Origin of the sequence: Luteibacter sp. 329MFSha (assembly GCF_900111665.1) — a bacterium.
Lineage (GTDB): Bacteria > Pseudomonadota > Gammaproteobacteria > Xanthomonadales > Rhodanobacteraceae > Luteibacter.
This window is the reverse complement of record NZ_FOJE01000001.1, coordinates 1,133,711-1,191,381: the sequence shown is the minus strand read 5'-3', so window position 1 is coordinate 1,191,381 and position 57,671 is coordinate 1,133,711. Positions and strand designations below refer to the sequence as shown.

Annotated in this window: 38 protein-coding genes (2 of these 38 running past the window's edge); 16 read left to right on the top strand and 22 right to left on the bottom strand. The window is 68.2% G+C overall.

Annotation, left to right across the window (positions count from 1 at the left end):
* The 4 genes from wcaK to BMW54_RS05245 all read right to left on the bottom strand — a co-directional run.
* Positions 1-416 carry the 5' end (the start) of a colanic acid biosynthesis pyruvyl transferase WcaK gene (gene wcaK, locus BMW54_RS05260; RefSeq protein ID WP_090053544.1) on the bottom strand. Its footprint begins 817 nt before the window's first position, so only the first 416 of its 1,233 coding nucleotides appear in the window; the start codon lies at positions 414-416; its stop codon lies off the left edge, out of view.
* Between the two features lie 38 nt (positions 417-454).
* Positions 455-2,644, bottom strand: a complete 2,190-nt coding sequence (locus BMW54_RS05255; protein WP_090053543.1) for a polysaccharide biosynthesis tyrosine autokinase — start codon at positions 2,642-2,644, stop codon at positions 455-457.
* Between the two features lie 576 nt (positions 2,645-3,220).
* Complete coding sequence (locus BMW54_RS05250; protein ID WP_090053541.1) at positions 3,221-5,803, bottom strand: bifunctional diguanylate cyclase/phosphodiesterase; 2,583 nt, start codon at positions 5,801-5,803, stop codon at positions 3,221-3,223.
* Between the two features lie 167 nt (positions 5,804-5,970).
* Complete coding sequence (locus tag BMW54_RS05245) at positions 5,971-7,800, bottom strand: monovalent cation:proton antiporter-2 (CPA2) family protein (RefSeq protein ID WP_090053540.1); 1,830 nt, start codon at positions 7,798-7,800, stop codon at positions 5,971-5,973.
* A gap of 154 nt (positions 7,801-7,954) precedes the next feature.
* Between BMW54_RS05245 and BMW54_RS05240 the strand changes: the two genes are divergently transcribed.
* From BMW54_RS05240 to BMW54_RS05230, 3 genes are read left to right on the top strand one after another with little or no spacing between them, the layout of a single operon-like run.
* Complete coding sequence (locus BMW54_RS05240) at positions 7,955-9,007, top strand: sugar phosphate isomerase/epimerase family protein (protein WP_090053538.1); 1,053 nt, start codon at positions 7,955-7,957, stop codon at positions 9,005-9,007.
* 22 nt (positions 9,008-9,029) lie between these two features.
* The gene (locus BMW54_RS05235) at positions 9,030-10,247 is read left to right on the top strand and encodes a nucleoside permease (RefSeq protein ID WP_090053537.1); all 1,218 of its coding nucleotides are present in this window, start codon (positions 9,030-9,032) and stop codon (positions 10,245-10,247) included.
* Positions 10,248-10,257: 10 nt separating this feature from the next.
* Positions 10,258-11,379 (top strand): Gfo/Idh/MocA family protein, encoded by a 1,122-nt coding sequence (locus BMW54_RS05230; protein WP_090053535.1) that lies wholly within the window; start codon positions 10,258-10,260, stop codon positions 11,377-11,379.
* Between the two features lie 7 nt (positions 11,380-11,386).
* On the opposite strand, the gene BMW54_RS05225 is transcribed toward BMW54_RS05230, so the two are convergent.
* A complete protein-coding gene (locus BMW54_RS05225; RefSeq protein WP_090053534.1) occupies positions 11,387-13,141 on the bottom strand; it encodes an MOSC and FAD-binding oxidoreductase domain-containing protein in 1,755 nt (584 codons plus the stop codon).
* Between the two features lie 97 nt (positions 13,142-13,238).
* Positions 13,239-14,255, bottom strand: coding sequence for an LLM class flavin-dependent oxidoreductase (locus tag BMW54_RS05220; protein WP_090053533.1), 1,017 nt, complete (start codon positions 14,253-14,255; stop codon positions 13,239-13,241).
* A 169-nt stretch (positions 14,256-14,424) separates the two neighbouring features.
* Between BMW54_RS05220 and BMW54_RS05215 the strand changes: the two genes are divergently transcribed.
* From BMW54_RS05215 to BMW54_RS05205, 3 genes are all read left to right on the top strand, one after another.
* A complete protein-coding gene (locus BMW54_RS05215; RefSeq protein WP_090053531.1) occupies positions 14,425-16,533 on the top strand; it encodes a phosphocholine-specific phospholipase C in 2,109 nt (702 codons plus the stop codon).
* Between the two features lie 231 nt (positions 16,534-16,764).
* Entirely contained in the window at positions 16,765-17,175 is a 411-nt protein-coding gene (locus tag BMW54_RS05210) for a DUF2231 domain-containing protein (protein ID WP_254779075.1), read from the top strand.
* Positions 17,168-18,472 (top strand): PQQ-dependent sugar dehydrogenase, encoded by a 1,305-nt coding sequence (locus BMW54_RS05205; protein ID WP_175472769.1) that lies wholly within the window; start codon positions 17,168-17,170, stop codon positions 18,470-18,472. Before BMW54_RS05210 ends, BMW54_RS05205 begins: the two co-directional genes overlap by 8 nt.
* 17 nt (positions 18,473-18,489) lie before the next feature.
* On the opposite strand, the gene BMW54_RS05200 is transcribed toward BMW54_RS05205, so the two are convergent.
* Entirely contained in the window at positions 18,490-19,194 is a 705-nt protein-coding gene (locus BMW54_RS05200; protein ID WP_090053528.1) for a pirin family protein, read from the bottom strand.
* Positions 19,195-20,006: 812 nt separating this feature from the next.
* On the opposite strand from BMW54_RS05200, the gene BMW54_RS05190 reads away from it, so the two are divergent.
* On the top strand, positions 20,007-21,233 hold the full coding sequence (locus BMW54_RS05190) for a carboxylate--amine ligase (protein WP_139206038.1): 1,227 nt from the start codon (positions 20,007-20,009) through the stop codon (positions 21,231-21,233).
* On the opposite strand, the gene BMW54_RS05185 is transcribed toward BMW54_RS05190, so the two are convergent.
* From BMW54_RS05185 to BMW54_RS05155, 7 genes are all read right to left on the bottom strand, one after another.
* Positions 21,223-23,106 (bottom strand): DUF1302 domain-containing protein, encoded by a 1,884-nt coding sequence (locus BMW54_RS05185; protein WP_090053524.1) that lies wholly within the window; start codon positions 23,104-23,106, stop codon positions 21,223-21,225. The genes BMW54_RS05190 and BMW54_RS05185 overlap by 11 nt on opposite strands.
* A 190-nt stretch (positions 23,107-23,296) precedes the next feature.
* Positions 23,297-24,934 carry a 3-(methylthio)propionyl-CoA ligase gene (locus BMW54_RS05180; RefSeq protein ID WP_090053522.1) on the bottom strand — a complete coding sequence of 546 codons (1,638 nt, stop codon included), beginning with the start codon at positions 24,932-24,934 and terminating at the stop codon, positions 23,297-23,299.
* Between the two features lie 20 nt (positions 24,935-24,954).
* On the bottom strand, positions 24,955-25,692 hold the full coding sequence (locus BMW54_RS05175) for a Sua5/YciO/YrdC/YwlC family protein (RefSeq protein ID WP_090053521.1): 738 nt from the start codon (positions 25,690-25,692) through the stop codon (positions 24,955-24,957).
* 26 nt (positions 25,693-25,718) lie between these two features.
* Entirely contained in the window at positions 25,719-27,116 is a 1,398-nt protein-coding gene (locus BMW54_RS05170) for an MFS transporter (RefSeq protein ID WP_090053519.1), read from the bottom strand.
* Positions 27,117-27,182: 66 nt separating this feature from the next.
* Positions 27,183-27,803: a 3-isopropylmalate dehydratase small subunit gene (gene leuD / locus BMW54_RS05165; protein WP_090053517.1), complete on the bottom strand. Its 621-nt coding sequence runs from the start codon at positions 27,801-27,803 to the stop codon at positions 27,183-27,185.
* Positions 27,794-29,209 carry a 3-isopropylmalate dehydratase large subunit gene (gene leuC, locus BMW54_RS05160; protein WP_090053516.1) on the bottom strand — a complete coding sequence of 472 codons (1,416 nt, stop codon included), beginning with the start codon at positions 29,207-29,209 and terminating at the stop codon, positions 27,794-27,796. The genes leuD and leuC overlap by 10 nt, the downstream gene beginning before the upstream one ends.
* A complete protein-coding gene (locus BMW54_RS05155; protein ID WP_090053514.1) occupies positions 29,206-30,075 on the bottom strand; it encodes an isocitrate lyase/PEP mutase family protein in 870 nt (289 codons plus the stop codon). The genes leuC and BMW54_RS05155 overlap by 4 nt, the downstream gene beginning before the upstream one ends.
* 128 nt (positions 30,076-30,203) lie before the next feature.
* Between BMW54_RS05155 and BMW54_RS05150 the strand changes: the two genes are divergently transcribed.
* Positions 30,204-30,989, top strand: a complete 786-nt coding sequence (locus BMW54_RS05150) for a GntR family transcriptional regulator (RefSeq protein WP_217642612.1) — start codon at positions 30,204-30,206, stop codon at positions 30,987-30,989.
* A gap of 34 nt (positions 30,990-31,023) precedes the next feature.
* Here the strand turns inward: BMW54_RS05150 and BMW54_RS05145 are convergent, their stop codons facing one another.
* From BMW54_RS05145 to BMW54_RS05130, 4 genes are all read right to left on the bottom strand, one after another.
* On the bottom strand, positions 31,024-32,709 hold the full coding sequence (locus BMW54_RS05145) for an electron transfer flavoprotein-ubiquinone oxidoreductase (protein ID WP_090053511.1): 1,686 nt from the start codon (positions 32,707-32,709) through the stop codon (positions 31,024-31,026).
* 12 nt (positions 32,710-32,721) lie between these two features.
* The gene (locus BMW54_RS05140) at positions 32,722-34,512 is read right to left on the bottom strand and encodes an acyl-CoA dehydrogenase (protein ID WP_090053509.1); all 1,791 of its coding nucleotides are present in this window, start codon (positions 34,510-34,512) and stop codon (positions 32,722-32,724) included.
* 115 nt (positions 34,513-34,627) lie between these two features.
* On the bottom strand, positions 34,628-35,650 hold the full coding sequence (locus BMW54_RS05135; RefSeq protein WP_090053508.1) for an AraC family transcriptional regulator: 1,023 nt from the start codon (positions 35,648-35,650) through the stop codon (positions 34,628-34,630).
* A gap of 130 nt (positions 35,651-35,780) precedes the next feature.
* Positions 35,781-36,998 carry a glycoside hydrolase family 27 protein gene (locus tag BMW54_RS05130; protein WP_090053506.1) on the bottom strand — a complete coding sequence of 406 codons (1,218 nt, stop codon included), beginning with the start codon at positions 36,996-36,998 and terminating at the stop codon, positions 35,781-35,783.
* 144 nt (positions 36,999-37,142) lie between these two features.
* Between BMW54_RS05130 and BMW54_RS05125 the strand changes: the two genes are divergently transcribed.
* The 5 genes from BMW54_RS05125 (at position 37,143) to BMW54_RS05105 (ending at position 50,876) form a co-directional block, all read left to right on the top strand.
* Complete coding sequence (locus tag BMW54_RS05125; RefSeq protein WP_090053504.1) at positions 37,143-37,415, top strand: hypothetical protein; 273 nt, start codon at positions 37,143-37,145, stop codon at positions 37,413-37,415.
* A gap of 37 nt (positions 37,416-37,452) precedes the next feature.
* Positions 37,453-38,214, top strand: coding sequence for an EAL domain-containing protein (locus tag BMW54_RS05120; RefSeq protein ID WP_090053502.1), 762 nt, complete (start codon positions 37,453-37,455; stop codon positions 38,212-38,214).
* A gap of 50 nt (positions 38,215-38,264) precedes the next feature.
* On the top strand, positions 38,265-39,890 hold the full coding sequence (locus tag BMW54_RS05115; protein ID WP_090053501.1) for a histidine kinase famiy protein: 1,626 nt from the start codon (positions 38,265-38,267) through the stop codon (positions 39,888-39,890).
* Between the two features lie 274 nt (positions 39,891-40,164).
* On the top strand, positions 40,165-49,149 hold the full coding sequence (locus BMW54_RS05110; protein WP_090053499.1) for a YDG domain-containing protein: 8,985 nt from the start codon (positions 40,165-40,167) through the stop codon (positions 49,147-49,149).
* Positions 49,150-49,196: 47 nt separating this feature from the next.
* On the top strand, positions 49,197-50,876 hold the full coding sequence (locus BMW54_RS05105; protein WP_175472768.1) for a ShlB/FhaC/HecB family hemolysin secretion/activation protein: 1,680 nt from the start codon (positions 49,197-49,199) through the stop codon (positions 50,874-50,876).
* Between the two features lie 17 nt (positions 50,877-50,893).
* Here BMW54_RS05105 and BMW54_RS05100 read toward each other — a convergent pair whose 3' ends face one another.
* Positions 50,894-51,463, bottom strand: a complete 570-nt coding sequence (locus tag BMW54_RS05100) for a DUF2878 domain-containing protein (protein WP_217642611.1) — start codon at positions 51,461-51,463, stop codon at positions 50,894-50,896.
* Positions 51,464-51,679: 216 nt separating this feature from the next.
* Between BMW54_RS05100 and BMW54_RS05095 the strand changes: the two genes are divergently transcribed.
* Positions 51,680-52,327 carry a DsbA family oxidoreductase gene (locus BMW54_RS05095; RefSeq protein ID WP_090053496.1) on the top strand — a complete coding sequence of 216 codons (648 nt, stop codon included), beginning with the start codon at positions 51,680-51,682 and terminating at the stop codon, positions 52,325-52,327.
* 28 nt (positions 52,328-52,355) lie between these two features.
* Here the strand turns inward: BMW54_RS05095 and BMW54_RS05090 are convergent, their stop codons facing one another.
* A complete protein-coding gene (locus tag BMW54_RS05090; protein WP_090053495.1) occupies positions 52,356-52,946 on the bottom strand; it encodes a TetR/AcrR family transcriptional regulator in 591 nt (196 codons plus the stop codon).
* Between the two features lie 88 nt (positions 52,947-53,034).
* Here BMW54_RS05090 and BMW54_RS05085 point away from each other — a divergent pair, with 88 nt between their 5' ends.
* Positions 53,035-54,222: an MFS transporter gene (locus tag BMW54_RS05085; protein ID WP_090053493.1), complete on the top strand. Its 1,188-nt coding sequence runs from the start codon at positions 53,035-53,037 to the stop codon at positions 54,220-54,222.
* A gap of 53 nt (positions 54,223-54,275) precedes the next feature.
* On the opposite strand, the gene BMW54_RS05080 is transcribed toward BMW54_RS05085, so the two are convergent.
* On the bottom strand, positions 54,276-55,505 hold the full coding sequence (locus BMW54_RS05080) for an MFS transporter (protein ID WP_217642610.1): 1,230 nt from the start codon (positions 55,503-55,505) through the stop codon (positions 54,276-54,278).
* Between the two features lie 296 nt (positions 55,506-55,801).
* Positions 55,802-56,572, bottom strand: coding sequence for a hypothetical protein (locus BMW54_RS05075; RefSeq protein WP_090053492.1), 771 nt, complete (start codon positions 56,570-56,572; stop codon positions 55,802-55,804).
* 213 nt (positions 56,573-56,785) lie between these two features.
* Between BMW54_RS05075 and BMW54_RS05070 the strand changes: the two genes are divergently transcribed.
* Positions 56,786-57,671 carry the 5' portion of an efflux RND transporter permease subunit gene (locus BMW54_RS05070; protein WP_090053490.1) on the top strand. It continues 2,264 nt past the right edge of the window, so only the first 886 of its 3,150 coding nucleotides appear in the window; its start codon is at positions 56,786-56,788; the stop codon falls past the right edge of the window.

Sequence of the window (57,671 nt, the reverse complement as noted above, 5' to 3'; positions counted from 1 at the left end):
TGGTCGTACTGCGTTGGCCCGTAGAGGTCCACGAAGAACGAGCCTCCGACCTGGATCACCAGGTCGTACGCGGCGAGCGAGGCGATGTAGTTGCGGTGGCGCGCGGGCAGGGGGATCAGGCGCGACCACCAGGCGCGGCGCAGGTGCCCGAACAGGAGGCGCGGCACGATGCGGCGCAGGAGCCTCGCGCGCAGCGATCCGAAGCGCTTGCGGCCCTGCTCGTGGTAATAGGCGTTGAGCGGATCGGGCTGGAGCTCGCGGCCGAGCAGCCACGCGGAGCTGACGGGAAAACGGCTCGTCACGTCGATGGCGCTTTGCGGCAGCGCGTCTTCCAGGCATTGCAGGAGACCGCGCAGGATCGCGCAGTCGCCGCGGTTGCCGCAGGTGTGGTTACCGATGATGAGGATGCGCGCCATAGTGCTCGATTCGTGCGTTGCCCCTGGACGGGGACGGATCAGGCCGGGTCGGCCTTGTACTTGTAGTACGCGTAGGTCGAATAGCCGGAGGTGCGCCGTTCCACGGCGTTGAAGATGGCGCCCTTGAGCATCACGCCGTTCTGCTCGAACCGCTGTTTCGCCAGCGCCAGCTCGCGCGCCTTGTTCAGTCCGAAGCGTGCGACCAGCAGGCTGGTACCGGCGTGGTGTCCGATCACGGCCGCGTCGGTCACCGCGAGGATCGGCGGCGTGTCGATGATGACGAGGTCGTACGCGGGCACCACGGTCTCGATGAAGCGGGTGAAGTTCTCGTGCATCAGCAGCTCGGACGGATTCGGCGGCACGCGCCCCCGGCTGATGAAGTCGATGTTCGGGAGGGGACCCTGGCGGCGCACGTCCTCGATCGTCGCGGCGCCGACGAGGATGTCCGACATGCCATGCGCCGCGTCGGTGCCGAGCAGCTGATGCAGCGTGCCCCGGCGCATGTCGCCGTCGACGAGCAGCACCCGCTGCCCGGCCTGGGCGATCACGGCCGCGAGGTTTGCCGAGACGAAGGTCTTGCCGGCGAACGGGCTCGAGCCCGTGATCATGAGGATGTTGTTCTTCGCCTCGAGACGGGCGAAGTGCAGGCTGGTGCGCAGGCTGCGGATCGCTTCGACGGCGAGGTCGGCGGGGTCGCCGACGGCGAGCAGCTGACCGCGTGCGCCGTGGCCGCGCTTCGAACGGATGGACCGGGCGCTCTGACCGGCACTGAGGGGCACGGACGCGTACACCGGCAGGCCGAGGTCCTCGATCACCGCCGGGTCTTCCACGCCACGGTTGAGGATCTGCTTCAGGAACACGAAGGCCAGCGCGAGGAATCCGCCGAGGAAGGTCGCGACCAGCACGACCAGTGCCTTGCGCGGCTGCACGGGCTGGTTGCGGTCCACCGCGGCCGAATCCACGATGCGGACGTTGCCGACGGTTCCCGCCCGCGCGATGTCCAGCTGCTGGGCCTGGTTGAGCAGGCTGGTGTAGGTCGTGGAGCTGACCTGGACGTCGCGGTTGAGCTTGAGCAACTGCTGCTGCGTGTCGGGCAGGTCGCCGATCTGCTTCTGCATCTGCTCCTTCTGCGACTGCAGCTGGCCCATCTGCTGCTGCAGCGCCTTGTACGCCGGGTGATCGTGCGTGAAGCGCCGATCGATGTCGGCCTCCTGCAGGTGCAGCTGCTGGATGTTGTTCTCCACCGCCACGATCTGGTCGAGCAGGCCCTTGGTCTGCATGCTCAGGTCGACCGCGTGCGAGCGCGTCTGGAACGCGTTCATCGCCGCCTGCGCACGATCGAGCTCCTGACGCACCTTCGGCAGCTGCTCCTTGACGAACTGCAGCTGGCTGGCGGCCTCCGCCGAGTTGCGCTCCACGTTCTGGCGCACGTACGCGGTGGAAATCTGCGTCAGCACCTGCTGGGCTAGATCGGGATCGGCGTTGTTGTACGTGAGCCCGATGATGCCGGAATCGTTGCCTTGCTCCTGCGCGATGACATCGCCCTGCAGGCGGCCGATCGTCGAAAGCGTCGGCTGCTCGACGATGTCGAAGCGCGTGCCCGGGTTGGCCACCAGCTGCCTCACCTGCATGGTGACGCCGCCCGTGCGCACCAATTCGCCGACCGCGCCCTCGAGGATGCGCTTGCCGTCGTCGTCGTAGAGCGCGTAGCGCTTGCCCTCCTCGGCGCGCAGCTCCAGCTTGCGACCGGTCAGGGAGTCGGGAAGATCGAGCTTGTAGATGTCGAGGATTTCGCCACCCCAGCCATAGCGGTTCAGTCCGAAGCGCGGCGGCGCCAGCTGGCCCGGCTTACGGCCACGCGAGAGGTAGTCGCCGATCAGGGGGAAGCGATGGGGCTGCGCCGTGATGTCGAGATGCAGCTTCTCGACGGCCTGGCCGATCACCAGGCGCGAGGTCAGCAGGGCGATTTCCGTCGTCGCCTGCGAGCCCGTGGTGCCGAGCGACTGCGTGAGGTCGCTCAGGCCCGGAAGGCTCGGCGTCTTCTGCTCGACCTGCACCACCGCGGTGGCCTGATAGATCGGCGTGGCGAATACCGTGTACAGCACGCCGGCCACGAAGAAGGCGGCGGTGATGGCGACGATCAGCCACTTGTGATCCAGCAACGTGCCGAACAACGCATTGAGGTCGATGGTGTCGTCGTCATGAGCGGGATCGATCTTCGTCGTCATGCGGCAGCGTGTTTCCAATGAATGAATGGACGTCTAGACGTTTATATCGGGGCGAGCCTGAATGGGTGGGGAAGCCTTCTTCATGCTCGAAATCCCTTGTTTCATGAGGTCCGCGCAGCCGTATCCGTGCGTCGCGCAACGAGGCGCACGCTTGACGCACCACCGGTGCGTCGATGCATGTCATGGGGCGGACGCCGTTCCGGCACAGGCTGATGACTCGTGCCCGTGCCGACGCCTTCGTGGAAACCACGATGTCCTTCGCCGTCACCGCGCCTTCCGTTCCGTGGGGATGTGGAGGTGCGATGAAGGTCTGAGCATAGAGGTGCGACGCGGACCCTCCTAGCGAGGAATGTCGGTTTTGCGACTCGCGTCAACTAACCAGCATGTCGATGGCGCTATTAACGCCGCGCCGTTAAGAATGCGTTAGATTTCAGCCGTCATTTGGGCACGAAGTGCTAATGGCTCGTTCATTCTTTGTGCAGTGCGACTTGTGGTGCGTGGCGTCCTGCCTCGGCTGGGCCGTGAAAATGCGGCGACGCAAGGTGCCGCGGCGCTCCATCGCGGCCAGGGCCGCTCCTACAGCGCCTTCGCGGGGACAAGGGTCTTCAACAGGACATCCAGCGGCACCGGTTGTCCGGTGTGGAAGCCCTGGACCTGGTCGCAGCCGTTGTCCTTCAGCCACGCCTGCTGCGACGCACGCTCCACGCCCTCGGCGACGACCGTCATGCCGAGCGTATGCGCGAGGGCGATGATCGAACGGCATATCGACGCGGCGCGGGCGCTGGAATCGACGTCGGCGACGAACGACCGGTCGATCTTCAGCGCGTCGATGGGCAGATCGCGCAGGTATGACAGGCTCGAGAATCCCGTGCCGAAATCGTCGAGCGACACGCGGGTTCCCTGATCGCGCAGTGCCCGCAGCGCCGTCAGCGCATGCATGGGCTCCATCAGGCTGCTTTCGGTCAGTTCGACTTCCAGGGCGCCCGAGGGCAACGCATGGTGGAGGGACACGGCGCGGATATCGGCCGCGATGTCGGTGCGCTGGAACTGGATCGCGGAAACGTTCACCGCGATGGCGAGGCCGCCTGCGCCGGCGTCGGCCAGCGCCGCATGAGCCCGGGCCGCGGCGTCGAACGCCCACTTGCCCAGGGGCACGATGAGGCCGGTTTCCTCGCACAGCGGAATGAATACGTCGGGTGGGAGGTACGAGCCGTCGGCCTGGGGCCAGCGAACCAATGCCTCGAGCTTGCGGATGGCGCCGCTCGTCGTGTCGACGACGGGCTGGAAATGCATGCGCAGCTCGCCGCCGTCGATCGCCTGGCGCATGCGCGACGCCAGCGTGAGGCGTGCCACCGATCGCTCGGCCATCGCCGGGACGAAGCGTCGCATCTCGTGGTCGTCGTCGGTGCGCGCATGCGCGGCGAGCGCCGCGTTCGCGATCACCTGCCGGGCATCGTGGCCATCGGCAGGGTGGTTCGCCACGCCTATCTGGGGCTCGAGAGTGTGCAGCGCATCGTTCAGGGCGACGGGCTCGGCGACGGCGGCGAGGATGTCCGCGATCGCCGCGTCGCGTCGCGTCGGGTCGGTGATGGCGAAGAGGAAACGCTCGCCGGGACGGTGCGCGACCATGCCGTGGACCGGGGCGACGGCGCTCAGGCGGGACGCGACCGCGCGCAGGACGCTGCGGCCGGTGTCGAGACCGAACGTGTCGCTGACGCGGTCCATGCCACGCAGGTGCACGTAGACCACCTCGTACCAGGCTTCCTTGCCGAGACCGCGGTCGAGGTAATCGACGAAGGCCTCGGTGTTGGGCAGCCCGGTGACGACGTCGTGGGTCGCGCGGTAGGTGAGGGCGCGTTCGCCTCGGATGCGCTCGGTGACGTCCTGCGCGAGCACCAGGCGGGCGTTGTAGCCGGGCATGTCGATGTCCGCGGCGTGCACCACCACGTCGAGCGTGCTGCCGTCCTTGCGCCGATGGATCCAGACGCGATCCGGATCGCCGTCCTTCCCCAGGCGCAGCGAGGCGACCACTTCCTTGAGGCTCGCGGCGTCGTGCGCCGAGCGGATGTCGGTGATGCGCATCGACCTGAACTCGTCCCGCGAGTATCCGTAGTGGCGTATCGCGGCCTCGTTCACCTCAAGGAAGGCCAGGGTGTCCGTGTCGTAAACCCAGAAGGGGAACGGGTTCTTGTCGAAGGTGAGGCGGAATCGCCGCTCGGCGTCGGCAAGGCGGACGGTGGCCTCCGTCAGTTCGGCGACGTGGGCCCGTTGCTCGCGCGCGGCGACTGCGAGGTGGCGGTAAAGGTACGCGAAGCCCGCCCAGTAGACGATGTAGATGAGCAGGCAGAACGCCGCGAAGCGGTACCACGGGCCGAGCACTTCCGACACGGGCAGGCCGACACCCACCCACAGCGCGAAGGTATCGGGCTGGCTCACCGCGATCAGGCGGTCCGTTCCATCGATCCGGCTGGTGTGGGGTTCGGCGTCCTTCGCGCCCGGTTCGAATAGGTGGTCGACGGATTGGCCGATGACGGCACGGTCGTCGCCGGTCCGCGCGAGGATCTTGCCGAAGCGGTCGGTGATCGCGGCCACGCCGCCATGCCCGAAGCGCAGGTGGTCGACGACTTCCTGCAGCTGCCGCTGCCGCAGGTGCGCGAGCACCCAGCGGTCGTCGCCGGCGGGCACCGCGATCGGGAGGACCCATTCGCCATGGAGCGTCCTGATGGGCCCGAGGCGGAGCAGCGCGGTCGCGGAATCGTCCTCCCGGGTCCATTCGGGGAACGTCGCGTCGCCCGAGCCCGACGTGATGGCCACGCCCCGTCCGTCCACGAGCATCAGGTCGACCAGTTCGCCGTGCCGTTGCGAGACACCCTCCATGTTCTGCGCGATCAGGGCCGGCGCCCTGTCCGGGACCGACGCGAGCAGCTGATTGCTGTCCGACGCGATGCCTTGCATCGCCCGCTGGAGGTTGAGGAACTGCGCCGTGAGCAGGCGCTGCCCACCGTTCGCCATCGACTGGCTCTGGGCGTGCGCGGCCTCGAGGCGACGCGCCCGGTCGCTGGCGACGACATAGACCAGGCCCGCGCCGAAGATCAATGCCAGCAGGCCACCCACGATCCGGATCAGTCGCGCCGAAGGGTGGGATGTCGCTCTTGCCATGATCCTCGCCGGAGGCGCCGCACGGTGGCACCTCCTTGCAAGCTAACAACGTCGCCCGGGGACGGCAACCATCGAAATGTGTAGACGGTGGACGTGGCCGTTTTTGCTTGCAGGCGTTACGCCGGGTGCGCCGCACAGGCCGCCGGGGCAGGGGACGCGCCAACCCGTCACGGCTTCGCCCGCGTCGCCACCTCGGCCTGCTGGTTGAGGGCCTGGCTGGGGTGCCTGGGCGGCGTCAGCGGTACGGGCTCCGAGCGGCGGGTGAAGCTGCTGGTGCCCGCGGTGGCCCAGTCCACGCCGGCGATCTCCTGCTCGAAGCGGGTCGCGTCGCGGGCCCGCACCACGTCGGTGATGCGGCGCGCCTCGCGCGACGAGACACCGATGCGGCGCAGCGCGAGCGTGCCGAAGTGCAGCGCCGATTCGAAGGTCTCGCGCACATGGTTCTCGACACCCCTGGACACGACCTCGCGCGAGTGTTCGCGGTCGTAGGTCCGCACGAGCCAGGTCGCGTCGGGGTATTCGCGCATCGCCACGTCGAGGATGCGGTTGACCGTCTCGCGACGATCGACGCATACCGCGATGACCTGCGCCCGTCCGGCGCCGGCCGCTTCGAGCACGTCGAGCCGGGTACCGTCGCCGTAATAGATCCGGAACCCGAAGCGCGACGCCGCCTGGATCATCTCGATGTCCGTGTCGATCACGGTGACGTCGACATCGCGCGCCAGCAAGGGCTGGCTGACCACCTGGCCGAAGCGGCCGAAGCCGATCATCAGGACGCTGCCGTTGAGCCCTTCGGGCACCGCGTCCTCCGCGTGTTCGGGCACGGATGCCGCGCGCCTCGCCGGAAGCCTGCGCATCACCACATCCACCAGCGGGGAGAGCACCATGGAAAGGACTACCGCGGCGGTGAAGATGGCGTTCTGCGACGCGGTGAGGACCTCGCCTTCCGTCGCTGCGGCGAAGAGCACGAAGGCGAACTCGCCACCGAGCGCCATCAGGGAGGCGCGCTGCAGCGCTTCCCCGTGATCGCTGCGCGTCACCCGCGCGATGACGTAGATGCACGCGCCCTTGAGCGCCATCATCGCCACCACGCCGAAGACGATGTACTCCCAGTGGGCGCGGACGGTCGCGAGATCGAGCATCATGCCCACGCCGAGGAAGAACAGGCCGAGCAGCAGACCGCGGAAGGGTTCGACGTCGGCTTCCAGCTGGTGGCGGAAACTGGACTCGGAGAGCAGCACGCCGGCGATGAAGGCGCCCATCGCCATCGAGAGTCCGCCCACCTGCATGAGCAGCGCGGCCCCGAGCACGACGAGAAGCGCCCCGGCCGACAGCAGTTCGCGGACCTTCGACTTCGCCAGGACGCGGAACAGCGGGTTGAGCAGCCAGCGTCCGGCGACGAGCAGCGTCACGAACGCCGCCACGCCCTTGAGCACGGCGAACCACGGGCCCGATGCCGACGCGGCGTGCACGGGCGCCATCCAGGCGACGAGCGCCAGCAGCGGAACGAGGAGAAGGTCTTCGAGCAGCAGGACGGACACGATCTTCTGTCCCGCCGTCGGCGACAGGTCGCGACGCTCGCCCATCAGCTGCATCACGATGGCGGTGGAGGTGAGCGTGAAGCCCAGCGCGCCGATGAACGCGACGCGCACGGGCAGGCCCGAGAGCCAGCCGAGTGCCGTCAGCGCCGCCGCGGAAGCGGCCGTCTGCAGGAGGCCCAGGCCGAGGATGTAGCGGCGCAGGCACCAGAGCCGCGAAGGCTGCATCTCGAGCCCGATGACGAAAAGGAACATGACCACGCCGAGCTCGGCGAGATGGAGGATCGATTCGGGGTCGGTGAACCAGCCGAGGCCATAAGGCCCAACCAGCATGCCGGCCACGAGGTAACCGAGCACCGAGCCGAGGCCGAGCCGGCGGAAGAGGGGGACCAGGAGCACCGCGGCGCCGAGGAGGGCGACGGCTTCGACGAGCGGGTTGTCGGTGGCTACCGCTGACATGGTTCGAACTCCCGACTAAAGGTGTGATCCGGCTCGTGCCCTGTCAGTGTCGCTCACGGGGCAGCAGCGTTCCAGCGATGTCGCGATGCAGCATGCCCGTGTGAAAACCCGCTGATAGTATCGATGAAATCGATTTCATTTCGCGGGGTTCGACATGAAGACGCTGAAGGGACCCGGGCTGTTCCTCGCCCAGTTCATCGGGGACGAAGCGCCGTTCAACCGACTGGATACGCTGGCCGCCTGGGCGGCCGATCTCGGTTACGAGGGACTGCAGATTCCGACCTCCACGCCGCATATCTTCGATCTGGCGAAAGCGGCGGAGAGCCAGGCGTACTGCGACGACATCGCCGGCATGCTCGCGGGCCATGGCCTGCGCGTCACCGAACTCTCGACGCATCTGCAGGGCCAGCTCGTCGCCGTGCATCCGGCGTACGACTTGCTGTTCGACGGTTTCGCGCCGGAGTCGGTGCGTGGCGACGCGGCCGCCCGTCAGGCGTGGGCCGTGGACCAGCTGAAGCTCGCCGCGAAGGCCAGCGCGCGGCTGGGGCTCGACGCCCATGCCACGTTCTCGGGCGCGCTCGCCTGGCCTTACATGTATCCGTGGCCGCAGCGTCCGCCCGGCCTGGTCGAGGAGGCCTTCGGCGAACTCGCGAAGCGCTGGCGGCCGATCCTCGACGTGTTCGACGCGGAGGGCGTGGACGTCTGCTTCGAGCTCCATCCGGGCGAGGACCTGCACGACGGCGTGACCTTCGAGCGTTTCCTCGACGCCGTCGACCAGCACCCGCGCGCCAAGATCCTCTACGACCCCAGCCACATGCTGCTGCAGCAGATGGACTACCTGGGCTTCATCGACCGCTACCACGACCGCATCGGCATCTTCCACGTGAAGGACGCCGAGTTCCGGCCGAGCGCGTCGAGTGGCGTCTATGGCGGCTACCAGGCCTGGATCGACCGTGCGGGCCGCTTCCGCTCGCTGGGCGACGGGCAGATCGATTTCCGCGCGATCTTCTCGAAGTTCGCGCAGTACGACTTTCCGGGCTGGGCGGTGCTCGAGTGGGAGTGCTGCCTGAAGCACCCGGAGGACGGCGCACGGGAAGGCGCGCCGTTCATCCGCGACCACATCATCCGCGTCACGGAACGTGCCTTCGACGATTTCGCCGATGCATCCACCTCGCCGGCGACGCTCAAGCGTCTGCTCGGCCTCTGACCCTCAATACGCCGGAGTTTCTATGCGACCGATGATGTTCCGCCTCGGCTCCATGATGTTCCTCGAGTTCTTCATCTGGGGCGCGTGGTTCGTGACCCTTGGCACGTATCTCGGGCAGGGGCCGCTCCACGCGGATGGCTCGCAGGTGGCGCTGGCGTTCCTCAGCCAGTCGATCGGCGCGATCCTCGCCCCGTTCCTCGTCGGCCTGATCGCCGACCGCTTCTTCGCCGCGCAGCGCATCCTCGGCGTGCTCCACATCGCCGGCGCGGCGTTGCTCTGGTGGGCGTCGCAGGCGCCCAGCTTCCCGGTGTTCCTCACCGCGATTATGCTCTACATGCTGCTCTTCATGCCGACGCTGGCGCTGGTCAACAGCGTCGCGATGCGGCACATGGAAAACCCGGAGAAGCAGTTCCCGCGCGTCCGCGTGATCGGCAGCATCGGCTGGATCGTGGCCGGGCTGCTCATCGCCTGGCTCGGCTGGGAACAGGCGCACCGCCTCGAACTGACCTTCCGCATGGCGGGCGCCGCGTCGCTGCTGCTCGGCCTGTACGCGTTCACGCTGCCGGACACGCCGCCGCTGAAGCGCGACACGCAGACGTCGATGGGCGAAATCCTCGGCCTGGATTCCATCCGCCTGCTGAAGAGCCGCTCGTACCTGATCTTCTTCCTGGCCTCGGTGGCCATCTGCATCCCGCTCTCGTTCTACTACAACTTCACCAACCCGTTCCTCAACGACCTCGGCGTCAAGGGTGCCGCAGGCCTGCAGTCGCTCGGCCAGGCGTCGGAAGTGATCCTGATGCTGGCGATGCCGTTCTTCTTCGCGCGCCTCGGCGTGAAGACCATGCTGGCCCTCGGCATGGCCGCCTGGGTCGCGCGCTATGTCCTGTTCGCATACGGCAACGTCGATACCGGTTACGCGCTGCTGGTGGGCGGCATCATCCTCCACGGCATCTGCTACGACTTCTTCTTCGTCACCGGGCAGATCTACACCGACGCCAAGGCGGGCCCGCGCTTCCGCAGCGGCGCGCAGGGCTTCATCACGCTGGCGACGTACGGCGTCGGCATGCTGATCGGCACGTACCTCTCGGGCATGGTCGTCGACCACTTCACCGTCGGCGGCGTGCACGACTGGAAGGGCATCTGGCTGGTGCCGGCCGCCATCGCGCTCGTCGTGCTGCTCGTGTTCCTCGCCCTGTTCAAGGAACGCGACGTTCGCAGCGCGGCGCCGGAACCGGTCTGAGGAACGCTCGATGTCACGACTGAACATCGCCATCGTCGGCGCCGGCATGATCGGCGCCGTCCACCGACGTGCCGCGCTGCTCGCCAGCGCGAACGTCGCGGGCGTCTGCGCCTCCACGCCGCAGCGCTCCAACGAGGTCGCCGCGCAGTGGGGCGTCAGGGCCTACGCGGATATCGAGGCGGTGATCACCGATCGCGACGTGCAGGTCGTCCACGTCTGCACGCCGAACGCGCAGCACGCGCCGTACGCGAAAGCGGCGCTCGAGGCCGGCAAGCACGTCATCTGCGAGAAGCCGCTGGCCACGTCGCTCGACGACGCGGCCGATCTCGCGGCGACGGCGCGACGCACGGGCCTCGTCGCCACGGTGCCGTTCGTCTACCGCTATCACCCCGTCGTCCGCGAGGCGCGGGCACGCGTCGAGGCCGGCGAGCTCGGTCCGGTGCGGCTGATGCATGGCAGCTACCTGCAGGACTGGCTGATGGACGCCGGATCGAACAACTGGCGCGTCGACCCGGCGCAGGGCGGGCCGTCCCGCGTGTTCGCCGACATCGGCTCACACTGGTGCGATCTCGTGGAGTGGGTCAGCGGCGAGCGCTTCGCCGAAGTCAGCGCGAGCTTCGCTACCGTGATCGCCGAACGGGCCGCCGCGACCCGCCAGAGCTTCGGCGGGGCGTCGGGCGGTGGATCGATGCAGGCGGTGCGCAGCGAGGACGTCGCCGCCGCGATGTTCCGCACGGCGCGCGGCGTGCTCGGTAGCGTGACGGTGAGCCAGGTGTCGCCGGGCCGCAAGAACCGCCTGTGGTTCGAGATCGACGGCGCGCGGGCCGGTGTCGCTTTCGACCAGGAAGACAGCGAGCGCCTCTGGTTCGGTTACGCCGACCACTCGGAGACGTTCCTGCGCGATCCGAACGCCGGCGCCGCCGAGCAACGGCGTCTCGCCACGCTGCCGGCCGGCCACGCGCAGGGTTACGCGCAGTGCTTCGAGGCCTTCGTGGCGGATACGTACGCGACGATCGAAGGCACGGCGCGCGAGGGACTGCCCACGTTCGAGGACGGCTTGCGCGCGGCGCGCATCACGGATCGCGTCGTCGCGTCGGCGTCGAGCCGGCAGTGGCTCGACATTCCGGGCTGAGGACGCGTCACAGATCCAGCTGCACGTCGCCCCGGGGGCGCGAGCAGCAGATCAGGACGTTGCCCTCGGCGGCGGGTTGCAATGGCTCCGGCGCGTAGTCCACGCCGCCGCCGACGAGCGCCGTTTCGCAGTTGTGACAGACGCCGGAGCGGCACGACCAGCGCACCGGCACGTCGCAGGCCTCGGCCAGGGCGAGCAGGTTGGGATAGCGCTCGTTCCAGCGCACGGTGAGGCCGCTGCGCACGAAGGACACCGAAACGCCGGTGGCCGATTCGTCCGCGGGAGGATGCGGCGCGACGTCGTGACGGGCCGCGATGCCGGGGCGAAGCGCCTCGACGCCTCCGAACAGTTCCGACGCGATACGCGACGCGGGCACGCCGGCCGCCTGCAACTGATCGCGCGCCGCGCTCATGAAAGCCGCCGGGCCGCACAGGTAGAACGACGCATCCAGCGGGATGCCGGCGCGGCGCAGCGCCGCCACGTCGAGGTGCCCGTCGACGTCGTAGTCGCGCCCGGCGCGATCGTCCGGACCGGGGCGACTGAAGGCGAGCAACCGCCGTGCGGTTCCCGTGCGCGACAGCAGGCCGGCGATCTCGGCGACGAAGAGGTTCTCCTCGCCGCTCCGGGTGCCATGGACCCAGAAGACGTCACGCGGACGCGCGCCGGTGCGCAGCACGAGGTCGTGCAGCATGCCCAGCAGCGGCGTGATCCCGATGCCGGCGCTCCAGAAGACGACCGGCGAGACATCGTCCCCGAGCACGAAATCCCCGCGCGGCGCGCTTATCGCGAGCACATGCCCGACGTCCACGGACGCATGCAGGAATCGGCTGCCGTCGCCGCCGCCGCGCTTGACCGAGATGCGGTACACGCCCGGGCTCGATCCGTCGGACAGCGAGTAACTCCGGATCAGCGGCGGGAGCGGCACCGGACGGTCGATCCGGAGCACGACGAACTGGCCGCCGCGCGCGGGTGGCAACGGCTCGCCATCCACCGCCTCGAAGACGAACGACCTGACCGACGGGCTTTCCTGCCGCGTGTCGCGGACGCGCACCTCGCGGAACCCGGTCCAGGCGGGCCGCTCCCCGGGAACCTTCGTGAGACCCGCGTTGCCCCGGGTGTCCTCCCGTGTCGCGAGCATCGCCTCGAACGACCTGCGCCATCCCGGACTCAGCGCGGGCATGGCGGCGGCGCGCCGTATCGCGTCGCGGTCGGCATCGGGCAGGTAGAGCAGGGCGTCGACATCGGCGACGGTCATGCCGCCGCCCGCGGACTCCTTCGTGATGGCGTCACCCGCCGCGACGGTGCCTTCCTCGATCACACGGCAATAGAACCCGGGCCGCCGGTGCGCGACCAGCAACGACGGCATGCGCGGCTCCCGCATGCGGATGCCGACGCGATAGCAGGTGACGCGCGGCTGCGTGACCTCGAGCAACGCCTCGCCGATGCGGAACCGGTCGCCGACGCACACCTCGTCGTCCGGGAGGCCATCGACCGTGAAGTTCTCGCCGAACGAGCCGTACTCCATGGGCGGACGTTCGAGGAACGCCTCCCAATGGCGATAGGCATCGAGCTGATAGACGAGGACCGCGCGCTGCTCGCCGCCGTGGCCACCGAGGTCGCCTTGCCCGTCGCCGTCGATGTTGAGCCGGCGCACCATGACGCGTCCGGCGACCGGGGATTTCCATACGCCCGTGTGCACGACCTCCCCGTTCCAGGAGACGTCCCGCGGTAGACCGACATTCACGGAAACGAGCGTTGGCATGGTCCGCACTCCATCGGCAGACCGCGAGTCTAGCTCGCCGGTCCGCCCATGGATTGCGCGGATATGGGTTTCTTGCCGATTCCCGCGCCGCGCCCGGTCAGCGCCAGCCGAGCCCGGGTGCCACGTGCTGCAGGATCGACTCGATCACGTGCACGTTGTAGTCGACGCCCAGCTGGTTCGGCACGGCCAGGAGCAGGGTGTCCGCCTCGGCGATCGCACGGTCCTCGGCCAGCTCCTTGACCAGCACATCCGGTTCCGCCGCGTAGGTGCGGCCGAACACCGCTTCCATGTTGTCGATGAAGCCGATCTGGTCGCTGCTCTTCGAGCGCCCGAAGTAGGCGCGGTCGGTGTCGTTCATGATGGGAAAGATCGAGCGCAGCACGGAAACGCGCGGCTCGCGGCCGTGACCCGCCTCCGCCCACGCGTCGCGATACGCCCGCATCTGCTTCGCCTGCTGCACGTGCAGCGGCTCGTTCGTCTCGTTGGCCTTCAGCGTCGAGCTCTGCAGGTTCATGCCCATCTTCGCCGCCCAGACCGCCGTGGCGTTCGAGGCCGACCCCCACCAGATGCGTTCGCGCAGGCCCGGCGCATGCGGCTCCAGCCGCAGCAGGCCGGGCGGATTGGGAAACATCGGCTGCGGGTTCGGTCGTGCGAAGCCCTTTCCGTCGAGCAGGCCGAGGAAGACCTCGGCATGGCGGCGTCCCATGTCCGCGTCGGTCTCGCCTTCGGCGGGCGCATAGCCGAAGTGGCGCCACCCGTCGATCACCTGCTCGGGCGAGCCGCGGCTGATGCCCAGCTGCAGGCGCCCGCCACTGATCAGATCGGCGGCGCCGGCCGTTTCCAGCATGTAGTGCGGATTCTCATAGCGCATGTCGATCACGCCCGTGCCGATCTCGATGCGCCGGGTTTTCGCTCCGATCGCCGCGAGGAGCGGGAAGGGCGAGGCGAGCTGGCGGGCGAAGTGATGCACGCGGAAATAGGCGCCGTCCGCACCGATCTCCTCGGCCGCGACCGCGAGGTCGATCGACTGCAGCAGCACGTCGCTGGCGGACCGGGTCGCCGAGTGCGACGCATCCGTCCAGTGACCGAACGAGAGGAAACCGATGCGTTTCATGAGAAGTCCTCGAAGGGAGCGCGACGGTGCGCTCATCCGCATCGAGATTGAGACGACTTTCGCAGAATCAACATCCGGTGGCGGATGGCCGGGGCGCGGGCATGGGCCTGTCACATTTCGCCGGGACACTCCACGGCACAGGGCCATTCCACTCTCATCAGGGAACCTCATGACCTCTCAGGATCGGCGGCACTTCCTCAAGCTTTCCATGGGCGCCGCCGGCGCCGCGTTCACCGCCGGCGTGCTGCCGCCCTCGATCGCGAAGGCGCTGGCGATCCCCGCGTCGCGCCGCACCGGCACGCTCGCCGACGTCGAGCACGTGGTGATCCTGATGCAGGAGAACCGCTCGTTCGACCACTACTTCGGCAGCCTCCGCGGCGTCCGCGGCTTCGGCGATCCGCGCCCCTTCGTCCTGTCGAGCGGTCGTTCGGTCTGGCATCAGCCGCACGCCGCGTCGAAGGACGACTACCTTCTGCCGTTCCGGCCCGTCGGCGACGACCTCGGCCTCACGTTCATCGAGGATCTCCCGCACGGCTGGAACGACACGCAGGCGGCGGCGAACGGAGGCCGCTACGACGGCTGGGTCCAGGCCAAGGGCACCACCACGATGGCCTACCTGACGCGCGAGGACATCCCGTTCCACTACGCGCTGGCCGACGCGTTCACCATCTGCGACGCCTACCACTGCAGCATGCTCTCGTCGACGGACCCGAACCGCTATTACCTGTGGAGCGGCTACACGGGCAACGACGGGACGGGGGCCGGTCCCGTGCTGGACAACGCCGAGAAGGGTTACGCCTGGACCACCTATCCGGAGCGCCTCGAGCAGGCGGGCGTGTCGTGGAAGATCTACCAGGACATCGGCACGGGCCTGGACGCCGACGGCAGCTGGGGCTGGACGTCCGATCCGTACATCGGCAACTACGGCGACAACTCGCTGCTGTACTTCGACAATTACCGGAACGCGCAGCCCGGCGATCCGCTTTACGACAAGGCGCGCACCGGCACGAACATCGCCGCCGGCGAGTCGCCCTTCGCGATCCTCCGCGAGGACGTGCTCGCCGACCGGCTTCCGCAGGTCTCGTGGATCGCGGCACCCGAGGCGTTCACGGAGCATCCCAGCTGGCCGGCGAACTACGGCGCCTGGTACGTCGACGGCGTGCTCGACGCGCTGACCTCGAATCCCGAGGTGTGGAGCAAGACCGCGCTGTTCATCACCTACGACGAGAACGACGGCTTCTTCGATCACGTGGTGCCGCCTTACCCGCCGTCGTCGGCGGAGCAGGGGCTCTCGACCGTGGACACCACGGGCGAGCTGTATCCCGGCGGCCACGGCTTCGTGGCCGGCGCGTACGGCCTCGGCGTGCGCGTGCCGATGCTGGTCGTCTCGCCGTGGAGCAAGGGTGGCTGGGTCTGCTCGGAAACCTACGACCACACGTCGATCCTGCGTTTCCTGGAGAAGCGCTTCGGTGTGCGCGAGCCGAACATCTCCGCCTGGCGCCGCGCCGTCTGCGGCGACCTCACGCGTGCCTTCGACTTTTCGCGCCACGACGACGGCGCGCCGCGCCTTCCCGCGACGACGGGCTACGAGCCCGACGGCAAGTCGCATCCGAGCGTGCGCCCGGCACCGCCGGTGGATCAGCGCATGCCCGAGCAGGAAGCCGGTCAGCGGCCGGCCCGCGCGTTGCCTTACGTGCTGGATGTGCAGGGGCGTCTCGATGTGGAAGGCGGGCGCTACCGTCTCGAGTTCATCAACGACGGCCAGGCCGGCGCGTTCTTCCACGTCTTCTCGCCCGCGCGCACCGACGGTCCCTGGACGTACACCGTCGAGCGCGGCAAGTCGCTCCACGATACGTGGACCAGCCTCTACAGCGGGGGCACGTACGATCTGTCGGTGACCGGGCCCAACGGTTTCCTTCGCCGTTTCGCCGGCACGCAGCCGGCGGACGGCGAACCCGGGCGTCGCGCGCAGCCCGAAGTGCGCATCGCTCAGGGCGAGCTCGACGGGCTGTTCCGTCTCTCGATCGTCAACGAGGGGAGCCGCCTCTGCGTCGTGACGGTCACGCCTGGCGACGCGTACACGCATCAGCCGCCGCGCCGCCACATCCTGCTCCCCGGTGGCCGCGTGGAGAGTCTCTGGGAAATCCTTTCCAGCGATCACTGGTACGACTTCACGGTCACCAGCGACCACGATCCGCGCTACGTGCGTCGTCTCGCCGGTCACCGCGAAACCGGACGTCCGTCGCGCACCGATCCCGCGCTGTCGCCGAGGCGTTGACGATGGCGGTTGCCGCGATGCGGTAGCGAGTCCGTCGCGCGACATGGGAGCCACAGTCCTGTGGCTCCTCGCGAAAAGCTGTCGCGCGCAGGGCGCGCTCCTACGACGTGATGTTTCGGCGGGTGGGGCCCACACATCGTCTGCACGAGCGCCGGGCTACACAACGGGCTGGTTTTTCCCTCGCCGGAGACGCTGCCCATGGTGCATCCCGCTTCGCCACGACGGTCGGTGGTGGCAAACGCCGTCTACGGCGTGCTGAATCCGATTCCCTTCGGCTTCTTCGTCGGCGCGCTCATCTTCGATGCCACCTATGCCGCGACCGGCACCATCCTCTGGGCGAGGGGAGCCGCCTGGCTGGTGTCGCTCGGGCTCGTCTTCGCCGTGGTTCCGCGGCTCGTCAACCTGACGCAGGTGTGGATCACGTCGCGCCGGATCAGCACCCCTGCGGATCGGCTCGATTTCTGGCTGAACCTCGCGGCGATCGTGGTCGCGGTGTTCAACGCCCTCGTCCATACGCGCGACGCCTACGCGATCGTCCCGGCCGGCGTGTGGCTGTCGGTGCTGACCGTGCTGCCGATCGCCGCCGGTCACGTCGTCATCGCCACGCGTGGCGGTACCCAGCGGGAGACCGCGCATGCGTAAGTCCACGATGCTCACCGTGACCTGCGCCGTGTTCCTGAGCGCCTGCGGCGACAAGGCGTCGCTGGAGCCGGTGCAGCAGTCCGGCGCGGAACCGTCGCTGCCGCAGGCGAAGCTCTTTCTCTTGCCGCCCATCCAGGTACCGGATTTCGTGGGATGGAAGCAGGGCGCGGCGCCCTCGGTGGCGGCGGGCCTCTCGATCGAGAAGATCGCCGATGGCCTGAAGCATCCGCGCCAGCTCCTGACCTTGCCCAACGGCGACGTCCTCGTCGTCGAGGCCAACAGTCCGGGCGAGGAAGCCGTCACCACGCCGAAGCAGTTGCTGGCGGGCCTGGTCAAGAGCGAGTCGGGCAAGGCCGCCAAGGGCGGGGACCGCATCACGCTCCTGCGCAGGAAGGGGAGTGGCGAATGGGAGAAGCATGTCTTTCTCGAGAACCTGCACTCGCCGTTCGGCGTGCAGCTCATCGGCGATTCGCTCTACGTCGCGAATACCGATGCGATCGTCAGGTTCCCGTACGAGAAAGGCCAGACGCGCATCACGGCGCCCGGCGTCGAGTTCGCCGATCTTCCTTCGACGATCAACCATCACTGGACGAAGGCGCTCGAAGCGAACCCCGACGGTACGAAGCTCTACGTGGGCGTCGGCTCGAACAGCAACGTCACGGAGAACGGCCTGGAGGTGGAGTACCGCCGCGCGGCGGTGCTGGAGGTGGACGTCGCGACGGGTGGCAGTCGCATCTACGCCTCGGGCATCCGCAATCCGACGGGCCTGCAATGGAATCCGTCGACGAACACCCTCTGGGCCATCGCCAACGAACGGGACGAGATCGGCGGCGACCTCGTGCCCGATTACATGACCTCGGTCATTGAAGGCGGTTTCTACGGCTGGCCTTACAGTTACTACGGGCAGCACGTCGATACCCGCGTGACACCGCAGCGGCCGGATCTCGTGCGGAAGGCCATACGGCCCGATTACGCGCTGGGGTCGCACGTGGCGGCGCTCGGCTTCCTCCTGACCCGGCAGAACGCGCTGCCGGCGCAGTTTCAGGAAGGGGCTTTCGTCAGCGAGCACGGCAGCTGGAACCGCTCGCCGCTGAGCGGATACGAAGTCGTGTTCGTCCCGTTCCGTGACGGCAAGCCCGCAGGGAAGCCGCAAACGGTGGTGACCGGCTTCCATTCGAGCGATGAGTCCGAACTCTACGGTGCGCCGGTCGGCGTGGTGCTGGACAAGGACGGCGCGCTCCTGGTCGCCGACGACGTCGGCAACACGGTCTGGCGTGTCTCGGCCGCCGCACCCTGAGGCATGTCGCCGTACGGTCAGTCCAGCGGCGCCATGTCGAAGAGAAGCACCTCGCCGTCGACGCCGTCGCGCAATTCGACTCGGTTCTCGCCGGTGATCTTCGCCGCGTCGCCCGCGATGAGCGGATGGCCGTTCACGTGCACCGTGCCACGGACCACGTGCACGTAGACGATACGCTCGAAATCGATCGTGTGGTGCGCCGACTCGTCGGGGCCGAACAGCCCCGCGTACAGGCGCACGTCCTGGTTGACCGTCACCGAACCGTGCTCGCCGCGCTCGCTCGCGACGAGGCGCAGCTTGCCGCGCTTCTCGGCGTCCGGGAAGAAGGTCTGCTGGTAGCCCGGCTTCAGGTGCAACCGGTTCGGGATGATCCAGATCTGCAGGAAGTGGGTCACGGTGCTCGCGTGATTCTCCTCGGAGTGCGTCACGCCGGTTCCCGCGGACATGATCTGCACCTCGCCGGGCCGGATCACGACCTTGTTGCCCATCGAGTCGGTATGGGCCAGCTCGCCCTCGAGCACGTAGCTGATGATTTCCATGTCGCGGTGCGAATGCGTGCCGAAGCCCGCGCCAGGCGCCACGCGGTCCTCGTTGATGACACGCAGCGGGCCGAAATGGACGTGATCCTCGTCGCGGTAATCGGCGAACGAGAAGCTGTGATGGGAATCGAGCCAGCCATGGTTGGCATGGCCGCGGTCGGCGGCGTGACGGATGACGAACATGGGCATCTCCAGGGAATGCCGCCAACTTAGCGCTTGTCGACCCGGTTCTATTGCATAAATGCGATGCCTTCCGCGGCCCAATGGCACGTGTTCGTGCGTGTGCGGTGTCGCGACGACCGACCGCTTCGCCGTGGGCACCGGCGTGCGCCGGTGCGACGTGAGGGGGTGTGAACGCATGCGTGAACCGGTCACCCCGGTGCGACGTCAGGGGGCAGCGAGTCCGTGCATGAACCCGTCACCCCGGCGCACGCCGGGGTCCACGTCCTCGGTCCCCGAGGGTGCGTCGAGCTCCACGCGTTCGCGTGTGTGCCGTGTCGCGACGACCGATCGCCTCGCCGTGGGCACCGGCGTGCGCCGGTGCGACGTGAGGGGGGGGGCGCCTGCGTGAACCCATCACCCCGGTGCGACGTCATGGGGCAGCGAGTCCGTGCATGAACCCGTCACCCCGGCGCACGCCGGGGTCCACGTCCTCGGTCCCCGAGGGTGCGTCGAGCTCCACGCGTTCGTGCGTGTGCGGTGTCGCGACGACCGATCGCCTCGCCGTGGGCACCGGCGTGCGCCGGTGCGACGCGAGGGGGTGTGAGCGCCTGCGTGAACCCGTCACCCCGCTGCGACGCCGGGGGGCAGCGAGTCCGTGCATGAACCCGTCACCCCGGCGCACGCCGGGGTCCACGTCCTCGGTCCATGCGCGAGAGCGGTCGACGATGGCGCGCGAACCGCATAGACCGTTCGACCGAATGGCACGCGCGTGGGCGATGGGCTCTACTGGCCGCGAGGACGGCCGATCGTCGCCGTCCCATCGGAGGCAGGCGATGGACAACGTCGGAACCGGCAGGGTACCGGCTATCGTGATGGGGCGCGGCCCGACCGCGCTGGGCATCCTGCGAAGCCTCGCGCTCGCAGGAATTCCGGCGTATGTGGCGTGCCCGCCCGACGACCTGGTGGTCCATTCGCGCTGGTACCGGCCGACGCCGGGCATGCCGTGGGATGGGCGGCCCGGACCGCAGGCGCTCGACGCGCTGCGGGCGATGCCGCTCGAGCGCGCCGTGATCATTCCCGGTGCCGACGATGCCGCCATGTGGCTGGCCGACCTGCCATCGACCGACCTCGGTTCCCGATTCCTCGTGTCCACCTCGACCCGCGCCACGCAGGAGCTGCTGCAGGACAAGTCCGTGTTCGCCGGTTACCTGGCCGCGATCCGCGTGCCGCACCCGCGCACCTATCGCCTGTCCTCGCTGGACGATGTCGAGGCCGTTCCGTTCGAGCGGCTGGACCGGGTCTTCATCAAGCCCGTTAACTCGCAGAAGTTCAGCGACGTGACCGGTGTGAAGGGCGTCTGGGTCGACAGTCGTGTCGCGATGGCGGAGGCCTGGGCGCGTTTCCACGCGCAAGGCTTCTCCGTGATGGCGCAGGAGTACGTGCCCGGCCCCGCGACGGAACACTTCTTCGTGGACGGCTTCCGCGACGCGCACGGGCGCTATGCGGGCCTCTTCGCGCGACGCCGCCGGCGCATGTCGCCCCCGGATTTCGGCAACAGCTCGTGCTCGGCGTCGGTGCCGCTCGTCGACGTGGGCGACGCGGTGCGGCATGTGCGACGCCTGCTCGACGGGCTGGACTACCGCGGCATCTTCAGCGCCGAATTCAAGCGCGACCCGCGCGACGGCGCGTTCCGCATCCTCGAGGTGAACACGCGGGCATGGACGTACGTGGAGTTCGCCGCGCGCCGTGGCGTGAACGTGTGCGACATGGCCTGGCATGACGCGCAAGGCCTGCCGGTGGCGAAGGCCTCCCGTGACTATGCCGAAGGGAAACTCTGCGTCGACCTGCGCCACGACCTGGCCTGCGTCCGGCGTGCGCGCGGCCGGCGCGCCGATTCGCTCGCGCACATCGCGCTGCAATGGCTGTCGGCCGACTTCCACGTCTTCCGCATGGACGATCCCAGACCTGCGCTGCACGGGCTGACCGCCATGCTACGACGTCGCTCCGCGGCGGTGAGGGCCGTCTTGCGACGGCTCGGTCCGCGGGCCGTCAGAAACTGAGACCGCCGACGAAGGACACGTTGCTGCGATCGGCCAGCAGGTTGTACCTGCCGCCGAACAGGCGCGAGAACGCCGTTTCGACGAAGTAGCGCTTGCCCCAGTCGACCCGGAGGCCGGTGCGCGCGAGCATGCGGCCTTCGACGAACGTGCTGTCGTACGAGTAGCCCCTGATGTCCTTGGCGAGCGTCAGCGACAGCGTGAGGTCGCCACCGAAGACGGCGTTGCCGTAGGTGGCCGATGCCCTTCCACGCAGGCCCCACGCGTTCGTCGACACGTAGCCCTCGTACCTGCACGTTTTGCCCGTCACGCCGTTGACGCCGGGAAGGGTTTCGGTGCACGCGGTGAGCTTGCCGCCGACGTAGTACGGCGCGCCACCGTAGGCGAGTCCGCGGCCGTAGCGGAACACCGCGGGGTCGGGCAGGGTGCTCACGTGGCTGTAGCCGATCTCGGCCGCAAGGCCGACGCTGTCCGCGCCGAGCACCTTCGGAAACAGCTTGCTGCCGCCGAGGTTCGCGGTGAGCACCGGGTGCCGGTCGTAACCTTCGAAGGTCTGTCCCGCAGGTACCGAGAGGATCCTGCGCTGCTCTTCGAGGATCGACGTCGGCGAGCGCAGCAGGCCGGCGAGCAGGAGATCGATCGGGCTGTAGCCGATCGGCTGGTCCTTGCGATACGCGACCTCGCCATAGAGTTTCGCCGTCGGTGCGAACTTCGTATCGAAGCTCACCCCGTAGACGTGCACGCCCTTGGGGTAGACGAGACCGTACTTGAGGCCGTTCGGATCGGTGAGCCGGGCCAGGGCGCCGGGGATGCCTGCGGGCAGCGTCCCGCCGTTCACGTTCTCGATGGTCAGGCTGTACACGTTGCGCAAGGTGTTGTCGGAACGCGCGGCGTAGGCGCGGAAGTCGGTGGCCCAGTCGGTGACGGCGTAGCGGACCGACACACCGTACTGTCCCGACCCGTTCGGTTGGCGGCGGTCGTCGCGATGCAGGTAGTAGCCATTGGCGAGCAGCGCGCGCTCGGTCAGCGTGTCCGGCGTCGCCAGTGGGGTGCCGGGCAGCGGTGCGCCGAAGGGGCCGACGATGTTGCAGCCCTGCGGGATCACGGATGCCGCGTCGAAGAAGGTGCCGCATCCGGGAATGTTCGCGGGCCGGAATTCGTAGGGCACGTAGGCGTCCACGCCCCAGTCCTTGCCGAAGGCGAGGCTCAGGCTGACCATCCCGATCGGCACCCTGGCTTCCTGGGGCAGCGCGCCCGGCCTTACCTGCGCCGCGGTGTCGTACGGGTTGGTCACGGCACCGATGCCGCCGGTGAAGAACTGCGACACGCCCCATCCGAGCACCTGCCGGCCGATGCGAAGATCGCCGCGCGTGTCGCCGGCGCCGTCGAAGCGCCAGTACGCGTAGGCGTCGCGCGCCCGCACGTTGCTGAACTTCGCGTCGGGTGCGAAGCCGCGATCCGACAGCGGCCGGTCCGGCGTGAAGCCGTTCGGATTGTTGCCGTAGCGCGCGTCGGTATGACCCAGCGTGAAGTCGTGCCAGCCGTCGAGCCGGACGAAGACGCCCGAGGTCTTTCCATGGACGTCGATGTCGACCATCGCCTTGAGCAGCGTGCTCACGGCGTGGCCCTTCCTGAAGTTCAGGTCGGAGCCGCCGGTCTGGCCGACGAGCTGGCCCGGCCGCGCGCCGGGCACCGCGGTCGACGGAATCAGGGCGTAGGTCGACGGCGCCGGATCGGACGTGCGGACGATCGTGCCAAGCGTGGCCACCGTGCGAACGCTCGCCGTGACGCCATCGGTCAGCCTGAATTCGGCGGCATGCCCCGATGCGGCGCTGCCGGCCAGTGCGGCCGCGACGGCCCAAGTGCGGTTGTTCATGACACCCCTATCTCTGCGATTGATGGATACGGCAGGAGTTCGCGATCGGCAGGCGCGTCGTGTCCGGCAGCGCCCGCGGCGGGCATGACCCACCCCTCCAGCGATTTCCCTTGCTGGCCCCGGGACGATCCGGATGTGTACTCACGACGGCTTGGGATGCGGATCGCCACCTCCCCATGGCGAACCGGTGTTACGGCAGGCGGTAGTCCTTCAGCTGCTCACGCAGCTTGCCCTTCATCACCTTTCCGGTGGCGCCGAGCGGGATCGTGTCGAGGAAGACGACGTCGTCGGGGATCTGCCACTTCGCCGTCTTGCCGGCGTAGAAGGCCAGCAGGTCTTCCCGGGACACCACGCTGCCGGGGCGCCTGACCGCGACGACGATGGGACGTTCGTCCCACTTCGGATGCGGAATGCCGATGCAGGCGGCCAGGGAGATGTCCGGGTGCGCGACCGCGATGTTTTCGATGTCGATCGAGCTGATCCACTCGCCGCCGGACTTCACGAGGTCCTTGCTGCGGTCGGTGATCTGCATGAAGCCGTCGACGTCGATCGTCGCCACGTCGCCCGTGGGGAACCACTCGCGGCCTTGCGCGTCGCGCACGAGCGGCGACCCGGCCTCGCTGTCGAAGTAGTCCTTCGCGACCCACGGGCCGCGGACCACCAGCTCGCCGCCGGTCTTCCCATCCCACGGCAGAGCGCGGCCCTCCTCGTCGAGGATGCCCATGTCGATACCGAAGATGGCCCGGCCCTGTTTCGCCCGAAGCGTGGCCTGTTCGTGCGCCGGCAGGTCGAGCTGGTGGCTCTTCAGCGTGCAGATCGTGCCCAGCGGCGACAGCTCCGTCATGCCCCACGCGTGCAACACCTCGACGTCGAATTCGGTCTGGAAGGCGTCGATCATCGCCGGCGGGCAGGCCGAGCCGCCGATGACCGTGCGACGGAGCGAGGAGAACTTCAGCCAATGACCGTGCAGATGGTCGAGCAGCGTTTGCCAGATCGTCGGGACGCCGCCGGCGAACGTGACCTGTTCCGACTCGATCAGTTCGTAGATCGACGCGCCGTCGAGCGCGGGTCCGGGAAGCACGAGCTTCGCGCCGGTGAGCGCGCACGAGTACGGCAGGCCCCAGGCGTTGACGTGGAACATCGGCACCACCGGAAGCACCGTGTCGCGCGCCGAGAGGCACATGGCGTCCGGCAGGCTCACGGCGTACGCATGCAACAGCGTCGAGCGATGGCTGTAGACCACGCCCTTCGGGTTGCCCGTCGTGCCGCTCGTGTAGCACAGGCTCGACGCCGTGTTCTCGTCGAACTCCGGCCAGTCGTAGGTGGCGCCATGATCCGCGATCCACGCCTCGTAGCTCACCAGGTCAGGAATGCCCGTGTCGGCGGGCAGGGCGTCGGCGTCGCACAGCGCCACCCAACGTCCGACGGTGGGGCACTGCGCGTGCATGGCCTGGACGATCGGCAGGAACGTGAGGTCGAAGCAGAGGATCCGGTCTTCCGCATGGTTGACGATCCACGCGATCTGGTCGGGGTGCAGGCGCGGGTTGATCGTGTGCAGCACGCGGCCGGAACCGCTGACGCCGTAGTAGAGCTCGAGGTGGCGGTAGCCGTTCCAGGCCAGGGTGGCGACGCGCTCGCTGAAGGCGAGGTAGTCCGCTTCGATCGCATTGGCGACCTGCCGCGAGCGCGACGCGACCGCGCGCCAGGTGGTCCGGTGGATGTCTCCTTCCACCCGCCGCGAAACGATGTCGGTGTCGCCGTGCTGGCGGCTGGCGAACTCGATCAGCGACGAGATCAGGAGGGGTTGGTCTTGCATCAGGCCAAGCATGACGATGTACCTCGCGGCCTTCAGGCCGTCCTGAAGGCGAATTCTTCGAGATGGCCCGACGCGTTGGCCGCGCGGCCCGGATCGGCGGGAAGCTCGACGTCGAAGTGCCGCTTCAGCACGTCGCAGATCAGCTCGTAGCACGAGCCGATGCGCACGGCCTCCACGTTGCCGTTGCCGAAGCGCAGGATCGTCGCGGAGCGCTGGTAGGTGTGGTACTTGCGCAGGCCGTAATCGATCACCACGTCCGCGATGTCGATCAGTTCCTGCGGAATGTCCTCGACGCGGAAGCGCGGGCCCGTGCCCGTGAGATTGGCCGACGAGCCGAAGATCGGCAGGCCCGCCTCGCGGGAGAGGCGGCAGACTTCGTCGAACAGCTTCCCGGCGTTGAGCAGCATGCCCAGCGTGCCCTTGCCCGTGCTCGCGGCGAGCGTGACGGGATCGAGCTTCGCCAGCATCGGGTGCTCGGGGCGGAACGCCGCCACGGCGCCGAGCGTGAGGTTGTAGTCCTGCGTGATCATCTCGATCATGTCCTGGCAGCGCGCGTCGAGCACGTGGAGCTCCCGCTGCATCTCCATCGAGCACATCATCGCGTTGCGCTTGTGCTCGCCGCGGCCCTTAGCCACGAAGATGCGGCGGATCGCTTCCGCCGAGCCACCCATCATCGCGTACCCCGCGTCGTTGGGAATGATCGCGATGCCGCCGAGTGCGAGCGCGTCGAAAATGCGCTGCGCGTCGTCTTTGATGTTCAGTCTGGTCATACGTGTACCTTCTTCGTTGATCCGTATCAGTGGTTGCCCACGAACTGCATGTCGAGCGAGCGCCGGTTCGTCTGTATGCCGAACAGCCCGACGATCACCGCCTGCGCGATGAGCAGGCCGATGAGGCTGTAGACGACGGCGTTGACGCCGTTGATCGCGTAGAGCTGCGCCACGGCCTGCGGCGCGACGATGGCGACCGCGCGGCCGGCCACGCTCGAGATGCCGGCGCCGCGGAGGCGCAGCTCCGTGGGAAACAGTTCGGGGACGTAGGTCGTCCAGCCCATCGTCGTGCCGAGGTACAGCGAGGCGATCAGCGCGATGCCGACGGCCGTGGTCGCCTCGAGGCTGCCCGCGTTGGCGTAGGCGTAGCCGAGCACGGCGGAGACCACCGAGGCCAGGACGATCCAGTGCTTCCGGCTCCAGCGATCGATGAGCAGGCCGGCGAGGAAGACGCCGGCGAGGCTGCCGGTCGAAATGAGCGCCGTGTGTCCGAGCGAGGCCTGCACCGCGAGACCCTGCTTCACGAGGAACGTGGGCAACCAGATGATGAAGCCGTAGAGCGCGCTCAGGGCGACGACGTTCAGCGTGACGCCGATGACGGTCGAGCGGAGGATCGGCGAACGGAAGAGGTCCCGCGTGGTGAACGTGGATGCGGCGACGACGCGCGCGTTCGCGAGCGGCGGTAACGGCTTGCCCGTCTGCGTGGATACCTCCGCCTCGATGCGATCCAGGATCGCGTCGGCCTCCCGCCAGCGCCCGACCAGTTCCAGCCAGCGCGGCGATTCCGGCATGCTCTTGCGCATGGCCCACACCACCAGCCCACCCGCGCCGGCGATGACGAACATCCAGCGCCAGCCGAACGTCGGGATGACGAGATAGCCCACCAGGTTCGACGCCAGCAGCGACGCCGTGGCGACGAACAACAGCACGGCGCTCCAGCGCCCCCGGGTGGCGGGCGGCACGAACTCCGAGATGGTCGCGTAGCCGACGACGATCTCCGCGCCCAGCCCGATGCTCATGAGGAAGCGCAGCGCGATCAGCCACTCCATGTTCGGCGCGAACGCCGCGGCGACCGACATCGAGCCGAACAGGCCGAGATTGAACTGGAAGGTGAACTTGCGACCGCGCCGGTCGCCCAGCCACCCCGCGAAGAACGCGCCGATCAGCGCGCCCAGCGCGCCGGCCGAGGCGAACAGCGCGTTCGCATGGATGTCGGCCCAGCCGGACGCCGCGAGCGCGGGCATGATGCCGCTCGCCATGTAGAGGTCGAAGCCGTCAAAGAAGAGGCCGAGACCGATCATCATCGCCATGCGGCGATGGAAGGACGCCGTGGGCAGGCGATCGAGCCGCTGCGCGGCGGTAGGGCGATCCGGCGGCGCGGGTGTTCCCGTGCCGTCGACGATCTGGAAAGTCTCGCTTTTCACGTTTGTCTCCGATGTCACGCTTCGCGTGTCCCGGGCGCCGAGATCATCGACGATTCGAGGGTGGGTTCAGATCGACCAGACCCACGGCCGTGCCGCGCGGTCTGCGTTTTGCCATGCGCGGATGGCGTCGTCGTCCTTGAGGGTCCGGTCGATGTCGTCCAGGCCGGTGAGCAACGCCTCGCGGCGCTGGGCATCGACGGTGAACGACAGCGGGGGCTGCCCGGGCGGCTCCAGGCGCAGCCGTTCGAGATCGACTTTCAGCGGCGCGCCCGTGCGGCAGAGGCTGCCGATGGCCTCGACCTCGTCGGCCGGGAGTCGGATGGGAAGCACGCCGTTCTGAAAGCAGTTGCTGTAGAAGATGTCGCCGAAGCTCGGCGCGATGACGCAACGGACGCCCATTTCGCGCAGTGCCCAAACGGCGCCCTCGCGCGACGAACCGCAGCCGAAGTTCTCGCCGGCGAGAAGGAACGGCGCGCGACGGAACCGGGGCTGGTTCATCACGAAGTCCGGGTCTTCGCTGCCGTCGGGGCGATAACGCAGCGATTCGAAGCCGTAGGGGCCGAGCTCGCCACGTGGCAGCGTGGTGAGCCGCTCGATGCGGATGATGACGTCGGTATCGATGTTCGGCTTCGGGAGCCAGGCGGCCGGCCCCGATACAGTGGTGAACGGCTCCCGTTTCAAAGGCATGCTCCCGTCACCTGCGCCACGTCGACGATCGCGCCCGCGATCGCGGCGGCGGCCGCCATCGGCGGACTCGCCAGGTGCGTGCGCGCCCCGGGGCCCTGACGCCCGACGAAGTTGCGGTTCGACGTGGACACCGAGCGCTGGCCCGGTGGCACGCGTTCGCCGTTGGCCGCCACGCACATGCTGCAGCCCGGCTCGCGCCACTGGAACCCGGCGGCTAGGAAGACATCGTGCAGTCCTTCGGCTTCGGCGGCGCGCTTGACGGATTCGGATCCCGGCACCACCCACGCCGTGACGCCCGGCGCGACGTGCCGGTCGCGCGCGACCTCGGCCGCGGCGCGCAAGTCGCTCAGTCGCGCGTTGGCGCAGGACCCGATGAATACCCAATCCACGGGCGTTCCCGCGATCGGCTGCCCGGCGGTCAGGCCCATGTAGTCGAGCGCCGCACGCAGCGCCTCGCGCTGCGTCGCGTCGCGCACGTCCATCGGATCCGGGACGTTGGCGTCGATCGGCAGGGCATGCTCGGGACTCGTGCCCCATGTCACGGTGGCGCGTACCGCCGAGGCGTCGATGATTTCTTCGCGGTCCGGCTGCGAATCCGGATCGCTGGCGAGGGTGCGCCAGTGAGCCACGGCCCGATCGAAATCCTCGCCGGCGGGCGCGAAGGGACGGCCGCGCAGGTAGTCGAAGGTGCGCTGGTCCGGCGCGACGATGCCAGCCCGCGCGCCGAGCTCCACCGACAGGTTGCACAGGGTGAGTCGCCCTTCGACGCTCAGGGCCTCGATGGCGGGGCCGGTGTATTCGATGACGCTCTCGACGCCGGCGGAAGCACCCAGCTTCCCGATGATGTGCAGCGCGAGGTCCTTCGCCGTTACGCCGGCGCCAAGGCGTCCTTCGCAACGGATGCGCAGCTCCCTGGGTTTGCGCATCCGCAAGGTCTGCGTGGCGAGTGCATGCGTGCTCTCCGACGAGCCGACGCCGAATGCGAGCGCGCCGAGGCCGCCGTTCGTGCACGTATGGCTGTCGCCGCAGATGACCGTCAGGCCCGGGAGCACGATGCCCAGTTCCGGGCCCATCACGTGGACGATGCCCTGGCCCGGCTCGCCGAGGTCGAACAGGCGCACGTTCATCGCCGCGCTGCGGCTCTTCAGGGCCGCATGCAACTTTCCGCCTTGCGGAAACGTGGTGGCGACACGTCCCGGCTGGCTCGACACGGCGTGGTCCGGCGTCGCGAACACGAGGCGGGCGTCGTGGAGAGCGAGGCCACGTTCGGCGACTTCCGCGAGTGCCGGCGGGCCGGAGAGGTCGTGCAGCAGGTGGCGATCGATGTGGAGCAGGGCCCAGCCGTCGCCGAGGTCGCGCACCACGTGCGCGTCCCACAGTTTGTCGAAGAGCGTACGGGCGGTCATGGCGTCGTCACGTCCTCGCCGAGGAAACGCGAACGCAGCGCGTCCCAGCGATCGGCGTCGAAGCGGCGGAACATCTGCGCGATGTTCTGCTCGCGCGGCGGCGATACCCGCGTGCGGCGAAGCGTCGCCAGCACGGCGTCGGCGGCGTCGATCGTGGCCATGAAGACCAGTGCCGGGAGGATCGCCATCCGGTAGCCCATCGACTCCGCCTCGCCGAGATCCGAGAGAGGCGTGCGACCGCCGGGCACGACGTTGAGGACGCAGGGACCGGCGACGAGTCGCGGCACCGATGCCGCTTCGTCGAGCGTCTGCGTGGCTTCGACGAACGCCATGTCGGCGCCCGCGTCGAGCGCCGCGTTGGCGCGCCAGACGGCCTCGTCGAAACCGAGCACGGCGCGGGCGTCGGTGCGCGCGATGATGCCGAAGCCGGGGTGGCGGCGCGCCGCCACGGCGGCGCGGATCTTGGCCAGGAATTCCTGACGCGACACGACTTCCTTGCCGTCGAGGTGCCCGCAGCGCTTGGGCATCACCTGGTCCTCGATGTGGATCGCCGCGACGCCGCGTGCTTCGTACTCGCGGACGCAGCGGGTGACATTGAGTTCGTTGCCGAAGCCGGTGTCCGCGTCGGCGATCAGGGGGATGCCGATCGCGCGCGCCATCGTGCCGGCGTTCTCGACCATCTCCGTCATGGTGATCAGGCCGAGGTCGGGATAGCCGCGTGCGAGGGCGGTGCCTGCGCCGGTCATGTACGCGGCGGCGAAGCCGGCCTCCTCGATCAGCCGCGCACCGATCGCGTCGTAAGCGCCCGGCACGATCGTCATGCCGGGTGCCGCGAGCAACGTACCGAGTCCCGAAGATTCAGACATACACCGACACCCGTTCCGTACCCACCAAAGTTGTCTAGAGTGTTGAACAACTAGACATGGGGCGTCAAGCGTCTGTTATGCTGCACTGCATGAAAAATGAAGCACTTACGCGCACCAAAGGGACGGCCTTGCACAGGCAGATTTTCCTCGTGCTCAAGGACGGCATCGCGCAAGGGACCTACGCACCGGGCACGGCGCTGCCGAAGGAAGAGGCGCTCGTGCAGCTCTTCGGCGTGGCGCGCGCGACGGTGCGCAGGGCGCTCGCCGATCTCGAAGCCGAAGGCCTCGTGCAGCGCCGTCACGGCAGCGGCACCTACGTCACCGAGAACCTCACCACCGGTGCGAATCTTTCGGCGCTTAGCTTCATCGACGAACTCAAACACACCGCGCAGTCGACGGATGTGCGCGTCGTGACGCTCGAGACGATCGCGCCGCCTCCTGGCATCAACGCGTTCCTGCGGATTCCGCGCCCCGGCCGCGTCGTGCACGCGGTGCGCGTGCGCGTCGCGAGCGACACGCCGTTGATGATCACCGAAGCCTGGGTGCCGGCGGACATCGGCAAGGACATCACGACGGCGGCGCTGAAGCGCAGTCCGATGTATGCGCTGCTCAACGCGATGGGCGTGCGCTTCGGACGCGTGGTGCAGGAGATCAGTGCCGAGTCGGCGGATCCGTATCGTGCGAAGCTGCTCGAATGCGATCTCAGCACCGCGCTGATCCGCATGTCGCGCGTGATGCACGATCACACCGGGCGCCCGGTGATGTACGTCACCGCGCACCTCACGCCGCGGTACAGCCGCATCCTGATGGAAGTGCCGGGCGACGCGATCGACACGCTGAGCGCGGGTCACATCATCCACGACCCGTCGCTGGTGGGAAGCGCCGGCACGCGAAGCAAGCGTTCGCGGGCGTAGCGGGGCAGGGGCGATGCGCGTCGCCCCATGACGATCACATACCCGCGTAGTTCGGTCCGCCGCCACCCTGCGGCGCGACCCAGACGATGTTCTGCATCGGATCCTTGATGTCGCAGGTCTTGCAGTGCACGCAGTTCTGCGCGTTGATCTGCAGCCTGGGCGCGCCTCCGTCGACGCCGACGTACTCGTAGACGCCCGCGGGGCAGTACCTGGCCTCCGGCCCCGCGTATTGCGCGAGGTTCACGCGCACGGGCAGCGAGCGGTCCTTCAGCGTGAGGTGCGCCGGCTGGTCTTCGTCGTGGTGCGTGCTGGAGAGGAACACCGAGCTCAGGCGATCGAAGGTGAGCACGCCGTCGGGTTTCGGGTAGACGATCCGCGGACTCGTCGCGGCCGGCCGCAGGTTGGCGTGGTCGGGCGTGTGGTGATGGAGCGTCCAGGGTGGCTCGCGGAAGCCGAGCTTCGGCAGCAGCCATTGCTCGATACCGGTCATCGCCGTCGCGACGGCGCGGCCCTTCTTGAACCATTGCTTGAAGTTCTTCGCCTGGCGCAGTTCGGCATGCAGCCAGCTCCGCTCGAACTCCGCCGGATACGCGCTCAGCTCGTCGTGCGCGCGACCCTCGGCGATGGCGACGAACGCCGCCTCGGCGGCGAGCATGCCCGTCTTGATCGCCGCATGGCTGCCCTTGATGCGGCTCGCATTGAGGAAACCGGCCTCGCAACCCACGAGCGCGCCGCCGGGGAAGACGGTCTTCGGCAGCGAGAGCAGGCCGCCCGCGGTGATGGCGCGCGCCCCGTATCCGATCCGCGTGCCGCCTTCGAGGTGCTTGCGGATCGACGGATGCGTCTTGAAACGCTGGAATTCGTCGAAGGGCGACAGCCAGGGATTGCCGTAATCGAGACCGACGACGAAGCCCACGGCGATCTTGCCGTCTTCCGCGTGATAGAGGAACGAGCCGCCGTACGTGTCGTCCTCCAGCGGCCATCCGGCGGTGTGCACCACGAGCCCCGGCTGGTGTCGCGCGGGATCGGCCTGCCACAGCTCCTTGATGCCGATACCGTAGCTCTGCGGATCACGGCCTTCGTCGAGGCGGAAGTGGTCGATGAGTTCACGGCCGAGCTGGCCGCGCGCGCCTTCGGCGAAGATCGTATAGCGGGCGTGCAACGCCATGCCGAGCTGGAACTGGTCGGTCGGCTCGCCATCCTTGCCGATGCCCATGTCGCCGGTCGCCACGCCCTTGACCGCACCCGCGTCGTCGTACAGGACTTCCGCCGCGGGAAAGCCGGGAAAGATCTCCACGCCCAGCGCTTCGGCCTGCGTCGCCAGCCAGCGCACGACGGCGCCGAGGCTGACGATGTAGTTGCCGCGGTTGTGGAAGCACGCCGGCAGCAGCCACTCTGGCGTGGCGCGGGCGCCGCTTTCGCCGAGGAACAGGAACTCGTCCCGGGTGACCGGCTGGGTCAGGGGCGCGCCGCGTTCCTTCCAGTCGGGGAAGAGTTCGGTGAGGGCCCTCGGGTCCATGATCGCGCCGGAAAGGATGTGCGCGCCCGGTTCGGAGCCCTTTTCGAGAACGCAGACCGACAGCTCGCGCCCCGCGGCCGCGGCGAGCTGCTTCAGACGGATGGCGGTGGCGAGGCCGCCGGGACCGGCACCCACGACCACGACGTCGTAGTCCATGGATTCGCGCGGGCCGTGGGCGGCGAGGAGTGCTTCTGGCGTCATGATGCGTTCCGGTCAGAACTGCGCGGGATCGAGCGCCAGCGCGTCCTCGATCGCGTCGGGCGAACGGATCGTGGCGGCATGGCTGCTGGCGCGCGGCAGGACGTGCGCGGCGTAGAAGTGCGCCGTCGCGATCTTCGTCGCGTGGAAGTCCGGATCCTCGTGGCGCCTGGCGGTCGAAACCAGCAGGGCGCGCGCCATCTGCCATCCGCACAGCACCACGCCGCACAGTTCGAGGTAGGGCACGCCGGCGCCGTAAACGGCGTTCGGGCGCTCCGCGGCGTTCTGGAGCAGGAACGCGATGGCATCGGCCATGAGGTCGCGGCCGGCCCGCAGGTTCCGGCGCATCGTCTCGAAGGCGGGCGTCGCCGCGTCGGCGTGGGCGTCGAGTTCGGCCAGCGTGCCGTCGATCTTCTGCAGGAACCAGCCGGCCGTCGCGCCGCGATCGCGCAGGGTCTTGCGGCCCACCAGATCGTTCGCCTGGATCGCCGTCGTGCCTTCGTAGATCGTCAGGATGCGGGCGTCGCGCAGGAACTGCGCCGCACCGGTTTCCTCGACGAAGCCCATGCCGCCGTGGATCTGGATGCCGAGGCTGGCGACGTCGATCGAACGCTCCGTACTCCAGCCCTTCACGATGGGCACGAGGAATTCGTAGGCCGCGCGATGCAGCGCCTGCTCGTCGGTGTCGGCGGCATGGTGCGCCACATCCGAGTAACCCGCCGCGACATAGGCGAGGGCACGCGCACCTTCGGTCAGGGCGCGCATCTCCATGAGCATGCGCCGGACATCGGGGTGCCGGATGATCGCCACGGCGCCCTTCGCCGAGCCGTCGACGGGGCGGCTCTGCACGCGGTCGCGCGCATAGCCGACGGCCTTCTGATAGGCCGCCTCGGCGACCGCGACGCCTTGCAGGCCGACGGCATACCGCGCCGCGTTCATCATCACGAACATGTACTCGAGGCCGCGATTGACCTCGCCGACCAGATGGCCGACGGCGCCGTCGTACTGCAGCACGGCCGTGGGGCTCGCCTTGATGCCGAGCTTGTGCTCGATCGACACGCATTCCACCGCGTTGCGTTCGCCGGGCGCGCCGTCGTCGCCGACGAGGAACTTCGGCACCGCGAACAGCGAGATGCCCTTGATGCCTTCCGGTGCGTCCGGCACGCGGGCCAGCACGAGGTGGACGATGTTGTCAGTGAGGTCGTGCTCGCCCCAGGTGATGAAGATCTTCGTGCCGTAGATCCGGTGCGAGCCATCGGCCTGCGGCTCGGCGCGCGCGCGCAGGAGCGCCAGATCCGATCCGGCCTGCGGCTCCGTGAGATTCATGGTGCCGGTCCACTCGCCGGCGATCAGTTTCGGAAGGTAGCGTTCCTTCAGCTCGTCGGACGCGGCGGTGAGCAGCGCCTCGATCGCGCCATCGGTGAGCAGCGGGCACAGGCCGAACGAGAGGTTCGCCGCCTGCAGCATCTCCGCGCACGGTGCCGAGATCACCTTGGGCAGGCCCTGACCACCGTATTCGCCCGGATGCGAGATGCCCTGCCAGCCGCCGTCGACGTAGTGCTTGTACGCATCGCGGAAGCCCGGTGACGAGGTGACCTTGCCGTCGTCCCAGTGGCTGGGCTGGCGGTCGCCCGCGGCGTTCAGCGGGGCGAGGACCTCGCCGCTCAGGTTCGCGGCTTCCTCCAGCACGGCGCGCGCGAGGTCGAGCGTGGCCTCGCTCATGCCGGGCAGGCCGGCGATGCGGTCCATGCCGACGAGGTGCTCGAGCACGAAGGTCATGTCCTTCACGGGGGCGGCGTATGTCATGCGGGTATCCAGTCGATGGCGGAATGCGTCACCCGCCATCGTAGGCATCCGGCATGGCGGCGGGTTACCGAATCCCGCCGAGGTACTGACAAAACCCGCCACCCTGGCCGGAGCGTCAGTCCTGGCTGCGGTAGGCGCCTGGGGTGCTGCCCGTCCAGCGGCGGAACGCGCGGTGGAAGGCGGTCGGGTTGTCGAAGCCCACGGCGCCCGCGACTTCCGCGATGGAGGCGTTCGTATGCGTCAGCGTGCGGATGGCGATGTCGCGACGCACTTCGTCCTTGATCGCCTGGAACGTGGTGCCTTCCACGGCGAGCTTGCGACAGAGGGTTCGCTCCGAACAGAACAGGCTTTCCGCGACGTCGCCGGTGGTCGGCATGTCCGGCAGCAGCGCGACGATGCGCTGCCGCACCCGGTGGCAGGTCATCTGCGTGGCCAGCGAGACGAAGATCCAGTCTTCCGGTGCGCGATCGAGGAAACGGCGCAGATCGGCCTTGCGCTGCCGTACGGGCAGGTCGAGGAAGCTGGCCGGGAACGCGATGCGCGTGGAGCGTTGCCTGAAATGCACCGGGCCGGGAAACAGGTACAGATAGTCGCTGGCCAGCGACGGGGCGGGGAAGTCGAACAGCGCATCGTCGAGCGGGATGTTCTGCCGCACCAGCCACGAGGCGACGCCATGGGCGAGCTTGAGCATGAGCATCTTGCCGAGCGGCGTGACGCCCGGACCTTCCGCCGGAGTCGTCAGCTCAAGCGCTCCGACGCCGTCCTCGCTGTGCAGGATGAGCTGGAAGTCGTCGAGGATCAGGTGGAAGAACTGGCAGTAGCGGTGCAGGGCCACCTCGAGGCGCGGCGCGTCGAGCAGGCTCAGGCAAAGGAACTTCAGCGACCCGCCACGTAGCGGCCGGCTGAAGATACCCGGCATCTCGTCGTCGAATTCGGCGGCCAGCAGACGGTACAGCTGCGAGAACTGCTCCTGCGTGACGCGCGCGCCGGGCTTGCGAAGCAGGCCCGGAGGAATGCCGGATCGCTCGGCGAGGCGCGACACGGCGGCGCGATCGGCCCCCGACAGGAAGCCGTTGACGATGGAAATGGGCACCGTCGCGGAGAGGGCGTCCTGATGTGTTCCCGTGCGGCGGGTCATTCGGTCTTGCATCGCCTATGCTTCTGGCCTTCCGGCACCACCAGCGTGACATTATGCGGGTGTCCACAATGATGGCGTTACGGTCGGGTCCGACCATACGCGCCCGATTGCCGAACAGATGGCGTGAGTCTCAGGTTTCCGAAGCGGCGCCGACGCGAAGCAGGACGGAACCGTGCCGCGGCAGGGCTTCGTCGTAGCCCTCGTTTGTCGGAAGCGAGCGATGGTTCCAGAGGTCGCGTACATCCCTCGGCTTCGCGAACCGCTGTCCAAGGCGACTCCACGGGAAGGTGACCCGCGCGGGCGTCTCGCCCCGATTGAAGAAGCCCACCACCCGCGATCCGTCGCTCATGTCCCGGACGAGCACCTCCACGTCGCCCTGCGTCTCCAGCCGACGCGCCGGCAGGCCGGCGGGATCCTGATCGACGGCGATCACTTCTCGGTTGAGCAGGATGGCCTTGGTTTCGGCGTCCATGCCGCGCAGGTCGTTGCCGGCGAGGAGCGGGGCGGGGAGCAGCGACCACAGGCTCATCTGGGTGCGGTATTCGTCCATCGTCATGCCGCCGTTGCCGATCTCCAGCATGTCCGGATCGTTCCACTGGCCAGGGCCGGACCATGCGGTCAGATCGAGCTGCCGGAATCCGCGCTCGGACATCGACGACCAGTCGTCGCTGATGTCGGGCGTGGTACGCCAGAGGTTGGCGCCCGTCTGCGGGCCCCATTTCCATATGTCGAAGTGGCCGGACTGCGAGAGGCTGTAGACGATCGGTCGGCCCGTCCTGCGTAGCGCCTGGCCCATCCGGCGGAAAAGCGCCTGCTGGTTCTCCAGGGTGACCGGATACTGGTCACGGGCGCCGCAGTAATCGTACTTGAGGAAATCGACGCCCCACTTCGCATAGGTGCGTGCATCCTGGTCCTCGTGGCCGAAGCTGCCCTCGAATCCCGCGCAGGTCTTCGCGCCCGGCGACGAGTAGATGCCCAGCTTAAGGCCCCGGGCATGCACGTAGTCCGCCAGCGCCTTCATGTCGCCGAACTTGTCGTTCGGGCGTATGGCTCCGGAGGCATCGCGGACACCTTCCCACGTGTCGTCGATGTTCACGTACACGTAGCCCGCATCGCGCATGCCGTTGGCCACCATGGCGTCGGCCATGCCGCGAACGTCTTCCGCGGTGATGCGCCCGGCGAAATGGTTCCAGCTGTTCCAGCCCATGGGGGGAGTCCGGGCGAGGCCGTTCGCCGGCACGGCGTCGACCGGCGGGACGGCTGGCCCGCCGTCACGGGCCGAAGCCATCAGGCACGTGGCCAGGCCGAGAACGAGGGCGGAGTGGCGCAGTACACGATGCGAGGTCATTCGCGCTTCCCTGGGAGGATGCCGGCATGGTACCCGGACGGCCCCTGCCGCGGCCGCGGGCCGCTCGGATTGTCCCGGCGTCTGCACCGTGGCCTCACATTTTATCCATCACGATATCGCCGGACCCCTGTTCGGCTAACCTGCGTGAATTCCAGCCCTTTCAATATCGACGTCGATGTCCAGTCCGTCCCAGGTCGCGGTTACGTCGCGACGTATCTGATCGTCGATCCGGACGGGAACGTTCTTCGTAAGCGCCGCCTGGCCCGTCGTTTCTCCGCCTATTCCGAAGCGATGGCGTGCGCGCTCGACGCCGCCAAGGGCACCGTCGAGTCGCTGGCCGCGTCCGTGCCGGCAGGCGTTCTCGCCTACCAACCCACTCCTTCCGGCGAGATGGCGCTGAACGGCGGCATCCCCTGATGCGCACGGCGCCCATCCGCCGTCCGGCGCCCGGCGGATGACTGCTCCCGGCTGCAAGGGTTGCGGAAACGCCGACGAGGTCGCGCGCGGCATCACCATGGCGTTCCACCCCATCGTCGACGTACCGGCACATGCCGTGTTCGCTCACGAGGCGCTGGTCCGCGGGCTGGGCGGCGAAACCGCGGCCCAGGTGATCGAACATGTTGGGCAGGACAACCGTTACGCGTTCGACCAGGCCTGCCGCATGGTCGCGATCCGCACAGCGGCCCGGGTTGGCCCACCGGCGTTGCTCTCGATCAATTTCATGCCCAACGCGGTGTACAACCCCGAGCACTGCCTGCAGGCGACGTTCGCTGCCGCCCGGGAAGCGGATTGGCCGCTGGAGCGCGTGATCTTCGAAGTGACCGAGCACGAGGAGGTCATCGACCACGACCACCTCGTCCGCGTCCTCGCAGCCTATAAGGCGCATGGCTTCCTCACGGCGATCGACGATTTCGGCGCCGGCTTCGCGGGGATGAACCTGCTGGCCGATTTCCAGCCCGATCTCGTCAAGCTCGACATCGGCCTCATCCGCCGTATCGACGGCAGCCGCCCGCGGCAGATGATCGTGCGCCACATGGCCGCCCTGTGCGGCGAGCTCGGCGTGCAGGTCATCGCGGAGGGCGTGGAGACCGAAGGCGAATGCAGGGCGCTGCTCGACCTGGGTATCCGCCTGCAGCAGGGCTTTTTCTTCGCAAGACCGCTCACGGGCGGATTGCCCGACATCCACTGGCCGGAGGCCGGGCATTCGCACGGGTAGCCCATGCGGCACGGGCGCGCGAAAATGTCGGGCGAAGCATAGGATCGACGATGACTGAACACACCAACCACGGCCGGCAGAAAACCCGGGTCGTTTACGAGGGGGTCGACCACCCCGGAAGCGATATCTTCTTCGCCGCGGTGTCCACCACGCGGATGCCGATGATCGTCACGGACCCGCGGACGCCGGACAACCCCATCATCTTCGCCAACCCGGCCTTCCTGCGGATGACCGGCTACACGACCGAAGAGCTGCTGGGAAGGAATTGCCGGCTCCTCCAGGGGCCGGGCACCGATCGCGTGACGATCTCGGCCATCCGCGACGCGGTCGCGGCCAACCAGGAAATCGCGACCGAGATCCTCAACTACCGGAAGGACGGCTCGACGTTCTGGAACGCGCTGTTCATTTCGCCCGTCTACGACGCGAACGGCGAGGTCGTGTACTTCTTCGCCTCGCAGCTGGACGTGAGCCGTCGGCGTGATGCCGAGGACGCGCTGCGCCAGGCGCAGAAGATGGAGGCCCTCGGCCAGCTGACCGGCGGCATCGCGCACGACTTCAACAACCTCCTGCAGCTGATGATCGGCTACGTGGGGTCGGTGGAGGTGGGGCTGACGCATCCCGAGATCGACAGGGACAAGCTGCTGCGCTTCATCGGCGGTGCGCGCGCGGGCATCCAGCGCGCCTCGACCCTCACGTCCCAGCTGCTGGCGTTCTCGCGCAAGCAGACCCTGCAGGGCAGGGTCGTCAATCCGAACCAGATCGTCGCGGACATGCAGGACATGCTCGCCCGTTCGCTCGGTGACGACATCGTCCTCGAACTCGATCTCGCCGCCGATACGCGGAACGCGCGACTCGATCCGACCCAGGCGGAGGTGGCGCTCCTCAACGTCGCCATCAACGCCCGCGACGCGATGGACGGTCGCCCCGACAAGCGGCTGGTGATCCGCTCGCGCAATGCCACGCCGCTGGAAATCAACGATCAGGGCGAGCTGGCCACGCGTGGCGGGTCGTTCGTCGCCATCGACGTCATCGACAACGGCAGCGGCATGGCGCCCGACGTCGTCACGCGGGTGATGGACCCGTTCTTCACCACGAAGGAAGAAGGCAAGGGCACCGGCCTCGGCCTCTCGATGGTCTACGGGTTCGCGAAGCAGTCGGGCGGTGCCGTCGCCATCGACTCGGCGGTGGGGGAGGGCACGACCCTGACCATGTATTTCCCGGTCGCCATCGAGCAGGAAGACGGTCGGGGTCCTGAGCCGGTCCGCCGCATCGATCGCGCCGCGGACCGGTCGGGGCACGAGCGCGTGCTCGTGGTCGACGACCGTCCGGATCTCGCGACACTGGCCCAGAGCATCCTCGAATCCCACGGCTACGACGTCGTGGCGGTCACCGATCCGCAGGAGGCCTTGCACCGGATCGAGCAGGGGCCGGCCTTCGATATCCTGTTCACCGACATCGTCATGCCGGGGAGCCTCAACGGCGTGGCGCTCGCACGGCGGGCCCGGTCGATCAACCCCGGCCTCAAGGTCCTGCTGACCACGGGATACGCGTCGCAGTCCGTGCAACGGACGGACGCGGGCGGCATCGCCTTCGACGTGCTCAACAAGCCTTATTCCCGGCTCGACCTGCTGCGGAAGATCCGGTTCGTGCTCGACGGCCCCACCGGGGTCAGCTGACCAGCCGCGACATAGGCATCGGCGACGGCCCCGAACCAAGGTGGGGCCGTCGTCTTCACAACTGCAGACTTCTCTTAGTCTCGCCCAGGGCATAGAATCGCCCGCGCCGTTGTGACGCCAGTCTCATTTTTCGGCGATCATCGCCGGCCATCCACAGGGGGATGGCTGGGCAGTCCTCGCGCGCTCCCGACCGGCCTTCGCCGGACATCACCGTTTTCCGCTTCGTGGACATCGTCCGCGCGCTTTCGCTCGTCTTGAAGAAACAGGGGTCTTCATGAATCGCATTTACCGCCTTTGCTGGAACGCGGCGACGTCGCAGTGGGTTGCCGCCAGCGAACTCGCGCGGAGCAGCCGCCCGGTTCCCTCGACGGCAGCGCGAGCGCGCGCACCGCGGGCCGCGTCGGTGGCGGTGGCGATCTCGCTGGCGCTTGGCGCTCCCGGACTTTCGCATGCGGGCCAGACGGGCGGTCAGATCGTCGGCGGTAACGGCAGCATCCAGCAAGGCGGCGCGGTCACGACGATCCGCCAGGACAGCCAGCGCCTGTCGCTGAACTGGCAGACGTTCGACATCGGTGCCAACGAGACCGTGAAGTTCGTCCAGCCGGGTCGCGACGCGATCGCGGTGAACCGGATCCTCGGCAACAAGGCCTCCGACATCCAGGGCCACCTCGACGCCAACGGGCAGGTCTGGCTGATCAACCCGAACGGCGTGGTGTTCGGTGAGCGGGCACAGGTCAATGTCGGCGGCCTCGTGGCGTCGACCCTCGACACCGGCGACGATTCCGTCGACGCCCGCAGCCGGACCTTCAGCGGCGATGGCAAGGGCGCGGTGATCAACAAGGGTGCGATCCACGCCGCCGACGGTGGCTATGTGGCGCTGCTCGGCAATCAGGTCTCGAACCAGGGCGTGGTGACCGCCCGGCTGGGCACCGTGGCGATGGCCGGCGGCAGCGCGGTGACGCTGAACTTCGAAGGCAGCCAGCTCGTCAACGTGCAGGTCGATCGCAGCACGCTCGACAACCTCGTCGAGAACCGCCAGCTGGTCCAGGCGGACGGCGGCCGTGTCTTCATGACGGCGGGCGCGCGCGATTCGCTGCTGGCCAGCGCGGTGAACAACACCGGCGTGGTCCGGGCGCAGACGGTCGAGAATCGCGACGGCCAGATCGTGCTGCTCGGCGGCATGACGGCCGGCCATGTGAACGTGGAGGGGACGCTCGACGCCAGCGCGCCGAACGGCGGCAACGGCGGGCATATCGAGACGTCGGCCGCGTTCGCGAACCTGGGCGCGGCGCACGTCACGGCGGCCGCCCCGCGCGGCGCGGCCGGCACCTGGCTGATCGATCCGTACGACCTCACGATCGACCAGACCGCGGCGACCACGATCTCGAACTCGCTCAACGGCGGCACCAACGTCACCGAACAGACGACCGCCGGCGGCACCCAAGGCGTCGGCGTGATCAACGCCAACGGGTCCGGCGACATCACCGTCGCCGCACCGATCACGTGGACCAACGCGGCGGCGACGCTGACGCTGGACGCGTACCGGTCGATCAACGTCAATGCGGCGATCGGTGGTCCGGGCCGCGTGACGCTGAAGGCCGGCAGCGGCGGCACGGGCGACATCGTGCTCGGCGCGGCCATCCGCGGCGATTCCGGCGTCACTCTGACGGCGGCCGGTCACTTCGTGAACCAGGCGGGTGCGGGCGCGCTCGCCGCCGCCAACGGCCGCTGGCTGGTCTATTCCTCGTCGCCGGTGGGCGACACGACGGGCGGCCTCGTGCCGGGCTTCCTCCAGTACAACGCGCCGGCCGGCACGGCGCCGGTGGTGGGCGGTAACGGATTCCTCTACGCGCTGGCGCCGACCATCGCGCTCGGCGCACCGGTGGGCACGGTCCGCAAGGACTACGACGGAGGCACCGCCGCCGCGCTGACCGGCGCCAACTTCAACGCCAGCGGTCTCGTCAACGGCGACCGCATCGCCACGGGCAGCGGCACGTACGCGAGCAAGGACGCCGCGAGCGGCCTGCAGGTCACCACGGCCACCGCCGCCAGCGCCTATACGTTCACCGCGGCCGATGGCATGACGCCCGTCTACGGATACGGCGTGTCGGGCGGCGGCGCATCCGCCAACATCGGCGTGATCGACCCGAAGCAGCTCGGCATCGCGATCGTCAACAACCCGACCAAGACGTACAACGGCACCACCACCGCGACCCTCACGGGATCGAACTACCTGATGTCAGGCCTGGTGGCCGGTGAGAGCATCACGTTCAGCCAGCCGAACACCGTGGCGTACGATGCGGCCGATGCCGGCGCGCGTACCGTCACGGCGACGTTCGTGCCCTCCAACTTCGTGGCCGCGAACAACACCAAGGTCTCGAATTACGTGCTGCCGACCGTGGCCACCGGGGTGGGCACGATCAACAAGGCGAAGGTCCAGCTCTCGGGCCTGATCGGCAACGACAAGGTCTACGACGGGACGGCCAACGACTCGCTGGACAAGAGCCGCGCATCGATCTTCGGCGTGATCGCCGCCGATGTGAACGACGCGACCCTCGACGCCAGCGCCGGCGCGGGCCTGTTCGCCGATGCGAACGTGGGCAACGGCAAGGGCGTCACGGCGACCGGCTTCCAGCTGGTGGGCAGCAAGGCGTCCAACTACGAGCTCGTCACGCAGTCGGACATCACGGCGTCGATCACCCCGAAGACCCTGACCATCGGCGGCGTCAGCGCCCTGAACAAGGTCTACGACGCCACCACCGGCGCGCTGCTCGCGTTCGACCCGGGCACGTACGGCCTGCAGGGCGTCGTCGGCAGCGATGCCGTGGCCCTCCTCTCAACCGGCGCTTCGGCCAGTTTCGCCACGAAGAACGTCGGCAACGGGCTCACCGTCACCGCCACGGGCTTCGCGCTCTCGGGCAACGGCGCCGGCAACTATCGCCTCGCGCAGCCGACCGGCCTGTCGGCCAACATCACGCCTGCGCCGTTGACGCTGACCATCACCGGCAACCCGACGCGTACCTACAACGGTACCGTCAACGCGAACCTCCGCGCCGGCGACGTCACGATCCAGGGCTGGAAGGGCAGCGACACGGGCAGCGTCGTGCAGAGCGCCGGTGCCTCGTACGACAGCAAGGATGCCGGCACGCGCACCGTCACGGCCGCCATCGAGGCATCGGACTTCAACATCGGATCGGGCACGTCGCTGTCGAACTACACGTTCGCGTCGAGCATCACCGGTCTGGGCACGATCGCCAAGGCGCCGCTGCAGTGGAAGATCGTGGGCAATCCGTCGAAGCAGTACGACGGGACGACCAACGCCACGCTGACCGGCGCGAACTACGACGTCTACGGATTCATCGTCGGCGAAGGCGCGTCGGTCACCCAGACGCGTGGCGACTATGCGACCGCCGATGCGGGTATCCGACTGGTGACCGCCACCGTCGGCGCCGGCGACTTCGCGCCCATCGCGGGAACGAACCTCGCCAATTACGTCCTGCCCACCAGCATCACCGGCTACGGGTACATCGAGAAGGCCGACACGGGCGGCGTGCTGGTCCGCATCATCGGCGTGCCCACGCGCGCCTACGACGGCACGACGCTCGCCACGCTGCTCAGCAGCGACTACCAGGTGACCGGCAACTTCCCGAGCGGCGAAGGCTTCGTCATCACCAAGACCCAGGGCACCTACGCGAGCAAGAACGTCGGCAAGCAGCCGGTGATGGTCACGCTCGATCAGGGCGACTACCAGCCCGTGGGCAACACCAACCCCGACAACTACAAGCCGCTGCCCACCGAGGCCTATGGCACGGGCGAGATCACCCGCGCGATCCTGACGGCGTCGATTGTCGGCAACCCGTCGAAGGTCTACGACGGTACGACCTACCAGACGCTGGACGTGTCGAACTACGACGTTTCGGGCTTCGCGTCCGGCGAAGGCGCCGACATCGTCCCCTCGAAGTCGGTGCACTACGACACGAAGAACGTCGGCACCAACAAGACGATCACGGCCGACATGGCCGTTACCTCGTACCTGGCGCATTCGGGTACCGACCTGTCGAACTACCAGCTCGACTTCGACGCGACCGGCACCGGCTCCATCACCGCCGCCCCCCTGCACATCGTGGGCGTGAGCGCGAACGGCAAGGTCTACGACACCACCACCGCCGCGACGCTCAACAGCGCCGGCGCGCGCCTGATCGGTCTCGTCGGCGCCGACGTGTCGAACGTGACGCTGACCCGCGGCACCACCGGCACGTTCGACAGCGCCGACGCCGGTACGCGTGGCGTGACGGCGATCGGCTTCGGCATCTCGGGCAGCGAAGCGGGCAACTACACGCTGGATCCGCTGACCGGCCTGTCGGCGACGATCAGCCCGGCCGCGCTAAATATCCTCAACGTCGCCGCGGTAAGCCGGTACTACAACGGCAACACGGCCATCGCCCTGAATACGTCCGGCGCGAGCCTCAGTGGCGTCTTCGATTCCGATGCCGGCAACGTCGTGCTCGACGCGTCGTCGGCCACGGGTTCCGTGCGGTCGCCGAACGCCGCCAATGGCCTCGACGTCACCACGACGGGCTTCGGGCTCACCGGCAGCCGCGCGTCGAACTACCGCGTCAACGCCGTCACGGGCCTCCAGGCGAACATCAACAAGGCGCCGATCGTCGCGACGATCACGGGCAATCCGACCAAGCCGTACGACGGTTCGAACTCGGTGACGCTGCTGGCCGGCGATTACACGCTCACCGGCTTCGTGAACGGGCAGGGCGCCACCATTCCGCAGTCGTCGACCTCGCGCTACCTCGGTGTGAACGCCGGTAGCAACGTCGGACTCGCCTCGACGCTCTCGGTGTCCGACTTCGTCGCCAACGCCGGCACGAACCTCGCCAACTACGCGCTGCCGACGGCGGCCTCGGGCACGCTCGGCACCATCACGCCGTTCATCATCAACCTGACCTCCACGCGCGTCTACGACGCGACGACGAACGCGGCGGCCTCGCTGTTCACGGACGGCAATGGCACCGTGCTCGGTGTGAACGGTGAACGCGTGTCGCTGACCGGCACCGGTACCCTGGTCACGAAGAACGTCGGGTCGCAGCGCGCCTTCCAGGACTTCGGCACGCTGGCGCTAGGCAACTACGGTGGTTCCTCCGCGCAGAACTACACCCTGGCCGGCGGCATCGACTGGGTGACGATCACCCCCGCCACGCTCACGGTCAGCGGCACGTTCGCCGACGACAAGGTGTACGACGGCAACCGCACGGCCACCCTCCACGGTGCGCTGCTCAACGGCGTGCTCGGCGCCGACACGGTCAACCTCAACGGGACGGGGACCGGCACGTTCGACTCGAAGAACGTCGGCACCGGCAAGGCCGTGGCCACCGCGATGACGATCGACGGTACGGACGCGATGAACTACGTCCTTCGCCAGCCGACCGACGTCACCGCCAGCATCACGCAGAAGCATGTCACGGTCAGCGCCACCGGCATCACGCGCGTCTACGACGGCACCACCGGTGCGTCGGCGACGCAGCTGAGCGTCGATGGCAAGGTCGGCAACGACGCCGTGACGGCGGGCGGCACCAAGACGTTCGACACGAAGGATGTCGGCACGGGCAAGACCATCAGCGTCAGCCAGATCGCCCTCAGCGGCACCGACGCGGGCAATTACGCGCTCGACAACGCCACGACGTCCACCACCGGCAACATCACCGCGCGCGTGATCAACCTCTCGGGTGGCCGCATCTACGACCAGACGCAGGTCGCCGCGGCCGGCACGCTCGCGATGTCCAACCTCGTCGGCGGCGAGACGCTGGTGCTGAGCGGTGCCGGCGCGCTGGGCGGCAAGAACGTGGGTGCGTACGCGGCCAGCAAGACCGGTGCGCTGGCGTTCGCGCTGGGCACGCTTGCGCTCGGCGACGGCGGCAACGGCGGCAAGGCGAGCAATTACACGCTCGTCGGCGGCACGGATACGTACAACGTCACGCGCGCGCCGCTCACCGTCAACGGCACGGTCGCCGCCAACAAGATCTATGACGGCAACACCGCGGCATCGCTCAGCGGTTCCGTCCTCGTCGGCGCCTACGGTGGCGACGACATCGGTCTGGGCAACACCGCCATCGGCGCGTTCAGCGACAAGAACGTGGGTCAGGGCAAGACGGTCACGACCTCCTTCACGCTGCTGGGCAACGACGCGGGCAACTACGCGTTGACGCAGCCGGGCAACGTCCGCGCGGACATCACGGCCAAGGGCATCACGGTCGTCGCCACGGGCGTGAACAAGGTGTACGACGGCACCACTTCTTCGACGGCGACGCTGGGCAGCGCCGACGTGGCCAACGGCGACCAGGTGTCCTACACCTGGACCAGCAACCTGTTCGCCGACAAGAACGTGGCCAACGGCATCGGCGTTCTGGTCGGCGGTATCGGTCTCACGGGTACTGGCGCAGGCAACTACACGCTGCTGAACACGCAGGCGAGCACGACGGCCAACATCACGCCGTACGTGCTCAGCCTGCAGGGCACCCGCGTCTACGACGCCACGGCGCTCGCGGCCGCGAACGTCTTCGGCGGCAGCGTGAACGGCGTCAACGGCGAGGTGCTCGGTCTCAGCGGCAGCGTCGCGCTGGCGGACAAGAACGTCGGCGCGCAGAAGACCCCGACCGACATCAGCGGCATGTCGCTCGTCGACATCGGCAATGGCCTGACGGGCAACTACAGCCTGCAGGGTGGCACGCACTGGGTGACGATCACGCCGCGCAACATCACGGGATCCATCACCGCCGGCGACAAGGTGTACGACGGCAACACCACGACCATCGCCTACGGCGTGCTCTCCGGCGTGCTGGCGAACGACGACGTCGGCTACGCCTGGACCCTGGGCAACTTCGATACGAAGAATGCCGGCAACGGCAAGACGGTGACGGTTTCGGGCCAGGTGGGCGGCGCGGACGCGGCGAACTACATCGTCACGAGCAACGCCACGACGCTGGCCAACGTCACGCCGAAGGCGATCACCGGCACCATCCTCGCCGACGACCGCGTCTACGATCGCACGACGGGCGCGACCACGCATGGCGCGCTTTCCGGCGTGATCGGCATCGACGACGTGCGTTACACCTCGACGAGCGGCCAGTTCCTCGACAAGAACGCCGGTTACGGCAAGACGGTGGTCGTCGTGGGTGTGGTCGGCGGCGCCGACAAGGACAACTACGTCGTCACCTCCAACGGGACCACCCTGGCGTCGATCGCGGCGAAGGCGATCACCGTCGCCAACACGTCGACGAACAAGGTCTACGACACCACGAACGCGGCGAGCACCAGCCTGTCGCAGACGGGCGTGATCGCCGGCGACGACGTCGTGCTGGGTGCCACGGGTTCGACGTTCGCCGATGCGAACGCCGCCACCGGCAAGACCGTGACGACCACCGGTATCGGACTCGGCGGTGCGGATGCCGCCAACTACACGGCAAACACGACCGCGACGACCCTCGCGGACATCACGCCTTATGTGCTCGACCTGCAGGGCACGCGCGTCTACGACGGCAGCAACGTGATCGCGGCGAGCGTGCTCGGCGGCAGCATCGCCGGCATCGGCGGCCAGGTGCTGGGCCTGACCGGCGCCATGCAGGTCGCCGACAAGAACGTGGGGACCCGTAAACCCGCGACGGACGTCAGCGGCATGAGCCTCGTGGATCAGGGTGGCGCGCTCGCGTCGAACTACACCTTCTTCGGCGGCGACCATTGGGCCACCATCACGCCAAAGGCGATCGTGGTCGACGCGACCGGCTCGAACAAGGTGTACGACGGCAACACGATTGCCCAGGCGAGCCTCGGCTCGGCCGGGATCGTGGGCAACGACCAGGTGACGTTCACCGGCTCGCAGGCGAACTACAGCGACCGTAACGCGGGCACCGGCAAGACGATCGTCGTCCAGGGCATCACCGCCGCCGGTGGCGATGTCGGCAACTACACGTGGAACACGACCGCGCAGACCCTCGGCGACATCACGCCGAAGGCGATCGTCGGCAGCATCGTGGCCGACGGCAAGACCTACGACGGGACGACCGCCGCGACGACGCATGGGACCCTCGCGGGTGTCGTGACCGGCGACGACGTGTCGGTCGGCACGCAGGGCGTGTTCGTCGACCGCAACGCCGGCACGGGCAAGACGGTGAACGTCGGCGGCACGCTGGGCGGTGGCGATGCGGGCAACTACGCGCTCTCGACGAACGCGACGACGCTCGCCGACATCGGGCGCGTGGTGATTTCGCTCGACGGCACGCGCGTCTACGACGGCACGGCGGCCGCGGCCGCCGCGATGTTCGGGCAGGACGGCCTGGTGGCCGGCATCGCCGGTGAGACGCTGCGCCTGTCCGGCACCGGTGCGCTCGCCAGCCGCAACGTCGCCACCCGCGAGACGGTGGCGGGCATCGGTACCCTCGCGCTCAACGACAACGGCGGCGCGCTCGCGGTCAACTACACGCTGCTCGGCGGCACGCACGTCGCGACCGTGACGCCGCTGCTCGTCCGGGCCGGCGTCTCCGCGGACGACAAGGTCTACGACGGTAGCACCTCGGCCACGACGCACGGCGCGCTGTCCGGCGTGCTCGCGGGCGACGACGTCCGGCTGACGACGAGCGGCCGCTTCCTCGACAAGAACGCGGGGCAGGGCAAGACGGTGGCCGTCGACGGTCGCATCGATGGCGTGGACGCCGGCAACTACCGCCTCGACGTCGCACCGACGACGCTCGCCTCGATCACGAAGCGTGCGGTCACCATCAGCGCCACCGGCACCAACAAGTTCTTCGATGGCAACGCGAACGACGTGGCGCCGCTGTCGGTGAGCGGCGTGCTGTCCGGTGACGTGGTGACGTTCGCCGCCTCCAGCACGCTGTTCTCGGATTCGGCGATCGGCCTCGGCAAGACCGTCACGGCCAGTGGCATCCAGGCAAGCGGCGCCGACGCGCAGAACTACGCGTACAACACGGTGGCGGTCACCTCAGCCGACATCCTGCAGAACCCCTCGCAGGGCGCGTCGTCGACGGCGGTGGCGCAGATGGACGCCGTGCTCGCGCCGGAGTCGATCGCCACCCCGTACGGTGTCGCGCAGAACCTGTCGGTCGGCCAGTACTCGGGCAACCACAAGAAGACCCGAAAGGCGGTCGAGAAAAACGTGTCGCGTAGCGATTTCACGTCCGGGCTGTCGCTCCGGTTGGTCGACGGCGGCGTCCGTGCTCCCGCGGATGCGATGCAGTGATGCGTCGCAGCGCGGGTATCCACTCCATTTTCAGTAACGGTTCGACGATGACCATGGTTCCGCTCCACCGCCGCCACACCCGCCGCCTCGCCGCCTGCATCCTGCTCGCACTGGCTTCCACGGCGCAGGCCCAGGTGCGCACGCCGCAGGCGGGCGACCTGCTCAACCAGCTGCCGCCGCCTCCGCCGCCGCAGAAGGCCGACGATACCGGCCTGCGCCTTCCGCCGGCCGCGCCCGTCTCGACCGCGGACAGCGCGCCGTTCCACGTCGGCCGCATCGAGGTCACGGGCGCGACGCTCATTCCGGCGGACGAGCTGCACGCGCTGGTCGCCTCGGGCGAGAACCAGGACCTCACGCTCGGCCAGCTCAACGCGCTCGCCGCGCGCATCACCGAGGCGTACCGCGCCAGGGGCTACCCGCTCAGCATGGCGTACGTGCCGCAGCAGGTGCTGTCCGGCGGCACGGTGCGCATCGCCGTGCAGGAAGCCCGTCTCGGCAAGGTGGTGCTCGAGAACCATTCGTCCACCAACGATCGCGTGCTGGATCGCACGCTCGATCCGTTGCGCGGCGGCGCGCCGATCACCGAGCACGGACTGGATCGCAGCCTGCTGCTGCTCGGCGACGTGCCAGGCGTGACCGAAACCTCCGTGCTTCGGCCGGGCGAGGAACCGGGCACGTCCGACCTGGCCGTGCGCACCGACGACCGCCAGCGTTATACGGGCATCGTCGCGCTGGACGATTACGGCAATCGCTACACGGGCCGCGCTCGCGCCACCGGCACGTTCAGCGTGAACGGCCTTGCCCATCAGGGCGATGCGCTGGACGCGACGGCCGTGACCGCCGGCGAGAACATGAACTATGGACGCCTTGCCTACCGCTATCTGCTGAACGGTCAGGGCACGGTGGTTGGCGCCGCGCTTTCCAACCTCGACTACAAGCTCAAGGGCGACCTGCGCGCGCTCGACGCGCACGGCACGGCGAACGTCGCCAGCGCCTGGATCAGCCACCCGTTCGTGCGCACGACCGACGGCAACCTGTACGGCCAGCTCGGCTTCGATCGCCGCCGCCTCGACGACGATATCGATGTCGTCGGCATCCGCACGCGACGTCACACATATGCATGGACCGCGACGGTGGCCGGCGATCGGCGGGACGCGAACGGTGTGACGAACTTCAACGTCACGGCCACCTACGGCCGCCTCGGGTTCGACGACGACTTCGCGGAATTCGTCGACCTGATCAGCGCGCGCACGAAGGGGCGCTACCTCAAGTACACGCTCTCGGTCGCTCGCCTGCAGAAGCTGTCGGAGAACAACGCCATCTACATCGGCTTCCAGGGCCAGTGGGCGAACCGCAACATCGACACGTCCGAGCAGTTCTACCTGGGCGGCGCCAACAACGTCCGCGGCTACGACACCGGTGCGCTCTCGGGCACGCAGGGGCAGATGCTCAACCTCGAGTTCCGTCGCACGCTGAACTTCGGCATGACCGGCACCTGGGTGGCGACCGCGTTCGCCGACGCCGGCCGCGCCACGATCTACAAGGACCGCTTCGCCCCGGGCACCAATCGCGCGCACATGCAGGACGCGGGCGTGGGCCTGCGCTGGCAGGGCGACGACCAGTGGTCGCTCGCGGCCGATGTCGCGCATCCGATTGGCGCGCGGCCCGAGATCGTGGGCGAAACGCACGACTGGCGTGCGTGGGTGCAGATCCAGAAAGGCTTCTGACGAAGGGCGTCGTGGCTTCAGGTCCGATCGGATCGTGCCTTGGGAAGGGTAGTCGCCGTCGCGGTGGCGACGTGCGACAGCACGGGCAGGGCGATCGCCCAGCCGACCGCCAGCCAGGCCACGGCGGGATAGGGATGCTCGGGTAACACGACCGCGTTCCAGCCACGCGCGGCCGCCAGATAGGCCATCGGGCCGCCGATCGCACCCAGCACGGCGGCGACGCCACGTCGCCGCCGCAGGAACGACAGCGACCGGCTGAGCGTGGTGGCGAAACACAGCCACAGCGCGAGGATCCAGACAGGCGCGCCGCCTGGCGGGAGCGACGGCGACGGCGACGCATAGCGCCACCAGCCGGCCAGAGAAGGCACGCCGTCGACGATCAGGCCGCACAGCAGCGCGAGCCCGAGGACTTTCAATTCGGCGACGAAGCGCCCGCCCAGCGCCACCTGTATCGCCACGAACACGGCAGCGGCCAGCAACGCCCAGCCGGTGTCGCCGCGCGCCGCGCCGACGACCAGCGCGAACCACACGGCCTGATAGCCGATCGCGTTGAACAACTTCGCCAGGGCGGACCCGTCGATCGTCATAGCGCGCGGCCCGGCAACGGTCGGCGTGTCGCACGGTTGTGGACATCGGGCGGGGCAGGCGTGCGCATCGTCACTTCCGGTGGTGGTCGGGAGTGTTACGTGAAAAGGCGCCGGTTTGGATGCAGCGTCAATACCATGTGCGACTCACCTCGCGGTTTGCATCCGACGAAGGCGGGGCCGGCGTAACATGGCGCCATTCCTGTCGAGGCTGATGTCATGTCCAAGAAACTGAAGATCGATTTCGTCTCCGATATCGCGTGCCCCTGGTGCGCCATCGGGCTGGGCGGGCTGGAACGCGCGCTGGAGCGCCTCGACGGCGTCGTCGACGCCGACATCGCGTTCCATCCGTTCGAACTCAATCCGTCGATGCGCGCCGGTGGCGAGAACACGGTGGAGCACATCGTCGCGAAGTACGGCATTCCGGCGGACGAAGCCCGCATGAACCGCGAACGCATCAAGGAGCGCGCCGCCACCGTCGGTTTCACGTTCAATACCTCCGACGACACGCGCATCTACAATACGTTCGACGCGCACCGCCTCATGGCGTGGGCGGCGGGCACGGGCAGGCAGCAGGCACTGAAACGCCAGCTGTTCATCCTGAACTTCACCGACCAGACGGACCCTGGCGATCACGACGCGCTCGTCGCCGCGGCGGAGAAGGCCGGGCTCGACCCGGTCGAAGCACGCGCCGTCCTCGCGTCCGATCGATACGGCGACGACGTACGTCGCAGCGAGGCCCTCTGGCAGAGCCGCGGGATCACTGGCGTGCCAGCCGTCATCGTCAACGACCGCTATCTGATCTCCGGCGGCCAGCCGCCGGAAGAGTTCGAACGCCAGCTCCGGAAGATCGCCGCCGAAGGCTGATGCATCGCGGTCACCGCGGGCGGCCGATTCAGGCGACGCCCGCGCCCTGCCTTTCGAGCACCGCGTCGACCCAACGCGTGACGTCGTCGGTAGAGGGCGTGTCCGCGGAGAACAGGATCCGGTAGATCAACGGCGCGACGACGCCGTCGAGCAACGCGTCGGTCGGCGCGGGATGCTCGCCGCGCCCCGACGCACGCTCCGCGATGGCTTCGAGTTGTTGCGCGCAGAAACTCGCGCAACGCCCCGGGTTGTCGCGACCCTGGGCGCTGAGGATGTCACGCAACAGGGATCGGCCGGGGTCCGACGACATCTCGTCGCGATACTGCTCGAGCCACGTGAGCAGATCGCTCCGGTAAGCCCCTGTGTCGGCGGGCGGGGTGTCCGGCTGCATCCGCGAGACCGCGACGTCGGCCAGCAGCTGCGCAAGATCGCCCCAACGGCGATAGATCGTGGACGGCGTGACGCCCGCGCGGGCGGCGATGGCCGGCACCGTCACGCCGTCGCGGTCGGAGGCCTGCAGTTCGTTCACCGCCTGATGCACGGCCGCCTGAACCCGGGCACTGCGGCCGCCCGGGCGGATGCCGGGGGCGCGCGGGGGGACGGAGGAGGTCTCGTTCATGCATCGAAGTGTATCACTAACGCAAATCCATTGCTTTAAGCTTGAGGAAGCGTAGACTAAAGCGCATTCTTTGCTTTAGGCCTGCCCCATGAACGCCTCGCACACCCGCTGGCCGATGGCGGTGCATACCGCCTCGTTGATCGTCTTCATCGCGGCCTCCACCGCGCCGACGCCCCTTTACCGGATCTATCAGGCGACGTGGCAGTTCACGCCGACGCTGCTGAGCGTGATCTTCGCGGTGTATGCGTTCGCGCTGCTGATGGCGCTGCTCTTCGCCGGGCGACTGTCCGACCATCTGGGCCGCAGGTCGGTGATCGGCGGCGCGATAGGCCTGGATATCGTCGCGATGCTCGTCTTCCTCGAGGCCAGCAGCCCCGGTTGGCTCGTCGCGGCGCGCGTGCTGCAGGGTGTCGCGACGGGCATCGGCATGTCGACGCTCGCGGCCGCCATCCTCGACCTGGACCGGCAGCGCGGCGCGACGGTGAACAGCCTCGCTCCGATGCTCGGTCTGGGCGCGGGCGCCCTCGGTAGTACCGCGCTCGTCGTGCTCGCCCCGGCGCCGCTGCGCACGGTGTTCGTCGTGCTGATCGTGCTGCTCGTCATCGCCGCGCTGCTGACGCGCGTCACACCCGAAACCGCGGCGATGAAGCCCGGCGCGTGGGCGAGCCTGCGTCCGCACGTCCGTGTGCCGGCAAGGGCATCGGCCGCGTTCAGCGCCGTGACGCCGCTCAACGGCGCGGCCTGGATGCTGGGCGGCTTTTATCTTTCCCTGATGCCTTCGCTGGTGGCGAAGACCACCCACGCGACGTCGCCGTGGATCGGCGGACTCGTCGTGACCGCCCTGATGGTGAGCGGCGCGTTCGCGGTGCTGCAGGGCCTCAATCATTCGGCGCTACGGTCGCTCAAGCAGGGCGCGATCGCGCTGGCGGGCGGCCTCGTGCTCGTACTGGTCGGCGCGAACGTCGGCTCGGGCGCGTTCCTGCTGATCGCATCGATCGTCGCGGGTGCCGGCTTCGGCGCCTCGTTCCTCGGTGCCGTGCGCAGCATCGTACCGCTCGCCGAGCCGCACGAACGCAGCGCGCTCATGGCCGCGTTCTATATCCAGAGCTATCTGAGTTTCAGCGTGCCGACCATCGCCGTGGGCTACCTCGCGCAGCATCAGGGCCTGCTCGCCGCGGCGAACGTGTATGGCGCGATCATCGTGGCGCTGGCCCTGGCCGCGCTCGCGTGGATCGTTGCGCGGGCGCGGCACGTGCATGCCGCGGCGCTCTCGTGACGCGCGGAGGCACTTGAGCCGAGTATATGCCGCCATGCTGTCCCACGCGGATGTTACGCTGACGTCGCCATCGCGGCGCTGGATGCGGGCACGGCGTTCCGCAATCTCCAGTGCGTGATGCAGAAGACCAGCAGTCCGAGCGACGTGAAGATGAAGCCTGCCCATGCCGCCGCGAGGTAACCCAGGTTCGCGGCGACGAAAAGGCCCCCGGACCACGCGCCGATCGCGTTGGAGAGATTCAGCGACGCGAGATTCATCGCGCCCATGAGGGTGGGTGCCTCGGGGGCAGCCTGGGTGAGGTGGACCTGGATCGTCGGGATGGCCATCATCATCGTCATTCCTACGCCGAAAAGGCAGGCCACCATCACCCAGGGTTCCGTGCCTTGGGTCGCAAGCGTCGCCAGCACGACGAGTGCGCCAATGAAGCCAACGACGAGGCCTCGATAGCGATAGTGGTCGGCGAGGTGCCCGCCCACCAGGTTTCCGAGGGTCATGCCGACGCCGTAAGCGGCGAGGGCAACGGGTATCCACGCGGGGCCGAGCATGTCCACTTCAGTAACGAACGGGCCGACAAAGGTATATACGGCGAAGATGCTCGAGATACCGAGCGCGGCCACCAGCATGGTGAGCCACACCAGGCCCTTCCGTAACGAGGCCAGCTCCTGTACCACCGGTCCGCCATTCAGGGCATTCGTGCGCGGCACCCACGCGAACAGCGCCAGGAAGCCGAGCGCCGCAAGGCCGGCGACAGCGAAATACGTATTCCGCCATCCCAGATGCTGACCGAGAAAGGTCGCCATCGGCGAGCCGACGATGGTAGCGACGGTGAGCCCCGTCATGACGATGGCGAAGGCCCGGCCACCCTTGCCGGGACCGACGATGTACGAGGCGACGACCGCGCCGGCGCCGAAGTAGGCGCCCTGGGGAAGACCACTTATGAAGCGCGCGGCGGCGAACATGCCCAGGTTGAGGGCGCAGGCGGAGAGCACGTTGCCGATCACGAACAGCGTCATCAGCGCCAGCAGGAGGTTCCTGCGGTTCCACCGTGCGGCGGCAAGCGTGATGAGCGGCGCGCCGATGACCACGCCGAAGGCGTACGCCGTGATCGCATCCGTCGCCTCGGGGATCGAAATACCGAGGCTTCCTGCGAAAAGCTGGAGAATGCCATGCTCGCGAATTCCGAAGTGCCGATGCAGAAGCTGCCAAGCGCCAGTGCGAAGAGGGTGAGTCCGCAGCGGCGCAGGATGCGAGTCTCGTCGGCGTGCGTGCTTACGGCGGCGCATTGGGCTTCGTACGCTTTCTCATGCATGGCTGAAACCTTCAGTTAGACCAAACCCGTTAACGAGCCCGCTCGTGGCGGAAGTCGGTGGACGGAGGACTGATCCGGAATACCACGCGTCGCGCAGCGCGGGCACGTAAATCGTTGCAAAGAGGTGTGTGGGCAGTCCGTCGCAGCCTCTTTGCGTTAGCGCTTTGTGGCAACGCATTGGCGGCATCCCGGCGGACCCTGACCGTGGTCATCGCCGGGCCGGCGCTCATGGTCGCGAGCCTGCTGCTCGCGCCGGTACGGAGTCGATCCTCACATGACGTGAGGCGCTACCGGCGTCCCGTCCGAGTACGTGCTGGTCGCCAGCAGGAACACGGAGATCGGGGGCAGGGTGGCGGCGTCGGCATCATGCCCCGGAAGCAGGTACCAATAGTTTCCGCCGATCAGCGGCGATCCCGGCAGGTTCGCTCCCCACGTGGTTCCATCCCTGGCCGGCACGTAGAACATGATGTGCGCCATGTTGTGCTCGCCTTGCGCGGATAGATACGCGTTCTTCGACATCATGTAGCACATGGCGCCGGCCTGTAGCGGCGGGATGGCGCCGGTCCGGAGGGCCGTCTTGATGCGGTCCATGACTTCCGCATCAGTCTTGCCGGCCAGTGTCAGGGCGGTGCGGAGCTTGAGCAGCGCCGTCATGGTCGGGACCGCGGTCGGGTTGTCGCAGGCGGCCGCCAGGATCTTCGGGTCCCAGCGTTCGGGCCAGTCGGGAGCGCCACTGAAGCCACGGGCCACGTAGCAGACGAAGCCGTTGGTGCCCTTCACCGCGGTCTCGTAGCCCTTGCGGGTCAGTCCCAGGACGGTGGCGTCCTTCGAGATCGACTCGGGGGCCGCACTCCTGGCCAGCGTGATCTCCGCGGCTCGGTCCATGAGATAGGCGTCGACCGGCGCCATGCGGGTGACGTCTTCGGCATGGAGCGACGCGCTGGCCAGGCCGAGGAGGAGGGTGACGGCACAGGCGGCGACGCGGCCGAGTTGGCCGCTGCGGACGATGCCGGGACGGGACGGGGCGGTATGGACGTTCATTCGGAGTTCTCCTGGATGGCGGAGGTCGCCACATATAGGCGTCGAATGAGCAACCCGGAAATCGACACCGTCGGACGCGTCGCTGGCTGGATGCTAGTCCGGGGCTCTCCAACACCGCAAGGAAACCTCAGGTGCTGACGAAAGGCACATGCGGCGTGGGTGGGTGTTGCCGGTAGGGTGGGGCAAACGCGCCTTTGGGGTCATGGAACGACAATGAACATCTTCGCGCCGTTGATCCGACGTCCCGCCGGTGCATCGTTGCTGGGGATCGGATTGCTCATCGCCGGCACGTGGGCGTACATGCTGCTTGGCGTCGCCGCGTTGCCTTCGCTGGATCTTCCCGCCGTGGTCGTCTTCGCACAGATGCCCGGCGCCAATGCCGACACGATGGCCAACACGGTCATGGCGCCCCTCGAGCGGTACCTGGGACGCATCCCCGGCGTGAAGCAGATGAGTGGTATCGCGAACGAGGGATCGGTGCAGGTCCAGATATTGTTCGAGTTCGGGGTGGATACCGACTCGGTCGCGCGCGACGTCCAGGCCGCCATCAATGCGTCCGCCGTGGACCTGCCGACGGGCATGCCCAATCCACCGCAGTACGCGAAATTCGATACGTCGCAGATGCCGATCCTGTTGGTGACGCTGACCTCGACGAGCCTCCCGCCGGACCGACTGTACGACCTGGCCGACACGCTCGCGAAGCCGGCCGTCGCGCAGATCGAGGGGGTAGCAAATGTGCAGCTTTCGGGCGGATCGCCGCACGCGATCCGGATCGAGCTCGACAACCTCTCCCTGTCGGCGAAGGGCATCACCGCGAACGATGTAAGTAACGCGCTGGTCGCGGCCAATGTCACGTCGGCGCTCGGCGTCATCCGGAGCGGTCACACGCAGATGACCGTGGTGGCGACCGACGCCATGCAGACGGCCGCTGAGTTCGACCACCTGCTGATCGCCGTGCGCAACAACGTACCTGTCCGTTTGTCCGACGTGGGTCGCGTGACGAGCGGACCGGAGGATCAGTACCAGGGCGCGTGGTTCAATGGCGAACGGACGGTCGTCATGCAGATCAGCAAGCGACCGGAGGCGAACGCCGTCGCCA

Excerpts from the sequence above, each read along its gene's own strand:
- leuC (WP_090053516.1), bottom strand. The coding sequence starts at position 29,209 with ATGACCGCCCGTACGCTCTTCGACAAACTGTGGGACGCGCACGTGGTG.
- BMW54_RS05245 (WP_090053540.1), bottom strand. The coding sequence starts at position 7,800 with ATGTCAGCGGTAGCCACCGACAACCCGCTCGTCGAAGCCGTCGCCCTC.
- BMW54_RS05110 (WP_090053499.1), top strand. The coding sequence starts at position 40,165 with ATGAATCGCATTTACCGCCTTTGCTGGAACGCGGCGACGTCGCAGTGG.
- BMW54_RS05225 (WP_090053534.1), bottom strand. The coding sequence starts at position 13,141 with ATGCCAACGCTCGTTTCCGTGAATGTCGGTCTACCGCGGGACGTCTCC.
- BMW54_RS05140 (WP_090053509.1), bottom strand. The coding sequence starts at position 34,512 with ATGACATACGCCGCCCCCGTGAAGGACATGACCTTCGTGCTCGAGCAC.
- BMW54_RS05190 (WP_139206038.1), top strand. The coding sequence starts at position 20,007 with ATGGACAACGTCGGAACCGGCAGGGTACCGGCTATCGTGATGGGGCGC.
- BMW54_RS05230 (WP_090053535.1), top strand. The coding sequence starts at position 10,258 with ATGTCACGACTGAACATCGCCATCGTCGGCGCCGGCATGATCGGCGCC.
- BMW54_RS05120 (WP_090053502.1), top strand. The coding sequence starts at position 37,453 with ATGACTGCTCCCGGCTGCAAGGGTTGCGGAAACGCCGACGAGGTCGCG.
- BMW54_RS05105 (WP_175472768.1), top strand. The coding sequence starts at position 49,197 with ATGACCATGGTTCCGCTCCACCGCCGCCACACCCGCCGCCTCGCCGCC.
- BMW54_RS05080 (WP_217642610.1), bottom strand. The coding sequence starts at position 55,505 with ATGCGCCGCCGTAAGCACGCACGCCGACGAGACTCGCATCCTGCGCCG.
- BMW54_RS05205 (WP_175472769.1), top strand. The coding sequence starts at position 17,168 with ATGCGTAAGTCCACGATGCTCACCGTGACCTGCGCCGTGTTCCTGAGC.
- BMW54_RS05085 (WP_090053493.1), top strand. The coding sequence starts at position 53,035 with ATGAACGCCTCGCACACCCGCTGGCCGATGGCGGTGCATACCGCCTCG.
- BMW54_RS05175 (WP_090053521.1), bottom strand. The coding sequence starts at position 25,692 with ATGACCAGACTGAACATCAAAGACGACGCGCAGCGCATTTTCGACGCG.
- BMW54_RS05145 (WP_090053511.1), bottom strand. The coding sequence starts at position 32,709 with ATGACGCCAGAAGCACTCCTCGCCGCCCACGGCCCGCGCGAATCCATG.
- BMW54_RS05250 (WP_090053541.1), bottom strand. The coding sequence starts at position 5,803 with ATGGCAAGAGCGACATCCCACCCTTCGGCGCGACTGATCCGGATCGTG.
- BMW54_RS05200 (WP_090053528.1), bottom strand. The coding sequence starts at position 19,194 with ATGTTCGTCATCCGTCACGCCGCCGACCGCGGCCATGCCAACCATGGC.
- BMW54_RS05130 (WP_090053506.1), bottom strand. The coding sequence starts at position 36,998 with ATGACCTCGCATCGTGTACTGCGCCACTCCGCCCTCGTTCTCGGCCTG.
- leuD (WP_090053517.1), bottom strand. The coding sequence starts at position 27,803 with ATGCCTTTGAAACGGGAGCCGTTCACCACTGTATCGGGGCCGGCCGCC.
- BMW54_RS05135 (WP_090053508.1), bottom strand. The coding sequence starts at position 35,650 with ATGACCCGCCGCACGGGAACACATCAGGACGCCCTCTCCGCGACGGTG.
- BMW54_RS05255 (WP_090053543.1), bottom strand. The coding sequence starts at position 2,644 with ATGACGACGAAGATCGATCCCGCTCATGACGACGACACCATCGACCTC.
- BMW54_RS05075 (WP_090053492.1), bottom strand. The coding sequence starts at position 56,572 with ATGAACGTCCATACCGCCCCGTCCCGTCCCGGCATCGTCCGCAGCGGC.
- BMW54_RS05220 (WP_090053533.1), bottom strand. The coding sequence starts at position 14,255 with ATGAAACGCATCGGTTTCCTCTCGTTCGGTCACTGGACGGATGCGTCG.
- BMW54_RS05185 (WP_090053524.1), bottom strand. The coding sequence starts at position 23,106 with ATGAACAACCGCACTTGGGCCGTCGCGGCCGCACTGGCCGGCAGCGCC.
- BMW54_RS05180 (WP_090053522.1), bottom strand. The coding sequence starts at position 24,934 with ATGCTTGGCCTGATGCAAGACCAACCCCTCCTGATCTCGTCGCTGATC.
- BMW54_RS05095 (WP_090053496.1), top strand. The coding sequence starts at position 51,680 with ATGTCCAAGAAACTGAAGATCGATTTCGTCTCCGATATCGCGTGCCCC.
- BMW54_RS05235 (WP_090053537.1), top strand. The coding sequence starts at position 9,030 with ATGCGACCGATGATGTTCCGCCTCGGCTCCATGATGTTCCTCGAGTTC.
- BMW54_RS05240 (WP_090053538.1), top strand. The coding sequence starts at position 7,955 with ATGAAGACGCTGAAGGGACCCGGGCTGTTCCTCGCCCAGTTCATCGGG.
- BMW54_RS05155 (WP_090053514.1), bottom strand. The coding sequence starts at position 30,075 with ATGTCTGAATCTTCGGGACTCGGTACGTTGCTCGCGGCACCCGGCATG.
- BMW54_RS05115 (WP_090053501.1), top strand. The coding sequence starts at position 38,265 with ATGACTGAACACACCAACCACGGCCGGCAGAAAACCCGGGTCGTTTAC.
- BMW54_RS05100 (WP_217642611.1), bottom strand. The coding sequence starts at position 51,463 with ATGACGATCGACGGGTCCGCCCTGGCGAAGTTGTTCAACGCGATCGGC.
- BMW54_RS05090 (WP_090053495.1), bottom strand. The coding sequence starts at position 52,946 with ATGAACGAGACCTCCTCCGTCCCCCCGCGCGCCCCCGGCATCCGCCCG.
- BMW54_RS05215 (WP_090053531.1), top strand. The coding sequence starts at position 14,425 with ATGACCTCTCAGGATCGGCGGCACTTCCTCAAGCTTTCCATGGGCGCC.